This window comes from Micromonospora sp. NPDC023956, from assembly GCF_040639195.1.
Lineage (GTDB): Bacteria > Actinomycetota > Actinomycetes > Mycobacteriales > Micromonosporaceae > Micromonospora.
This window is the reverse complement of record NZ_JBEZZN010000003.1, coordinates 511,891-566,513: the sequence shown is the minus strand read 5'-3', so window position 1 is coordinate 566,513 and position 54,623 is coordinate 511,891. Positions and strand designations below refer to the sequence as shown.

At 71.7% G+C, this 54,623-nt stretch carries 64 protein-coding genes, 1 pseudogene and 1 riboswitch (2 of these 66 only partly in view); of the genes and pseudogenes, 12 read left to right on the top strand and 53 right to left on the bottom strand.

The genetic code is table 11. From position 1 onward, the window contains the following. The 4 genes from glmM to AB0F58_RS08875 all read right to left on the bottom strand — a co-directional run. Positions 1–446, bottom strand: the 5' portion of a protein-coding gene (gene glmM, locus AB0F58_RS08890; protein WP_357139989.1) for a phosphoglucosamine mutase. The gene continues 910 nt to the left of window position 1, outside the view; only the first 446 of its 1,356 coding nucleotides appear in the window; it begins with the start codon at positions 444–446; the stop codon falls past the left edge of the window. 130 nt (positions 447–576) lie between these two features. Beyond that, positions 577–1,041, bottom strand: coding sequence for a 30S ribosomal protein S9 (rpsI, locus tag AB0F58_RS08885; RefSeq protein ID WP_088982095.1), 465 nt, complete (start codon positions 1,039–1,041; stop codon positions 577–579). 20 nt (positions 1,042–1,061) lie between these two features. After that, positions 1,062–1,505, bottom strand: a complete 444-nt coding sequence (rplM, locus tag AB0F58_RS08880; protein ID WP_357139987.1) for a 50S ribosomal protein L13 — start codon at positions 1,503–1,505, stop codon at positions 1,062–1,064. Between the two features lie 208 nt (positions 1,506–1,713). Next, positions 1,714–3,093 (bottom strand): nitrate/nitrite transporter, encoded by a 1,380-nt coding sequence (locus tag AB0F58_RS08875; RefSeq protein ID WP_357139985.1) that lies wholly within the window; start codon positions 3,091–3,093, stop codon positions 1,714–1,716. 288 nt (positions 3,094–3,381) lie between these two features. Between AB0F58_RS08875 and AB0F58_RS08870 the strand changes: the two genes are divergently transcribed. From AB0F58_RS08870 to AB0F58_RS08850, 5 genes and pseudogenes are all read left to right on the top strand, one after another. Beyond that, the gene (locus AB0F58_RS08870) at positions 3,382–5,499 is read left to right on the top strand and encodes a molybdopterin oxidoreductase family protein (protein ID WP_357139983.1); all 2,118 of its coding nucleotides are present in this window, start codon (positions 3,382–3,384) and stop codon (positions 5,497–5,499) included. Then, positions 5,496–6,956 carry an FAD-dependent oxidoreductase gene (locus tag AB0F58_RS08865; protein WP_357139980.1) on the top strand — a complete coding sequence of 487 codons (1,461 nt, stop codon included), beginning with the start codon at positions 5,496–5,498 and terminating at the stop codon, positions 6,954–6,956. Before AB0F58_RS08870 ends, AB0F58_RS08865 begins: the two co-directional genes overlap by 4 nt. Then, a complete protein-coding gene (gene nirB / locus AB0F58_RS08860) occupies positions 6,953–9,511 on the top strand; it encodes a nitrite reductase large subunit NirB (RefSeq protein WP_357139977.1) in 2,559 nt (852 codons plus the stop codon). Before AB0F58_RS08865 ends, nirB begins: the two co-directional genes overlap by 4 nt. After that, positions 9,508–9,834, top strand: a pseudogene (gene nirD, locus AB0F58_RS08855) (nitrite reductase small subunit NirD); the annotation flags it as partial. The gene nirB and the pseudogene nirD, both read left to right, overlap by 4 nt. 85 nt (positions 9,835–9,919) lie before the next feature. Then, on the top strand, positions 9,920–11,008 hold the full coding sequence (locus AB0F58_RS08850; RefSeq protein WP_357139975.1) for a uroporphyrinogen-III synthase: 1,089 nt from the start codon (positions 9,920–9,922) through the stop codon (positions 11,006–11,008). 74 nt (positions 11,009–11,082) lie between these two features. Here the strand turns inward: AB0F58_RS08850 and AB0F58_RS08845 are convergent, their stop codons facing one another. The 4 genes from AB0F58_RS08845 to AB0F58_RS08830 form a co-directional block, all read right to left on the bottom strand. Then, on the bottom strand, positions 11,083–11,706 hold the full coding sequence (locus AB0F58_RS08845; RefSeq protein ID WP_357139972.1) for an ATP/GTP-binding protein: 624 nt from the start codon (positions 11,704–11,706) through the stop codon (positions 11,083–11,085). Further along, positions 11,687–12,052, bottom strand: a complete 366-nt coding sequence (locus AB0F58_RS08840) for a DUF742 domain-containing protein (RefSeq protein WP_145815484.1) — start codon at positions 12,050–12,052, stop codon at positions 11,687–11,689. The genes AB0F58_RS08845 and AB0F58_RS08840 overlap by 20 nt, the downstream gene beginning before the upstream one ends. 63 nt (positions 12,053–12,115) lie before the next feature. Next, positions 12,116–12,523 carry a roadblock/LC7 domain-containing protein gene (locus AB0F58_RS08835; protein ID WP_091650337.1) on the bottom strand — a complete coding sequence of 136 codons (408 nt, stop codon included), beginning with the start codon at positions 12,521–12,523 and terminating at the stop codon, positions 12,116–12,118. Further along, positions 12,520–15,678, bottom strand: a complete 3,159-nt coding sequence (locus AB0F58_RS08830; RefSeq protein ID WP_357139969.1) for a nitrate- and nitrite sensing domain-containing protein — start codon at positions 15,676–15,678, stop codon at positions 12,520–12,522. The genes AB0F58_RS08835 and AB0F58_RS08830 overlap by 4 nt, the downstream gene beginning before the upstream one ends. Positions 15,679–16,121: 443 nt before the next feature. Here AB0F58_RS08830 and AB0F58_RS08825 point away from each other — a divergent pair, with 443 nt between their 5' ends. Next, the gene (locus AB0F58_RS08825; RefSeq protein ID WP_357139966.1) at positions 16,122–17,306 is read left to right on the top strand and encodes an ABC transporter substrate-binding protein; all 1,185 of its coding nucleotides are present in this window, start codon (positions 16,122–16,124) and stop codon (positions 17,304–17,306) included. A gap of 157 nt (positions 17,307–17,463) precedes the next feature. Here AB0F58_RS08825 and AB0F58_RS08820 read toward each other — a convergent pair whose 3' ends face one another. Then, positions 17,464–18,309, bottom strand: coding sequence for an ABC transporter permease (locus AB0F58_RS08820; RefSeq protein ID WP_357139963.1), 846 nt, complete (start codon positions 18,307–18,309; stop codon positions 17,464–17,466). A gap of 116 nt (positions 18,310–18,425) precedes the next feature. Continuing rightward, the gene (locus AB0F58_RS08815) at positions 18,426–19,457 is read right to left on the bottom strand and encodes an ABC transporter substrate-binding protein (RefSeq protein ID WP_357139960.1); all 1,032 of its coding nucleotides are present in this window, start codon (positions 19,455–19,457) and stop codon (positions 18,426–18,428) included. Positions 19,458–19,729: 272 nt separating this feature from the next. Here AB0F58_RS08815 and AB0F58_RS08810 point away from each other — a divergent pair, with 272 nt between their 5' ends. The 4 genes from AB0F58_RS08810 (at position 19,730) to AB0F58_RS08795 (ending at position 23,685) form a co-directional block, all read left to right on the top strand. Then, a complete protein-coding gene (locus tag AB0F58_RS08810) occupies positions 19,730–20,512 on the top strand; it encodes an ABC transporter ATP-binding protein (RefSeq protein ID WP_357139957.1) in 783 nt (260 codons plus the stop codon). 3 nt (positions 20,513–20,515) lie between these two features. Then, positions 20,516–21,463, top strand: a complete 948-nt coding sequence (locus tag AB0F58_RS08805; protein ID WP_357139955.1) for an LLM class F420-dependent oxidoreductase — start codon at positions 20,516–20,518, stop codon at positions 21,461–21,463. Further along, the gene (locus AB0F58_RS08800) at positions 21,460–21,753 is read left to right on the top strand and encodes a cupin (protein ID WP_357139953.1); all 294 of its coding nucleotides are present in this window, start codon (positions 21,460–21,462) and stop codon (positions 21,751–21,753) included. Before AB0F58_RS08805 ends, AB0F58_RS08800 begins: the two co-directional genes overlap by 4 nt. Positions 21,754–21,912: 159 nt before the next feature. Beyond that, positions 21,913–23,685, top strand: coding sequence for a hypothetical protein (locus tag AB0F58_RS08795; protein WP_357139951.1), 1,773 nt, complete (start codon positions 21,913–21,915; stop codon positions 23,683–23,685). Positions 23,686–23,696: 11 nt separating this feature from the next. On the opposite strand, the gene thiD is transcribed toward AB0F58_RS08795, so the two are convergent. From thiD to AB0F58_RS08765, 6 genes are all read right to left on the bottom strand, one after another. Continuing rightward, positions 23,697–24,482: a bifunctional hydroxymethylpyrimidine kinase/phosphomethylpyrimidine kinase gene (thiD, locus tag AB0F58_RS08790; RefSeq protein WP_357139947.1), complete on the bottom strand. Its 786-nt coding sequence runs from the start codon at positions 24,480–24,482 to the stop codon at positions 23,697–23,699. Continuing rightward, on the bottom strand, positions 24,479–25,165 hold the full coding sequence (locus AB0F58_RS08785; protein WP_357139946.1) for a thiamine phosphate synthase: 687 nt from the start codon (positions 25,163–25,165) through the stop codon (positions 24,479–24,481). Before AB0F58_RS08785 ends, thiD begins: the two co-directional genes overlap by 4 nt. Further along, complete coding sequence (locus AB0F58_RS08780) at positions 25,162–25,938, bottom strand: thiazole synthase (RefSeq protein WP_357139943.1); 777 nt, start codon at positions 25,936–25,938, stop codon at positions 25,162–25,164. The genes AB0F58_RS08785 and AB0F58_RS08780 overlap by 4 nt, the downstream gene beginning before the upstream one ends. Beyond that, positions 25,935–26,135: a sulfur carrier protein ThiS gene (gene thiS / locus AB0F58_RS08775; protein ID WP_357139941.1), complete on the bottom strand. Its 201-nt coding sequence runs from the start codon at positions 26,133–26,135 to the stop codon at positions 25,935–25,937. Before thiS ends, AB0F58_RS08780 begins: the two co-directional genes overlap by 4 nt. Before the next feature lie 53 nt (positions 26,136–26,188). Continuing rightward, complete coding sequence (thiO, locus tag AB0F58_RS08770; protein WP_357139939.1) at positions 26,189–27,322, bottom strand: glycine oxidase ThiO; 1,134 nt, start codon at positions 27,320–27,322, stop codon at positions 26,189–26,191. Further along, complete coding sequence (locus tag AB0F58_RS08765) at positions 27,313–27,942, bottom strand: thiamine phosphate synthase (RefSeq protein WP_357139936.1); 630 nt, start codon at positions 27,940–27,942, stop codon at positions 27,313–27,315. Before AB0F58_RS08765 ends, thiO begins: the two co-directional genes overlap by 10 nt. Then, positions 27,937–28,046, bottom strand: a riboswitch (TPP riboswitch). Its footprint overlaps the gene before it by 6 nt. A gap of 158 nt (positions 28,047–28,204) precedes the next feature. Between AB0F58_RS08765 and AB0F58_RS08760 the strand changes: the two genes are divergently transcribed. Beyond that, the gene (locus AB0F58_RS08760; protein WP_357139933.1) at positions 28,205–29,125 is read left to right on the top strand and encodes a DUF559 domain-containing protein; all 921 of its coding nucleotides are present in this window, start codon (positions 28,205–28,207) and stop codon (positions 29,123–29,125) included. 142 nt (positions 29,126–29,267) lie between these two features. Here AB0F58_RS08760 and AB0F58_RS08755 read toward each other — a convergent pair whose 3' ends face one another. From AB0F58_RS08755 to AB0F58_RS08745, 3 genes are all read right to left on the bottom strand, one after another. Next, positions 29,268–30,212, bottom strand: coding sequence for an aldo/keto reductase (locus AB0F58_RS08755; protein ID WP_357140447.1), 945 nt, complete (start codon positions 30,210–30,212; stop codon positions 29,268–29,270). Positions 30,213–30,313: 101 nt separating this feature from the next. Then, positions 30,314–31,993 carry an ATP-binding cassette domain-containing protein gene (locus tag AB0F58_RS08750; RefSeq protein ID WP_357139931.1) on the bottom strand — a complete coding sequence of 560 codons (1,680 nt, stop codon included), beginning with the start codon at positions 31,991–31,993 and terminating at the stop codon, positions 30,314–30,316. Positions 31,994–32,034: 41 nt separating this feature from the next. After that, positions 32,035–32,640, bottom strand: coding sequence for a methyltransferase (locus tag AB0F58_RS08745; RefSeq protein ID WP_357139929.1), 606 nt, complete (start codon positions 32,638–32,640; stop codon positions 32,035–32,037). A 123-nt stretch (positions 32,641–32,763) separates the two neighbouring features. Here AB0F58_RS08745 and AB0F58_RS08740 point away from each other — a divergent pair, with 123 nt between their 5' ends. Further along, complete coding sequence (locus tag AB0F58_RS08740) at positions 32,764–33,903, top strand: hypothetical protein (RefSeq protein WP_357139927.1); 1,140 nt, start codon at positions 32,764–32,766, stop codon at positions 33,901–33,903. Between the two features lie 94 nt (positions 33,904–33,997). On the opposite strand, the gene truA is transcribed toward AB0F58_RS08740, so the two are convergent. The 34 genes from truA to fusA form a co-directional block, all read right to left on the bottom strand. Further along, positions 33,998–34,828: a tRNA pseudouridine(38-40) synthase TruA gene (gene truA, locus AB0F58_RS08735; RefSeq protein ID WP_357140444.1), complete on the bottom strand. Its 831-nt coding sequence runs from the start codon at positions 34,826–34,828 to the stop codon at positions 33,998–34,000. 68 nt (positions 34,829–34,896) lie between these two features. Then, positions 34,897–35,457, bottom strand: a complete 561-nt coding sequence (rplQ, locus tag AB0F58_RS08730; RefSeq protein ID WP_357139925.1) for a 50S ribosomal protein L17 — start codon at positions 35,455–35,457, stop codon at positions 34,897–34,899. 34 nt (positions 35,458–35,491) lie between these two features. Continuing rightward, the gene (locus AB0F58_RS08725) at positions 35,492–36,514 is read right to left on the bottom strand and encodes a DNA-directed RNA polymerase subunit alpha (protein ID WP_088982068.1); all 1,023 of its coding nucleotides are present in this window, start codon (positions 36,512–36,514) and stop codon (positions 35,492–35,494) included. Between the two features lie 101 nt (positions 36,515–36,615). Beyond that, positions 36,616–37,242, bottom strand: coding sequence for a 30S ribosomal protein S4 (rpsD, locus tag AB0F58_RS08720; protein ID WP_091451874.1), 627 nt, complete (start codon positions 37,240–37,242; stop codon positions 36,616–36,618). Positions 37,243–37,255: 13 nt separating this feature from the next. Further along, positions 37,256–37,663, bottom strand: a complete 408-nt coding sequence (rpsK, locus tag AB0F58_RS08715; protein ID WP_030329919.1) for a 30S ribosomal protein S11 — start codon at positions 37,661–37,663, stop codon at positions 37,256–37,258. An 18-nt stretch (positions 37,664–37,681) separates the two neighbouring features. Further along, on the bottom strand, positions 37,682–38,062 hold the full coding sequence (gene rpsM / locus AB0F58_RS08710; RefSeq protein WP_043965541.1) for a 30S ribosomal protein S13: 381 nt from the start codon (positions 38,060–38,062) through the stop codon (positions 37,682–37,684). Positions 38,063–38,326: 264 nt separating this feature from the next. Next, positions 38,327–38,440 (bottom strand): 50S ribosomal protein L36, encoded by a 114-nt coding sequence (rpmJ, locus tag AB0F58_RS08705; RefSeq protein WP_088982067.1) that lies wholly within the window; start codon positions 38,438–38,440, stop codon positions 38,327–38,329. Between the two features lie 97 nt (positions 38,441–38,537). Beyond that, positions 38,538–38,759, bottom strand: a complete 222-nt coding sequence (gene infA / locus AB0F58_RS08700) for a translation initiation factor IF-1 (RefSeq protein WP_007073013.1) — start codon at positions 38,757–38,759, stop codon at positions 38,538–38,540. A 702-nt stretch (positions 38,760–39,461) separates the two neighbouring features. Beyond that, positions 39,462–40,313: a type I methionyl aminopeptidase gene (gene map, locus AB0F58_RS08695; RefSeq protein WP_357139921.1), complete on the bottom strand. Its 852-nt coding sequence runs from the start codon at positions 40,311–40,313 to the stop codon at positions 39,462–39,464. A gap of 110 nt (positions 40,314–40,423) precedes the next feature. Then, complete coding sequence (locus AB0F58_RS08690; protein WP_357139919.1) at positions 40,424–41,077, bottom strand: adenylate kinase; 654 nt, start codon at positions 41,075–41,077, stop codon at positions 40,424–40,426. Next, complete coding sequence (gene secY / locus AB0F58_RS08685) at positions 41,078–42,406, bottom strand: preprotein translocase subunit SecY (protein ID WP_357139916.1); 1,329 nt, start codon at positions 42,404–42,406, stop codon at positions 41,078–41,080. It lies immediately after the preceding gene. 241 nt (positions 42,407–42,647) lie between these two features. Continuing rightward, a complete protein-coding gene (rplO, locus tag AB0F58_RS08680) occupies positions 42,648–43,091 on the bottom strand; it encodes a 50S ribosomal protein L15 (RefSeq protein WP_357139914.1) in 444 nt (147 codons plus the stop codon). Then, a complete protein-coding gene (rpmD, locus tag AB0F58_RS08675) occupies positions 43,091–43,273 on the bottom strand; it encodes a 50S ribosomal protein L30 (protein WP_088982062.1) in 183 nt (60 codons plus the stop codon). Before rpmD ends, rplO begins: the two co-directional genes overlap by 1 nt. Next, a complete protein-coding gene (gene rpsE, locus AB0F58_RS08670) occupies positions 43,273–43,887 on the bottom strand; it encodes a 30S ribosomal protein S5 (RefSeq protein ID WP_088982061.1) in 615 nt (204 codons plus the stop codon). Before rpsE ends, rpmD begins: the two co-directional genes overlap by 1 nt. 33 nt (positions 43,888–43,920) lie before the next feature. Next, positions 43,921–44,310 carry a 50S ribosomal protein L18 gene (gene rplR, locus AB0F58_RS08665; RefSeq protein WP_357139911.1) on the bottom strand — a complete coding sequence of 130 codons (390 nt, stop codon included), beginning with the start codon at positions 44,308–44,310 and terminating at the stop codon, positions 43,921–43,923. Beyond that, positions 44,307–44,849 carry a 50S ribosomal protein L6 gene (gene rplF / locus AB0F58_RS08660; RefSeq protein WP_357139908.1) on the bottom strand — a complete coding sequence of 181 codons (543 nt, stop codon included), beginning with the start codon at positions 44,847–44,849 and terminating at the stop codon, positions 44,307–44,309. The genes rplR and rplF overlap by 4 nt, the downstream gene beginning before the upstream one ends. 16 nt (positions 44,850–44,865) lie before the next feature. After that, a complete protein-coding gene (gene rpsH / locus AB0F58_RS08655) occupies positions 44,866–45,273 on the bottom strand; it encodes a 30S ribosomal protein S8 (RefSeq protein WP_357139905.1) in 408 nt (135 codons plus the stop codon). Positions 45,274–45,369: 96 nt separating this feature from the next. Then, entirely contained in the window at positions 45,370–45,555 is a 186-nt protein-coding gene (locus AB0F58_RS08650; protein WP_007465272.1) for a type Z 30S ribosomal protein S14, read from the bottom strand. A gap of 1 nt (position 45,556) precedes the next feature. Then, positions 45,557–46,126 carry a 50S ribosomal protein L5 gene (gene rplE / locus AB0F58_RS08645; protein WP_357139902.1) on the bottom strand — a complete coding sequence of 190 codons (570 nt, stop codon included), beginning with the start codon at positions 46,124–46,126 and terminating at the stop codon, positions 45,557–45,559. Next, on the bottom strand, positions 46,126–46,446 hold the full coding sequence (rplX, locus tag AB0F58_RS08640; RefSeq protein ID WP_176737754.1) for a 50S ribosomal protein L24: 321 nt from the start codon (positions 46,444–46,446) through the stop codon (positions 46,126–46,128). Before rplX ends, rplE begins: the two co-directional genes overlap by 1 nt. Further along, positions 46,443–46,811 carry a 50S ribosomal protein L14 gene (gene rplN, locus AB0F58_RS08635; protein WP_007465279.1) on the bottom strand — a complete coding sequence of 123 codons (369 nt, stop codon included), beginning with the start codon at positions 46,809–46,811 and terminating at the stop codon, positions 46,443–46,445. Before rplN ends, rplX begins: the two co-directional genes overlap by 4 nt. Before the next feature lie 97 nt (positions 46,812–46,908). Then, complete coding sequence (gene rpsQ, locus AB0F58_RS08630; protein WP_357139899.1) at positions 46,909–47,190, bottom strand: 30S ribosomal protein S17; 282 nt, start codon at positions 47,188–47,190, stop codon at positions 46,909–46,911. Next, a complete protein-coding gene (rpmC, locus tag AB0F58_RS08625; RefSeq protein WP_091451921.1) occupies positions 47,187–47,423 on the bottom strand; it encodes a 50S ribosomal protein L29 in 237 nt (78 codons plus the stop codon). The genes rpsQ and rpmC overlap by 4 nt, the downstream gene beginning before the upstream one ends. Continuing rightward, positions 47,423–47,848, bottom strand: coding sequence for a 50S ribosomal protein L16 (gene rplP / locus AB0F58_RS08620; protein ID WP_007465292.1), 426 nt, complete (start codon positions 47,846–47,848; stop codon positions 47,423–47,425). Before rplP ends, rpmC begins: the two co-directional genes overlap by 1 nt. Before the next feature lie 3 nt (positions 47,849–47,851). Continuing rightward, positions 47,852–48,709 (bottom strand): 30S ribosomal protein S3, encoded by an 858-nt coding sequence (gene rpsC, locus AB0F58_RS08615; RefSeq protein ID WP_285789273.1) that lies wholly within the window; start codon positions 48,707–48,709, stop codon positions 47,852–47,854. Continuing rightward, positions 48,709–49,176, bottom strand: a complete 468-nt coding sequence (rplV, locus tag AB0F58_RS08610; protein WP_357139895.1) for a 50S ribosomal protein L22 — start codon at positions 49,174–49,176, stop codon at positions 48,709–48,711. The genes rpsC and rplV overlap by 1 nt, the downstream gene beginning before the upstream one ends. A gap of 35 nt (positions 49,177–49,211) precedes the next feature. Beyond that, a complete protein-coding gene (gene rpsS / locus AB0F58_RS08605; protein WP_020520478.1) occupies positions 49,212–49,493 on the bottom strand; it encodes a 30S ribosomal protein S19 in 282 nt (93 codons plus the stop codon). A 12-nt stretch (positions 49,494–49,505) separates the two neighbouring features. Further along, on the bottom strand, positions 49,506–50,345 hold the full coding sequence (gene rplB, locus AB0F58_RS08600; protein ID WP_091451932.1) for a 50S ribosomal protein L2: 840 nt from the start codon (positions 50,343–50,345) through the stop codon (positions 49,506–49,508). A gap of 12 nt (positions 50,346–50,357) precedes the next feature. After that, complete coding sequence (gene rplW / locus AB0F58_RS08595) at positions 50,358–50,660, bottom strand: 50S ribosomal protein L23 (protein ID WP_357139890.1); 303 nt, start codon at positions 50,658–50,660, stop codon at positions 50,358–50,360. Further along, positions 50,657–51,322: a 50S ribosomal protein L4 gene (rplD, locus tag AB0F58_RS08590; RefSeq protein ID WP_357139887.1), complete on the bottom strand. Its 666-nt coding sequence runs from the start codon at positions 51,320–51,322 to the stop codon at positions 50,657–50,659. Before rplD ends, rplW begins: the two co-directional genes overlap by 4 nt. After that, entirely contained in the window at positions 51,319–51,984 is a 666-nt protein-coding gene (gene rplC, locus AB0F58_RS08585) for a 50S ribosomal protein L3 (RefSeq protein WP_357139885.1), read from the bottom strand. The genes rplD and rplC overlap by 4 nt, the downstream gene beginning before the upstream one ends. A gap of 11 nt (positions 51,985–51,995) precedes the next feature. Then, positions 51,996–52,304: a 30S ribosomal protein S10 gene (gene rpsJ, locus AB0F58_RS08580; protein WP_007073037.1), complete on the bottom strand. Its 309-nt coding sequence runs from the start codon at positions 52,302–52,304 to the stop codon at positions 51,996–51,998. Positions 52,305–52,655: 351 nt separating this feature from the next. Next, positions 52,656–53,849, bottom strand: a complete 1,194-nt coding sequence (tuf, locus tag AB0F58_RS08575) for an elongation factor Tu (RefSeq protein ID WP_285789278.1) — start codon at positions 53,847–53,849, stop codon at positions 52,656–52,658. Positions 53,850–54,019: 170 nt separating this feature from the next. Beyond that, on the bottom strand, positions 54,020–54,623 hold the 3' portion of the coding sequence (gene fusA / locus AB0F58_RS08570; RefSeq protein WP_357139881.1) for an elongation factor G. 1,493 nt of this gene lie beyond the right edge of the window; 604 of the gene's 2,097 nt are visible here — the last part of the coding sequence; its start codon lies beyond the right edge, outside the window; the stop codon is at positions 54,020–54,022.

The following is a 54,623-nucleotide window of genomic DNA, read 5'->3' as shown; positions in this document are numbered from 1 at the left end:
ATCCCGGCGCCGGTGGGCCGGTCCCAGGCGGTGGTGGCGTTCGCCTCGACCGCGCCCTCGATCTGGATCTCGATGTCGTCCGGCAGCTTGTGCCCGCCGGCCGCGAAGAGCTTGATGCCGTTGTCGGGCATCGGGTTGTGCGACGCGGAGAGCATCACACCCAGGTCCGCCTTGGCCTCGGCGGTCAGGTACGCCACCGCCGGGGTGGGCAGCACGCCGACCCGTACGACGTTGGCCCCGGCGCTGGTCAGCCCGGCCACCACCGCGGCCTCCAGCATCTCGCCGCTGGCCCGCGGGTCCCGCCCGACGACCGCCAGCGGCGGGTGGCTGCGGTCCGACTCGGCGAGGGTATGCGCGGCGGCCACCGCCACCCCCAGTGCCAGTTCGGGTGTGAGGTCGACGTTCGCCCGCCCGCGTACACCGTCCGTGCCGAACAACCGACCCATACCCGCAACCTCCAGAAACGGCCACTGCCTGAGAGAACTGGTGGAGAAAGCGGAACGGCCGGTCCACCTCCCCGGGAATCGAGGGGAGGCGGACCGGCCGTCCGTCAGACGTACAAGGTGAAGACGCTGATCAGCGCTTCGAGTACTGCGGCGCCTTGCGGGCCTTCTTGAGACCGTACTTCTTGCTCTCCTTGACCCGGGCGTCACGGGTGAGGAAGCCGGCCTTCTTCAGCGCCGGACGGTCGTCCGGCTCGCTGACGATCAGCGCTCGGGCGATGGCCAGCCGCAGCGCGCCGGCCTGGCCGGTGGTGCCGCCACCGCGCAGGTTGGCGATCACGTCGAAGGCCTCGGGCTTCTCGGCGGTGACCAGCGGGTCCTTGATGAGCTGCTGGTGCACCTTGCTCGGGAAGTAGGCCTCAAGGTCGCGACCGTTGCAGGTGATCTTGCCGCTGCCGGGGACGATGCGCACCCGGACGATGGCCTCCTTGCGACGGCCCACGGTCTGGATCGGGCGGTCACCACGGGGCGCGCGGGCGACGGGTGCCGGCGCCTCGGTGGCGTCGACGCCGACCTCGGTCTCGGTGATGTCGGTCATGCTGCTTCCTTCGCCCGCGCTCACTGCGCGATCTGCTTGATCTCGAACGGCACCGGCTGCTGCGCGGCGTGCGGGTGCTCGGCGCCGGCGTAGACCTTCAGCTTCTTGATCAGCTGACGGCCGAGCTTGTTGTGCGGCAGCATGCCCTTGACGGCCAGCTCGATGGCGCGCTCCGGACGCTTGGTCAGCAGCTCGTCGTAACCGACCTGCTTCAGACCACCGGGGTAGCCGGAGTGGCGGTAGGCGATCTTCTGCTGCCGCTTGTTGCCGGTCAACGCGACCTTGCCGGCGTTGACGACGACGACGAAGTCGCCCGTGTCGACGTGCGGCGCGAAAGTCGGCTTGTGCTTACCACGCAGCAACGTGGCGGCGTGGGTGGCCAGGCGGCCCAGCACGACATCAGAGGCGTCGATGACGTGCCACTGACGCTCGATCTCACCCGGCTTCGGGCTGTACGTACGCACAGGTCTACCTTGTCTCGTCGTCGGTCTGGGGTCGCGCGCCGAGGTGACCAGGGGTTCCGGGCCGGACCAGCGCGCACGAACGACCAAGCGTACCTGAAGCGGTACGCCGCTGAATGTCGTACAACAGCAGGCAACGATACCCGGCGGCCGACGCGCGGGTCAAAACGGGGTCGACGTCGCCCGCCGACCGGCCGCAATGTGGCATTGATCACACCCCGGCGAGCCGGCTCCCCGGCCGCAGGTAGAACAGCCAGGTCACCAGCAGGCACAACGCGTAGCAGCCGATGAACGCCAGGTACGCGGCGTCCGCGCTCTGCCAGGTCAGGAAGGACTGCCGGAAGGCGATGTTCACCAGCACCCCGCCGGAGGCCCCCACCGCCCCGGCGATGCCGATCAACGCCCCGGTGAGCCGCCGCGCCCGGCGCTCGGCCGCCACCGCGTCCAGCCGTCCCTCGGCCACCTCGGCGGCCGCCCGGGACCGGAAGATCGCCGGAATCATCTTGTACGTCGAGCCGTTGCCGATCCCGCTGGTCACGAAGAGGGCCAGGAAGCCGGTCAGGTAGAGCGGGAGCGACCGCTCGCGGGCGGCGTACAGCACCAGCGCCGCGCCGCCGGCCATCGCGGCGAAGTTCCAGAAGGTCACCCGGGCGCCGCCGTGCCGGTCGGCGAGCTGGCCACCGACCGGCCGGATCAGCGAGCCGACCAGCGGCCCGAGGAAGGTCAGCCAGGCCGCGTCGACCGGGGTGGCGAAGCGGTCGGCGAACTCGATCTGGAGCACCTGGCCGAAGGCGAAGCCGAACCCGATGAACGAGCCGAAGGTGCCGATGTAGAGCAGGGACATCACCCAGGTGTGCGGTTCGCGGGCGGCCTGGCGCAGCGCCCCCGGCTCGTTGCGCGCGGCGGGGACGTTGTCCAGCCAACGGGCCGCGGCCAGCGCTGCCAGCACGATCAGCGGCAGGTAGACCGCCGGCACCAGCCGGGGGTGCGCGGCCCCGGCGGTGGCCAGCACCGCCAGTCCGACCAGCTGCACCGCCGGTACCCCCAGGTTGCCACCCCCGGCGTTGAGGCCGAGCGCCTTACCCTTGAGCCGCTCCGGGAAGAAGAGATTGATGTTCGCCATCGAGGAGGCGAAGTTGCCGCCACCGACGCCGGTGAGGCAGGCCAGCACCATCAGGGTGGGGAACGACACGCCCGGTTCGAGCAGCACCGCCATCGGCACCGCCGGCACCAGCAGCAGCAGCGCGCTGACGATGGTCCAGTTCCGCCCACCGAACCGGGCCACCGCCAGGGTGTACGGCAGCCGCAGCACCGCCCCCAGCGCGGCCGGCACGGCGGTGAGCAGGAACTTGCCGGCGGGGTCGATGCCGTACTCGGGACCGAGGAAGAGCACGGTCACCGACCAGAGGCTCCACACCGAGAACCCCACGTGTTCGGCGAGGATCGACACCCACAGGTTGCGCCGGGCGATCCTCGCCCCGGTGGTGCGCCAGAACTCCGGATCCTCCGGACGCCAGTCGTCGAGCCGGTGCCGGCGGCCCGGCCTCGCGGGGGTGTCGGTGACCGGTGCGGTGGAGAAGAGGGCGCTCACGCCACGGCTCCTTCTCGTCTCGGGGCGGGACGCAGGAGACGCTAGCCGCCCGGCGTTACCCGCCGGTGCCCGTCGCGGGTCGTCGCGGATACCGGCGGCGCACCGACCGTGCGGACCTGCCGTGAGACCGGGAGGTTCCCGACGACGTCCCTGCTCGGCGCGGGGTGCGGTGGCCCCGGGCGTCGATCGGCGCCGATCCGCTGCCCCGGCCCGGTGTGAGCGGCTCTTGACAGGGCCGAAACAAACGGGACCCGGCACGGAAACCGCCCGCCGGCACGCTTTGCCGACATGACAGACGGTGCACGGGCCGCGACCCCACCGGGACACGCGTCCCGCGAGGCGGCCACGCACTGCCCGTACTGCGCTCTCCAGTGTGGAATGGTGCTGAGCGAACGGGACGGGCGGACCGAGGTGCTGCCCCGCGACTTCCCCACCAACCGTGGCGGCCTGTGCCAGAAGGGCTGGACCGCCGCCGAACTGCTCGACCACCCGGAGCGGCTGACCACCCCGCTGCTGCGCGGCCCGGACGGGCGACTGGCCCCGGCGACCTGGGCCGAGGCGTACGCCCGGATCCGCACCGGGGTCCGCGACATCCAGGCCGCGCACGGCCGGGACGCGGTCGCGGTCTTCGGTGGCGGCGGGCTGACCAACGAGAAGGCGTACGCGCTCGGGCGGTTCGCCCGGGTCGCGCTGCGCACCCGCATGATCGACTACAACGGACGCTTCTGCATGTCCTCGGCGGCGGCGGCCGGAATGCGCGCCTTCGGTATCGACCGGGGCCTGCCCTTCCCCCTGGCCGACCTGGGCCACGCCGACACCCTGCTGCTGGTCGGGGCGAACCCGGCCGAGACCATGCCCCCGCTCGCCCGGTACCTCACCGAGCAGCGTGAGCGCGGCGGACGGCTGATCGTCGTCGACCCCCGGGTCACCGCCACCGCCCGCCTGGCCGACCTGCACCTGCAACCGCTGCCCGGCACCGACCTGGCGGTGGCGAACGCGCTGCTGCACATCGCGCTGACCGAGGGCTGGGTGGACCGGGAGTACGTGGCCGCCCGCACCGAGGGCTTCGACGCGGTCCGCCGGATCGCGGCGGGCTGGTGGCCGGCGCGCGCCGAGCGGCTCTCCGGCGTACCCGTGGCCGACCTGGAGGCGGCGGCACGGGCGCTGGGCACCGCGCGGACCGCGATCATCCTCACCGCCCGGGGCGCGGAGCAGCACGCCAAGGGCGTCGACACGGTCACCGCCTTCGTCAACCTGGCGCTCGCCCTGGGCCTGCCCGGTCGCCCCGGCTCCGGGTACGGCTGCCTGACCGGGCAGGGCAACGGCCAGGGTGGACGCGAGCACGGACAGAAGGCCGACCAGCTGCCCGGATACCGGCGGATCGACGACCCCGCCGCGCGGGCGCACGTGGCCGCCGTCTGGGGGGTGGACCCCGACGAGCTGCCCGGTCCCGGGGTGTCCGCGTACGAACTGCTCGACTCCCTCGGCACCCCGACCGGCCCCCGGGCGCTGCTGGTCTTCGGCTCCAACCCGGTGGTCTCCGCGCCCCGGGCGGTCCGGATCGAGCGCCGGCTGCGCGATCTGGACCTGCTGGTGGTGGCCGACTTCCTGCTCTCGGAGACGGCCGCCATCGCCGACGTGGTGCTGCCCACCGCCCAGTGGGCCGAGGAGGACGGCACGATGACCAACCTGGAGGGTCGGGTGCTGCGCCGCCGGGCGCTCCGCGAGCCACCGCCGGGCGTCCGCACCGACCTGCGCATCCTCGCCGACCTCACCACCTCCCTCGCGCCCACCGCGCTTACCGCGCCCACCGCGGATCCCCGGGTGGTGTTCGCGGAGCTGCGACGGGCCTCGGCCGGCGGGACGGCCGACTACGCCGGAGTCACCTGGGAGCGGATCGACGCCACCGACGGGGTCTTCTGGCCCTGCCCGGACGAGGACGGGCCGGACACGCCGCGCCTGTTCGCCGACCGCTTCGCGACGCCCAACGGCCGGGCCCGGTTCCACCCGGTCGAGCACCGCCCGGCGGCCGAGGAGGTGTGCGCCGAGTACCCGCTCCACCTGACCACCGGGCGGGTACTGGCGCACTACCAGTCCGGCACCCAGACCCGGCGGGTCGGCGCGCTGCGGCGGACCGCCCCCGACCCCTTCGTCGAGCTACACCCCGACCTGGCCGCCCGGCTCGGGATCGGGGACGGGGAGGAGGTGCGGGTCAGCTCCCGCCGGGGCGAGTTCCGGGCGTCGGCGCGGATCACCGCGACGATCCGCCCGGACACCCTCTTCGCGCCGTTCCACTGGGGCGGGGCCGGCCGGGTCAACTCGGTGACCAACGACGCCCTCGACCCGGTCTCCCGGATGCCGGAGTTCAAGACCTGCGCGGTCCGGGTGGAGAAGGTGATGCCGTGACCAGCCGGGTCGTGATCGTCGGGTACGGCATGGCCGGTGCCCGCCTCGCCACCGAACTGCACGCCCGCCCCGGCGGGCGGACGGTCACCGTGTTCGGGGCGGAGCCGCACCGGGCGTACAACCGGATCATGCTCTCCACCCTGCTCGCCGGGAAGGTCGACGAGCCCGACGTGGAGCTGACCGACCTGGCCGGGCAGGCCGCGGAGGTCCGGACCGGCACGGCGGTCACCGCGATCGACCGGGCCACCCGTACGGTCCGGACCGACACCGGCGAGCAGATCGGGTACGACCACCTCGTCCTCGCCACCGGCAGCCGGGCCGTGGTGCCGCCGCTGGCCGGGCTGGACCCCGACCGGCTCCCGGACCGGGTGGTGCCGTTCCGCACCCTGGAGGACTGTCGGCGGATCCTGGCCGCCGCCCGGGACGCCCGGACCGTGCTGGTGCTCGGGGGCGGCCTGCTCGGGCTGGAGGCGGCCCGGGGGCTGGCCGCCCGGGGCCTCGACGTGCACGTGGTGCACCCGGTCGGCCACCTGATGGAACGCCAGCTCGACCCGGCCGCCGGGGCGGTGCTCGCCGACACCCTGGCCCGCCTCGGGGTGCGTACCCACCTGGGGGTGTCGGCGACGGGGGTGGCCGCCGGCCCCGGCCGGGTCCGTCTCGACCTGGCCGACGGTCGCACGCTCGACGGCGACCTGCTGGTCCTCGCCTGCGGGGTACGCCCGGACACCGCCCTCGCCTCGGCGGCCGGACTCACGGTGGAGCGGGGTGTCGTGGTCGACGACCGGCTGCGCACCGACGATCCGCACGTCTCCGCGATCGGCGACTGCGCCCAGCACGACGGCGTGGTCGGCGGTCTGGTCGCCCCGGCCTGGGCCCAGGCCCGGGTGGTGGCCCGACTGCTGACCGGCGAGGACACCCTCGACCGGTACCGGCCCCCGCCGGGGGTGACCCGGCTCAAGGCGGCCGGGATCGACCTGGCCGCGATGGGCGAACTGCCCTCGGGTTCCCCGGGGACTGCGGGGCGGTGCGAGGAGCTGACCTTCGCCGATCCGGCCCGGGGCACGTACGCCCGGTTGCGGATCGTCGACGACCGGCTGACCGGGGCGATCCTGCTCGGCGACAACCCGAGCGTCGGCACGGTGATCCAACTCTTCGACCGGGGCGGCCCGGTCCCCGCCGACCGGCGGGCACTGTTGCTCGGACGGACGGTCGACGGCCCGGCCGGCGGGGCGGAACCGGCGGTGACCCCGGCGCTGATGCCGGACGCCACGACGGTCTGCCGGTGCAACGCGGTGAGCAAGGCGGACCTGGTCGGCTGCTGGCGGGCCGGTGCGCGTTCGCTGGTCGGGGTGGTCACCGCCACCCGGGCCGGCACCGGCTGCGGGAGCTGCCGGGACGCGGTCGCCGGAGTCGTCGACTGGCTGGCCGGGGTGGACCCGGTGGAGGTGACGCGGTGAGAACTGACCTGACGGACACGGGGAACGGGACGGGCGACGACACGACGTCCGGAGGCCGGCTGGTGGTGGTCGGCAACGGGATGGTGGGTCAGCGTCTGGTGGAGGCGCTGCGGTCCCGGGACACCGCCGGACGCTGGCGGGTCACGGTGCTCGCCGAGGAGCACCGGCCGGCGTACGACCGGGTGCGGCTCTCGGCGTTCCTCGACGGCGTGGACGCCGACGAGTTGAGCCTGCACACCCCGGACGACGGGGTCGAGCTGCGGCTGGGCGAACCGGTCACGGCGGTCGACCGGGCCCGGCGGGTGGTGACCACGGTCGGGGGCGAGTACCCGTACGACGCGTTGGTGCTGGCCACCGGCTCGTACGCGTTCGTGCCGCCGGTGGACGGCACGGAGCTGCCCGGGGTCTTCGTCTACCGGACGCTGGACGACCTGGAGGCGATCCGGGAACACGCCCGGGGTCGACGGGTCGGCGCGGTGATCGGCGGCGGGCTGCTCGGTCTGGAGGCGGCGAACGCGCTGCGCCTGCTCGGGCTGGACACCCACGTGGTCGAGTTCGCGCCCCGGCTGATGCCCGTCCAGGTCGACGAGGCGGGTGGGGCGATGCTCCGACGCTACGTCGACGAGCTGGGGGTGCGTACCCATCTCGGGGTGGCCACCACCGCGCTGCGCCCCGGACCGGACGGCACCGTCGCCGGCCTCGTCCTCTCCGACGGCAGCGCGGTCGACGCGGAGCTGGTGGTGGTCGCCGCCGGCGTCCGCCCCCGCGACGAGCTGGCCCGCACGGCCGGGCTGCCGGTCGGGCCGCGCGGCGGCGTGCTGGTCGACGCCGCCTGCCGGAGCACCGGCGACGAACGGATCTGGGCGGTCGGCGAGTGCGCGGCGGTCGACGGGACCTGCTACGGCCTGGTCGCCCCCGGCTACGCGATGGCCGAGGTGGTGGCCGACCGGCTGCTCGGCGGGACGGCCCGTTTCCCCGGCGCGGACACCGCGACGAAGCTGAAGCTGCTCGGGGTCGACGTGGCGTCGTTCGGCGACGCGCACGGGGTCACCCCGGGCTGCCTGGACGTGACGGTCACCGACCCGGCCACCCGGGTCTACGCCAAGCTGGTCCTCTCCGACGACGCGACCACCCTGCTCGGTGGGGTGCTGGTCGGTGACGCGAGCGCGTACCCGACGCTGCGGGCGAGTGTCGGCGGCCCGCTGCCGGCTCCGCCGCTGACGCTGCTCGCGCCGGCCGGGGAGGGGGCGACCGGCGGGGTGGCCACGCTCCCCGCCGCCGCGCAGGTCTGCTCCTGCAACGCGGTGACGCGCGGGCAGGTGGACGCGGCGATCGCCGACGGCTGCGCGGACGTGCCCGCGCTGAAGTCGTGCACCCGGGCCGGCACCAGCTGCGGTTCCTGCGTGCCGCTGCTCAAGCAGTTGCTCGACGCGGCCGGGGTGGTCCAGTCGCGGGCGCTCTGCGAGCACTTCGACGTCAGCCGCCGGGAACTGTTCGAGATCGTCCGGGTCCGGGGCATCCGGACCTTCTCGCAGCTCGTCGCCGAGCACGGGCGCGGCCGGGGCTGCGACATCTGCAAGCCCGTGGTCGCCTCGATCCTCGCCTCGCTCGGCGGCGGGTACGTGCTCGACGGCGAGCAGGCGTCGTTGCAGGACACCAACGACCACGTCCTGGCGAACCTGCAACGGGACGGCAGCTACTCGGTGGTGCCCCGGATCCCGGGGGGCGAGATCACCCCGGAGAAGCTGATCGTGATCGGTGAGGTGGCCCGCGACTTCCACCTCTACACCAAGATCACGGGTGGGCAGCGGATCGACCTGTTCGGCGCCCGGGTGGACCAGTTGCCGGCGATCTGGCGGCGGCTCGTGGACGCCGGTTTCGAGTCCGGCCACGCGTACGGCAAGGCGCTGCGCACGGTGAAGTCCTGCGTCGGCGAGACCTGGTGCCGGTACGGGGTGCAGGACTCGGTCGGGCTCGCGATCGCGCTGGAGCTGCGCTACCGGGGCCTCCGGGCACCCCACAAGATCAAGTCGGCGGTCTCCGGGTGTGCCCGGGAGTGTGCCGAGGCCCGCAGCAAGGACTTCGGCGTCATCGCCACCGAGACCGGCTGGAACCTCTACGTCGGCGGCAACGGCGGATTCCGCCCCCGGCACGCCGACCTCTTCGCCACCGACCTGACCACCGCGGAGCTGGTCACCTACGTCGACCGGTTCCTGATGTTCTACGTCCGCACCGCCGACCGGCTGCAACGCACCGCCGCCTGGATCGAGGCGATGGACGGCGGGCTCGACCACCTCCGCGCGGTGATCGTCGAGGACTCGCTCGGGCTGGCCGCCGAACTCGACGCGGCGATGGCCCGGCACGTCGGGTCGTACTCGGACGAGTGGCGGGACACCCTCGCCGACCCGGACCGGCTGCGCCGCTTCACCTCCTTCGTCAACGCGCCGGACGTCCCCGACCCGTCCATCACCTTCACCGAGGAGCGGGGCCAGCCCGTGCCGGCGGTGGCCGGACGGCAGCCGGTCGTCCTGGGCCTGCCAGCGGTACGGCGATGAGCGGGGCGCACGGCTGGACCCCGGTCTGCGGATACGACCGGCTGGAGCCCGACCGGGGCGTGGCCGCCCTGGTCGACGGGGTGCAGGTCGCCCTCTTCCGGACCGTCGACGGACTGTTCGCCCTGGACAACCGCGACCCGGTCTCCGGCGCGTACGTGCTCTCCCGGGGCCTGGTGGGCAGCCGCGACGGGATGCCCACCCTCGCCTCCCCACTGCACCGGCAGGTGTACGACCTGCGTACCGGCGACTGCCTCGACCGCCCCGGGGCAGCCGTGACCCGGCACGACGTGCGCTGCCGCGACGGTGTCGTCGAGGTACGGCTGACCGTCGCGGCCGGCGGCGTCCCCGCGCGGGCCGGGGCGGACCCGGAGGCCGGGGTCCGGGCCGAGGAGGAACGCGGGACTCTCGATGGCTGACGAGCTGGCCGGCTTCACCGTCGGCGTGACCGCCGACCGGCGGCGCGACGAACTCGCGGCGATGCTGGAACGGCGCGGCGCGCGGGTGGTGCTCGCCCCGGCGCTGCGGATCGTGCCGCTCGCCGACGACAGCGACCTGCGCGAGGCCACCCGCGCCTGCCTGCACCGGCCACCGGACATCCTGATGGCCAACACCGGCATCGGCATGCGCGGCTGGCTGGAGGCGGCCGAGGGGTGGGGCCTGGCCGAGTCGCTGCGCTCCGTGCTCGCCGACACGTACGTGGTGACCCGGGGCCCGAAGGCGCGGGGCGCGATCCGGGCCGCCGGTCTGCACGACCAGTGGTCGCCGGATTCGGAGAGCTGCGAGGAGGTGGTCGAGCACCTGTGTCGGCGCGGGGTCGCGGGTCAGGTGATCGCGATGCAGCTGCACGGCGACCGCCAGCCGGAGTGCACCATGGCGCTGGAGGCGGCCGGGGCGACGGTGATCGAGGTGCCGGTCTACCGGTGGGCCCCGCCCACCGACTCCGCTCCCCTGCACCGTCTGATCGACCTGGTCGCGTCCCGGCTGGTCGACGCGGTCACCTTCACCTCGGCACCGGCGGCCGAGGCGCTGCTGCGGGCCGCCGGGGACCGGGCCGAGGCGGTGCTCGGGGCGTTCCGCAGCGACGTGCTGGCCGGTTGCGTGGGGGCGGTCACCGCCGAGCCGTTCCAGCGTCGGGGGGTGTCGGTGAGCGTCCCCGCCCGGGCCCGGCTCGGCGCGCTGGTGCGGCACCTCGTCGACGAGTTGCCCCGCCGTACGGTGACCCTGCGGGCCGCCGGCCACCAGCTCACCCTGCGCGGCCACGCAGCCGTGATCGACGGGGAGCTGCGACCGCTGGCCCCCGCGCCGATGGCGGTGCTCCGGGCGCTGGCCCGCTCCCCCGGCCGGGTGTTCTCCCGTACCGCCCTGCTGCGCACCCTGCCGCGCGGCGCGGACGAACACGCGGTGGAGATGGCGGTGGCCCGGATCCGGGCCGGCCTGGACGCCCCCCGGGTGGTGCAGACCGTGGTCAAGCGCGGCTACCGGCTGCGCGTCGACTGACCTCTGCCTCGGGACGCGCAGGGGTCCCCGGCTACCGGGAGGCGGTAGCCGGGGACCCCGCGGTCATCCGACGGTCAGCCCACCGGGGTGGGGAAGCCGCGACCGTGCTCGGCCTGGAGGCGGAGCATGGCGTGCTCGACCACGGTCACCAGCACCTGCTTGACGGCCTCGCGGTGCCGGGCGTCGGTCAGGATCAGCGGCACGTGCGGCGAGATCGCCAGCGCCTCCCGGACCTCCTCCAGGTCGTAGCGGGGCGCGCCGTCGAAGTGGTTGAGCGCCACCACGTACGGCAGCTTGCGGTTCTCGAAGTAGTCCAACGGTGCGAACGCGTCGGTGATCCGACGGGTGTCCACCAGCACGGCGGCACCCACCGCGCCCTTGATGATCTCGTCCCACATGAACCAGAACCGGGTCTGGCCGGGGGTGCCGAAGAGATAGAGGATCAGGTCCTCGGCCATGGTGATCCGGCCGAAGTCCATGGCCACCGTGGTGGTCTGCTTCCCCGGCACCTTGGACGGGTCGTCGATGCCGACACCCGCCGCCGTCATCACCGCCTCGGTGGTCAGCGGGGTGATCTCCGAGACCGCGCCGACCAGGGTTGTCTTGCCCACGCCGAACCCGCCCGCGACCACGATCTTCGCGGAGGTGATACCCCGGTTACGGCGTGCCCCGGCGGGGTCATAGCCTGCGAAGTCCACTTAGCACCCTCTCAAGCAGTTCCATCCGCTCCTCGTACGCCTCGGCGGGAGCGGCAGTGTGTAGCGTCAGCAGACCCTCGGCCACCATGTCGGCGACCAGTACCCGGGCCACGCCCAGCGGCATTCGGGTGTATGCGGCGATCTCCGCCAGGGACTGCGGACGTCCCTCGCAGATCGTGGCGATGCGATGCTTGTCGTGGCCGGCGAATCGGGACTCCGCGACGGCGGTCGGACTTGCCGTCATCACCGCCTCCAGGGCGATGTCCTGGCGCGGCTCGGTGCGTCCCCGGGTGACCGCGTACGGACGCACCAACGCGCCGCGCGGGTCCTCTCGCCTCCGGTCCATTCGCGATCACCTCCTTCCGCCGGCGCCGCCTGTCGGCACCGGGTGACGGTTTCTGCTCGGCTACTACCGGACCACGGCCTCTCGGGGCAGCGGCACCAGCGCCGCTCCGACCCGTTCCACCAGTAGCGCCATCTCGTAGCCGACCTGGCCCACGTCACAGCTGCGGGCGGCGAGCACCGCCATCGACGACCCGTCGCTGATGGACATCAGGAACAGGTACCCGCTGTCCATCTCGATGACGGTCTGGAGCACACCCCCGGCGCTGAACATCCGGGCCGCGCCCTCGGTCAGGCTGACCACGCCGGAGGTGATCGCGGCGAGCTGGTCGGCGCGGTCCCCCGGCAGGTCGCGCGACGAGGCGAGCAGCAGCCCGTCCGCGGACACCGCGACGACGTGCGCGATACCCGCCACGCTGTCGGCGAAGTTGGTGAGCAGCCAACCCATGTCCTGCATAGCCGCTGGCCTGTTCATCGGCTCGTCTCCTTGGTCGAATCGCTGTTCAGGTCGGCACCGGCCGTCCGACCGCGTTGCACACCGCGGTGGTAGGCCGACAGCAGACCGCGTACTTCGTCAGGGGTGCGCCGGGTGCTGGCCCGGGTGCCCTTGGGCTCCACTCCACCGGGCACGAGCTGCGCCTGCGGCACCCGCTTGGGCAGTCCGGAGCGGGTGGTGCCCGCAGCGGTCGGTTCGGCGGCCTTGACCGCCCGGGACCAGCCGTCGTCCGCCGCCGTACGCCAGCTGTCCGTGCCGGTCGGCGCCGGCGTCGGTGCCGGCTCGGCCTGGGCCACCGGAGCCGGGATCGGCGTCGGGTCGGCCACCGGGACCGGGACCGGCGGGAGGGCGGCCGGCGGCTCGGGGGCCGGCGGCGGTGCCGACGGCATGGCCGGCGGCGCGTACGACGGCGGCGGCGGCTGCGTCACCGGCGGCGTCGCGGCCGGGACGACCGTGGCACCCGGCGTACGTCCGGGCAGCTTCGGCAGCTGCGGCGCCTCGGTGGTCGGGGCGCTGGCCGCCACCGGCGCGGCCGGCGGCTGGTCGAACTGCGGGCGGGCGAAGATGGCCGTCGCGTCGTTTCCGTGGGTACGGAACCAGGCGGTCTCCATCTCCCGGAAGATCGGTACCTCGGCCGGCTCGGCCGGCCGGGGAGCCGGCAGGGCGGGCGGGGCGAGCGGGGCGAGCGGGGCGACCGACGGCGACGGGGTGGCCACCGGACCGGCCACCGGACCGGCGGGCAGCGGGGGCGCCGACGGTTGCGACCGGTCGTTCCCCGGGCTCCGCTGCGGCAGCGGGTTCAGGGTGGGGAACGCGGTGGTCGGCGTGCCCGCCAGCCCGTTCCCGGCGACCGGGGTGGCCGGGGTGAAGGCCGAGGTGGTCGGGGTGAACGCCGAGGTGGCCAGGGTCGGCGACGCCGTGGTCGGGCCGCCCGCGTTGACCGTCGGCCCGGTGTCGCGGACCTCGTTCGGGGCCGGCCACGGCGTCGGCGACTGGTTGGTGCGCCACTGGTCGCTGGTGAGGGTGGCCGCCGAGGCGCGCCCGGCGCCGGCCAGCGGCTCGCCGAACGGGGCCGACGAGCCGGCGGCCGGGGCCTGCTCGACGGCGAGCGGCTGACGCGGCCGGGGCAGCGGGTCCCGGACAGCACTGCCGCGACCCTGCGGCAGCACCACGGTCGAGTTCGGCAGGGTGACCTGGGCGACGGTGCCGCCCTCCACGTTGCGCCGCAGTTCGACCCGGATGCCGTAGCGAGACGCCAACCGGCTGACCACGGCGAGACCCATCAGCCGGAACGCGGCCACGTCCACGGTCGACGGGGCGGCCAGTCGCCGGTTGAGCGAGTCGAGCTGCTCGTCGGTGAGCCCGAGGCCACGGTCCTCGACCTGGATCAGCACGTAGTCACGGATCCGCCGGCCGTCGGCGACCACGGTGGTCGTCGGCGGGGAGAACCGGGTGGCGTTGTCGAGCAGCTCGGCGACGAGCCGGACCACGTCGTTGACGGCGTGCGCGGCGACCGAGATGTCGGTGTCGACGGTGCCGAACTCGATCCGGTTGTAGAGCTCCACCTCGGACTGCGCGGCGCGCAGCACGTCGACCAGGAGCGCGTCGTCGCGACGCGGTACGGCCGAGTCGGCGCCGGCGAGCACCAGCAGGTTCTCGTCGTTGCGGCGCATCCGGGTGGCCAGGTGGTCCAGCTCGAAGAGCTGGGCGAGCCGCTTCGGGTCCTCCTCGCCACGTTCGATGGCGTCCAGCTCGCCGATCATCCGGTCGACCAGGGTCTGACTACGGCGGGCCAGGTTGAGGAACATCGCCGAGACGCTGGCCCGCAGGGCGGCCTGCTCGGCCGCGATCCGGACCGCCTCCCGGTGGACGACGTTGAAGGCGAGCGCGACCTGGCCGACCTCGTCCTTGTTGGTCAGCTTGATCGGGTCGCGGACCTCGTTGACGATCTCCTCCACACCGCCGTCACCGGCGTTGCCCATGCTCTGGAGCCGCTTGACCGCGTCCGGCAGGTCGTGGTTCGCCACCGAGAGCGCACCCTCCCGCAGCCGGCGCAGCGAGTCGTTGAGCGACCGGGCCAGCACGATGGCGAGGGTGACGGCGACGATGAGGGTGAGCAGCACCAGCAGCGCCTCGACCACGGCCTGCCGGATGACCGCCGTACGGGCGTCGTCGGTCTGGCTGAGCAGCCGGTCCTGGAGCTGCACCTCGGTCCAGCGCATCAGGTCGTGGACCGCGCCGATGGCGAAGGTCGCGTCCTCGGCCCGGACCAGGGCCGGCGTCTGCCCGACGGAACGGGTGATGTCGGCGGCGACCCGGTCGGCGAGGACCACCGCGTCACCGGTGACCGTGCTGTCCACCAGGGCCTGCTGGGTCGGGTCCGCGGCGAGCGAGAACGTGAGCAGGGCTTCCTGCTGGCTGGTGAGCGTGGCGACGAAGGAGGAGAACTGCTCCTCGTCGATCCGGTTGGCCGCGAGCGCGGCGAAGGCGACCGCCTCCTCCTCGGCCACGGCCGACTTGGCGCGGCTGAACGCGGCGACCGCCCGCCGGCTGTCGGCGAGCGCGCCGTCACCGGGGAGCTGGGCCAGCGCGTCGCCGTAGCCGACCAGGTCGGCCAGGACCACGCCGTACCGCAGCACGGCCGCGGAGACCGGCATCTGGCGGCGGTCCACCACCTCCTGCCGGGTCGCGTTGAGGGTGGCCAGGTGGTCGTCGATGATGCGGAGCCGGTCACGGACTGCCGACGGCACCTCGCCCAGCTCACGCCGCTGGGCGTTGTACTGGGAGACCCGCTGTTCGCTGCGGCGTACGTGGAGGTTGAACGAGTCCGGCTTGGCGGTGGGCGAGGCGAGGTAGGTGGCCGCCGCCATCCGCTCGCGGTGCAGGTCCTGGGTGAGCGCCGAGATGTCGACCGAGAGCGCGGTCAACGAGCGGGCCTGGTTGGCCTCGTAGGCGCCCTCACCGACCGAGATGAGACGTACGGTGGCCAGCGCGACGACCGCGGCGACCGGTACGACGAGGATCAGCGCCAGTTTGGACCGGATCCGCGCGTCGCGCAGCCGGGGTAGCCGGCGCCGTCGCTTCTCCTGGGTGGGCTGACCGCTCTCGGGCAGGGTCGTAGGTGCGGTGCTCACGACATCGCCTCCGTCGTTTCTTCCACGTATGACCCGCCGACCCGCGCCTGGTGCAGCGGACAGCGCCACGCGCGGCACGGCCGCGATTTCATCAGAGAAGATTGGATTTGGGAAGCCGCAGTGAGACAGGAAACGTTAGGAGAGCACCAAACCGCTGAAGTGGTCAACTATTACCTTCATTTCCACGAGGCCCTGATCAGGGCAGATGATCCACAGTATTCGTCCGCTTCTGCTAAGTGAGCATTTGCAAACCTTCGGGGCCACCACCATGTGGGACGGCCATCCCGAAACGCCCCGGGCACCCGCGCTTGACCACGGGGCCTCGGCATTGGCAAGGTTTTGCAGGCTTCGCGCACACCGTACGGCAGACCCAACCCGTCTCTCCACCGAGGACGGATATAGCGGGGATCGGGCACCGCCCACCCGCCTTCTGGAGGACCAAGTTGAGCCCCTTCCGCTCCGTGACCACCGCGGCGCTCGCATCGGCTGTCCTGGCCATCACGCTCACCGGCTGCCAGTTCGGCGAGGAACCCCAGGACACCAGCCCCATCGTCATCGGCGCCGACCTCGAACTCTCCGGCCCGCAGGCGGCCACCGGCAAGGCGTACCAGCGCGCCCTGGAACTCAAGCGCGACCAGTTGAACGCCTCCGGCGCCCTGGGCGGACGCCGGATCGAACTCAAGGTCAGGGACAACCGCTCCGACGCCGCCGAGTCGCAGCGCAACATCGGCGACTTCGGCAACGACGCCTCGGTCACCGCAGTGATCATGGGCGGTTGCAACGAGTGTGCGGTCAACGCGGTCCGCACCATCAACGACAAGCGCGTGCCGACGATCGCGCTGGCCGCGTCGGGGGCGATCACGTCCTCGTCCGGCCAGCAGGGCTCGTACGTGTTCAAGCTGGCACCGAACGCCAAGGACAGCGCCGACGCCCTCACCGCCGAGCTGACCCGGCGCGGGGTCAAGGAGGCGGCGCTGCTGCACAGCGACGACGACTACGGACGCGAGGGACTCGCCGCCCTCCAGGACGAGTTCGCCAAGGCGAAGATCAAGCTGGCGGCCGTCCGGCCGGTCAAGAGCACCGACACCGACGTCACCGGACCGGTCGAGACGCTGACCGAGGAGAAGCCCGACGCCCTGGTGCTCTGGACGCCGTCCGAGCAGGCGATGCTGGCCACGACCGCGGCGCAGAAGGCGAAGTTCAAGGGCGCGGTCTTCCTGGACGCGGCAGCCGCCGGCGAGCTCTTCCTCGGTTCGTCGGCCCGCTCGGCCGAACAGGCCACCCTGGTCTTCACCCAGACCATGGTGATCGACGACGTCATCGCCACCACCCCGGCCAAGGCCGCCCGCCGGCAGTGGTTCCGGGACTACACCGCCCGCTTCGGCGGGTACAACGGCTTCTCCTCGTTCGCCGCGGACGCCGTGCAGCTGATCGCGGACGCCGAGCTGCGCGCCGGCGGCGAGCAGGGCCGGGTCGACCGGGACGGCCTGCGCGACGTGCTCGAGACCTCCCAGATGGACGGCCTCTCCGGACCGATCCGGATGACCCCCGACAACCACTCCGGGCTGATGCCCCAGGCCCTGACCACCCTGGTCGCCCAGGGCGGCCGGTGGCGGCTCGCCGGGTGATCGGGGGGTTGTGGCCCTGCCCCCGCCCGGCTCCGGGCGGTCAGGCTTGATCCCTGCGCCGGGCGGGGGCAGGGCCACACCTTTGGTGAGTTGAGCGGTTCCCGGTCGACGTAAGGTTGCCGGTCGACGTGGTTCCCGGTTGGGCACCGGGTGGGGTTCAGCGGCTGGACGTGGTGGCGCGGACCCACGGCAGGGCCAGCCGTTCCAGCACCACCAGCGCGAAGTAGAGCAGGATGCTCATCGCGGCGATCAGGACGATCGCCGCCCACGAGGTGGAGTACGCCCCCACCCCGTTGAACTGGAGGATCTGGTAGCCCAGGCCGGCCTCGCCGGCCTGGAACTCCCCGATCACCGCGCCGATCGCGGCCAGCGGCATGGCCACCTTGAGCCCGACGAAGATCTGCGGCAGCGCCGCCGGGAAGCGCACCTTGCGGAACGCCTGCCACCAGGAGGCGTTCAGGGATCGGGCCAGTTCGGCGAACTCGGCGGGCGTGGTGGTCAACCCGGTCGCGGTGGAGAGCACGATCGGGAAGAAGCAGAGCAGGAACACCATGGTGAGGATCGGCTTCTGCCCCCAGCCGAGGGAGACCACCAGCAGCGGCCCGAGCGCGATCTTCGGGACCGCGTTGATCGCCACCAGCAGCGGTGAGAACATCCGCTCCACCCGCCGGGAGGCGGCCAGCGCCAGGCCGATCAGGACACCGGCCACCGTCGACAGCAGGAAGCCGACGACCGTGGACAGGGTGGTCGCCCCGGCCGCCTCCAGCAGCACCGCCCGGCTCTCGACCAGGGCCCGGAAGACGTCCTCCGGCGGGGGTAGCGAGGCCGGGTGGATGAGGTGGAACACCGAGGTGACCAGCCACCACACGGCCAGCGCGACGAGCACGCCGAGCAACGGCAGACCGATGGCCGCCGACCCGGGTCCGAGGTGGCGGGACGCCGACCGGGTCGGGGCCGGCTTCCTTGTCGCGGGCTCGGCGGCCCGCTCCTGCAACTCCGTCATGTCTTCTTCCTTCTCCTCGGCCGTCGGGCGGAGGTCTCCCGGGCCGTCCCGGCGGCCGGAGCACGAGCGGGGGTGCGCTCCGCCGGTCACGGCGGAACACACCCCCGGGTGTTCGGTCAGGCCTTCGGCGCGAGGTTGAAGTCGACGACCTGCTCCGGGGTGATGTTCTGCTTGAGCGCCCCGGCGCCCTGGAGGATCGCGATGCTCTTGGCGACCCGGCCGCTGTCCAGCGCGCCGATGGCGGTACCCGAGTTGCTGGACCGGACGTAGCCGGCCATCAGCTCCAGCTCCGCGGCGGCGGACACCGGGTTGGCATCGGAAACGTTCTTCTTCAGGATCTCGCCGGCCTCCTTCGGGTTGGCCAGGCTGTACTCCAGGCCCTTGAGCAGCGCGCCGGTGAAGCGCTTCACCATCTCCGGCTCCTCCTTGGCGAGCTTCTTGGAGGTGATCAGCGCGTTGCCGTAGAGGTCGGTCATCACGTTGCTGTACGGGAGCATGACCGGCTCCTTCTTGGCCACCGCCCGAACCGTGGGCGCACCCACGACGAACTGGCCGATACCGTCGACCCGACCGGAGGCGAGCGTCGCCATCAGGGTCTGCGCCTCGCCGTTGACCCACCTCACCTTGCTGTTGTCGATGCCGGCGAGCTTGGCGTAGGTCGGGAAGAGGTTGCGGACCACGGAGACCGGGGTGTCGGCGAGGGTCTTGCCCTCCAGGTCCTTCGGGGAGGCGATGCCCTTGTCCGCCGTGGTGACGATGGCGGCCATGGTGCGCTGCTGGATGGCGGCGACGGCGACGAAGTCCTTGGGCCGGTCGTCCCCGCCGCCGAGCTGGAGGATGCCGCCGGTCAGGTCGATCGGACCGAAGTCCGCCTTCCCACCGACGATCGTCTGGATCACGCCACCGGTGCCCTGGCCCGGCTTGATGTCGACGTCGAAGCCGGCCTCCTTGAAGAAGCCCTTCTCCTTCGCCACCCACGCGTAGGAATCCCGGCCGAAGTTACCGAATGAGGTGAGATACGTCACCTTACGCATTGAAGCGCCGTCGCCACTGCCGGAGCCGGAGTCGGAGTCACTACTGCAAGCGGAGACCAGAGCCAGAGCCGCGGCCAACGCGGCTGCGGCGACAGTGCGGGTCAACCTTCTCATTGTTGAGCACCATGTCCTTTCCAGACCGGCAGCGGTGCCACCGGAGGAGTTGTCGAACCCGATGACGCCGTGGTGAGGGGGGGTGGGGACCGGCGTCACCGTCGCGGGGGGACTCTTCGCCGGCACAGCGTACGAGAGAGTCACCGCGGCGACACTAGGTGGATCCGGTTACGGAACGACAACAGATTGTTGTCCACCCTGGACGGTGTCAACCCGACGTAATGCCGTTAACCTTGCGTCGCTCGCGAACACCGTGGATGGGAGAACGCCGGATGATACGACTGTCGGGGGTGTCGCGCACCTTCACCGGTCGCTCCGGAGAGGTCGAGGCCCTGCGCGGCATCGACCTGAACGTTGCCGAGGGCGAGTTCGTCGCCGTGCTCGGGCGGTCCGGCTGCGGCAAGTCCACTCTGCTCCGACTGATCGCCGGGCTGCTCCCGGTCACCGCCGGGCAGGTCGAGGTGGGCGGCACGCCGATCACCCGGCCCCGGCAGGACATCGCGATGCTGTTCCAACGCCCGGCGCTGCTGCCCTGGCGCAACGTGCTGGACAACGTCCTGCTCCCGGTGGAGGTCTTCGGCTGGCGCCGGTCCAAGCACCGGCAACGGGCGCGTGACCTGCTGGAGGTCGCCGGCCTGGCCGGCTTCGAGAAGCGGTTGCCGCACGAACTCTCCGGCGGTATGCAGCAGCGGGTCTCGCTCTGCCGCTCGCTGATCGCCGAGCCGCGGGTGCTGCTGATGGACGAGCCGTTCTCCGCGCTCGACGCGCTCACCCGCGAGGAACTCTCGGTCGAGTTGCAGCGGGTGCACATGCAGAACCAGGCCACCATCGTCTTCGTCACCCACTCCATCGACGAGGCGGTGCTCCTCGCCGACCGGGTGGTCGTGCTCAGTCCCCGGCCCGGCCGGATCCGCAAGGTGGTCGACGTCGACATCCCCCGGCCGCGCAGCCTGGGCCGCAACGCGCACCTGGCCGACGTGGCCCGGGTCAGCGCCGACCTGCACGAACTGTTGATGGAACGGGAACCGGCCCCGGCCGGGACCAGGGGGCGATGACCGGTGCGGGTGTGTGTCTTCGTCGAACCGCACCGGGGTGCCACCTACGACGACCAGCTCCGGTTCGCCCGCCGGGTGGAGGAGGCCGGCTTCGAGGGGTTCTTCCGGGCCGACCACTACCAGTCGATGGGGGCCGAGTCCGGCCTGCCCGGCCCGACCGACGCCTGGCTGACGCTGGCCGCGCTGTCCCGGGAGACCTCCCGGATCCGGCTGGGCACGCTGGTCAGTTCGGCCACGTTCCGGCTGCCTGGGCCGCTGGCCGTGATGGTCGCGCAGGTCGACCAGATGAGCGGCGGCCGGGTCGAGCTGGGCATCGGCGCCGGCTGGTACGAACGCGAGCACGCCTCGTACGGCATCCCCTTCCCGCCGGTGGTGGAGCGCTTCGACCGGCTCGCCGAGCAACTGGAGGTGATCACCGGTCTCTGGCGTACCCCGGCCGGTGAGACGTACCACCACGACGGCGTGCACTACCGGCTGGTGGACGCCCCGGCCCTGCCCAAGCCGACGCAGGTGCCCGGCCCACCGGTCATCGTCGGTGGCAAGGGGCCGAAGCGCACGCCCGAACTGGCCGCCCGGTACGCCGACGAGTTCAACATGCCGTTCAAGAGCGTGGCGGAGACCGCGACGGCGTACGAACGGGTGCGCGAGGCGTGCGACCGGCACGGCCGGGACGCCTCGGGACGCGCCCCGCTGGTGTTCTCCGCCGGGATCGTGGTGGCGATCGGGCGCACCGACGCCGAGGTCCGACGCCGGGCGACGCCGCTGCACGTCAAGAGCGCGCTGCCGCCGGAGGACCCGGTGATCGGTTCGCCCGCCCAGCTCGTCGACCGGCTCGGCGAGTTCGCCGCGGTCGGCACCACCCGCGTCCACCTGCGCCTGACCGAACTCGACGACCTGGACCACCTCGAACTGATCGCCGCCGAGGTGCTACCCCAACTGGAGAACAGATGAGCACGGAACTCGCCCCCGTGGGCCAGGAGATCGTCCTGGAGAACGACAAGGTCCGGGTCTGGCACATCCGCCTCGAACCGGGCGAGCAGCAGCCGCTGCACCGGCACGACCACCCGTACCTGGTCATCGCGGTGCAGGGGGCGAAGAACGTCATCCAGACCGTCGACGGGACGCGGATCGACGCGGACGAGCCGACCGGCGGCGTGGTCTACCGGGACCCGGGTGCCGTCCACATGCTCACCAACGTCGGCGACACCACGTACCTCGCGCGGCTGGTCGAACTGAAGTAACCACCGCCGGGGGTTTGAGTAACCGCCTCCGGCATACGGAGGTAGTTCTCGGGGGACTACCCGAGTACCCGCTCCCGGCCATGCGTCCCGGACGGCTCGCCTGCCGCGTCATGTCCGGTTTTGGTGGCGAGCGGGGTCCACGGGCCGTACCGTGCGCACATGGCCATACGGACCTGGGGCAGAGCTCTGCTGGTGGCGCTCGGGGTGAGCGCGCTGGCCGGGGCAGGCCAGCTCGGCATCGCGTACGGTCTCGGCATCCTCCGGTTCAACCGGTCCTTCACCGACGTCTCCGGGCACTGGCCCGCGCAGCTCGTCTGGGTGGCCTGGTTCGCGGTCGGCGCCACCGTGACCGGTGCGGTGCTCGCCGAGCGGTACGCCCGCCGGGACGACCGCCCGGTCACCGCCGTCGTACGGGTCACCCTCGCCGTGGCCGCCACGCTCGGCGCGACGGTCGTCGCGCCACTGTGCATGCTGCCGGCCCGCAACGCGCAGGTGGCCTCGGTGGACCCGGTGCTGGCCGTCGCGGTCAGCGCCCTCTTCGGCGCACTGGCCGGAACGGTCGCCGCGGTCGCCGTGCTCCACTACGCCCCGGTGGCCTGGAACGTCGCCGCGTCCACCGCCGCGATCTGGCTCCTCGCGCTGCTGTCGGTCGTCCCGTCGCTCGGGGCGGCCGATCCGCTGCCGACCGTACGCCTCGGCGCGCTGGACCCGGCCTGGCTCGCGCCGGATTCGGCCGAACGCCTGGCCATGCTGCTCCTGCCCGGACTGGCCCTGCTGGTCGGGGCGGCGGTGGCCGGGGTGGCCCGCCGGCACGGCCAGCCTCCGCTGCCCGGTGGGGCCAGCGGGGTGGCGGCCCCGCTGCTGGTCGCGGTCGCCTACCTGCTCGCCGGGTCGGGGCGCGGCGACGACGGCTACCAGTCCACGCCCTACGTCGCCGCCCTGCTCGCGGTGCTGACCGGAGCGCTCGGCGCGACCGCGGCCACCATGCTGCGGTATCCACCGCTGGACGTCGCCGGCCTGCTGCCCCGGCTGTCGCGGGACGGGCACGGCCTGCTGCCCCGGCTGTCCCGGACCCGGAGCCGGAGCGGCGTCATCACGCCGACCGAGATCCTGCGTCCCCTACCGCCCGGCACCGGACTGCCACCCGTGCCGTCACCCGCCCCACCGTCCGACGACCCGGTCCCCGCCCCGAACGACGTCCCGGCCGCCGACCCGACCGGCGACGGTTCCGGTGCGCCGGGACACCCGACCTCCGGGACGGCCGGGGACGACACCGCCCGGGAGTCCTTCGGCACCGGTCCCCAGCCGATCGGGCGGCTGCCGTGGCACGTGCCCCGGGCCGCCGGTGCCGACACGAGCCGGTCCGGCACGGGCGACTGGCCGGTTCTGCCCGGCACGGCGGAGACGGTGTCCACCGGGAGCCTGGACTGGTCCCGCCCCGCCCCGGCCCGGCCGGTCGACGCCGCGATGCGGGAACGGGCCCCCGCCGACGGTACCGGTCCGGAACCGGTACCCACCGGCCGTGAGCTGCCGGGACGCTGGCAGCGCGGTTCGACGAGCCACGACGACGCACCGGCCGCCACCGGCGGGACGACCGCCACGTCGCCCCACCCGGGACCGGCGGCGGACGGCGACGCGACGGCCGACGTGACCGGACCGCCGGCCGGTGCGCAGGACGACGTCCGGACCGCCGGGGGGCTCCGTAGGTTGCGGGGCCTGCTCCGGCGCGAGCGGTCCCGGGCCGACGCGGTCGACGGTGACCGGACGAAGGGCGCCGGCGGCCGGGCACGGGAGGAGGCGCTGCTCCCGCACGACGAGGAGTACGTCGACTGGGTCGCCCAACTGGGCCAGCCGATGCCGGACACCACCAACGCCTCGGACCCGGACGAGCGGCGCACCCTCCGCTCCACCGGACGGCACCAGCGCGACTGACCGGTCGGTCGTCAGGACCAGCCGAAGTGGTCCAACGGGCCACGACCCGCGCCCAGTTCCCAGCCCCGCGCGCCGATCAGCCCACGGGTGACGTACTCCTTCGCGGTCGCCACCGCCGTCGGCACCGGGTCGCCCGCCGCCAGCCGCACGGCGATCGCCGCCGAGAACGAACAGCCGGTGCCGTGGTTGTGCCGGGTGTCCACCCGGGGTGCGCGCAGCACGGTGGTCGTGCCGGCGCCGACCAGCACGTCGACCGCCTCGCCGTCGGCGTCCACGTCGCCGCCGGTGACCACCACGTACGCCGGGCCGCCGGCCGCGAGCGCCCCGGCGGCGGTGACCATCTCCCCGACCGTGGTCACCGGGGCTCCGGTGAGGGCCTCGGCCTCCGCGCGGTTCGGCGTCACCACCAGCGCGTACGGCAGCAGCCGCTCGACCGCCCCGATCACACCGAGCCGGTGTCCGCTGGTGGCGACGAGCACCGGGTCGACGACCAGGTTGGGCAGTCGTCCCGCTCGGGCGGCCACGGCCACCGCGTCGGCGACCGCCGGGGTGCCGAGCATGCCGGTCTTGACCGCCCGGACCCGGAAGTCGCCGAGCACACTGTCGAGCTGGTCGGTGACCGTGGCCGGGGGCAGCGGCAGGACCGCGTCCACGCCCCGGGTGTTCTGGGCGGTCACGGCGGTGACCACGCTGGTGCCGTACGCGCCGAGGGCGGCGAAGACCTTCAGGTCGGCCTGGATGCCCGCGCCGCCACCGGAGTCGGAGCCGGCGACGGTGAGCACGGTCGTCGGCGTCACCGCTCGCCTCCGGCCGGGGTGACCGCCTGCTGTTCGGCTGACGCCGGTCGGGCCGCCCGGTGACCGACCGGGCCAGCAGCCCGGTGGGCCGCCGTGAGCGTCGCCGCGACCGTTTCGGGGTCGGCGGCCCGCATGAGGGCACCGAGCACCGCCACGCCGACGGCTCCCGCCGCGACACAGGCGCGCACCTGGTCGGGAGTCTCCACGCCGCCGAGGGCGAGGACCGGCACCGGGCTGGCCCGGATCAGGTCGACCAGCCCGTCCGGGTACAGGGGTGGACCGTGGCCGGGTTTGGTCCGGGTCGGGTAGACGGGCGAGCAGGTGACGTAGTCCTCGGTGGTGATCCGACCCAGCTCGGTCACGTCGTGACAGGACCGGCCGACGAGCGGCAGCACCGGCGGCGGGTACGGGCCGACGGCGGGCAGGTGGACGGCGTCCCCGTCCAGCGGATCGGGGCCGGCGACGACCAGGGTGCCGGCCACCCCGGCCAGGATCGCCCGCAACTCGGCGGCGAGGGCGACCCGTTCGGCGCGGGGCAGGTCCCTCTCCCGCAGCACCACCCAGCGCACTCCCCCGGCCACCGCCGCCGCCACGACCTCCGGCAGTGGCCGCCGGGCCGTCCGCCGATCGGTCAACGCGACGATGCCGGCGGGGAGGTCGGCCCGGAGCGTCCGCGCCGTCACAGCTCCGGCCGTCCTTCGTCGGGGGTGGAGGCCAGGGCGTGAAACCGGCGCGGGATCCGGCCGGCCCGGTACGCGAGCCGCCCGGCCTCGACGGCGTGCCGCATCGCGGTGGCCATCGCCGCCGGGTCCGCGGCCCGGGTGACCGCGCTGGCCAGCAGCACCGCGTCACAGCCGAGTTCCATGGCCAGCGCCGCGTCACTGGCGGTGCCGATGCCGGCGTCCAGGATCACCGGCACGTCCACCTCCTGCCGGATCAGCCGGATGTGGTGCTGGTTCGTGACGCCCAGGCCGGAGCCGATCGGCGCGCCGGCCGGCATCACCGCCGCGCAGCCCACGTCGACCAGCCGTCGGGCCAGTACCGGGTCGTCCGAGGTGTACGGCAGGACGACGAACCCGTCGTCGACGAGTTCTTCGGCGGCGCGCAGCAGCTCCACCCCGTCGGGCAGGAGGGTCCGCTCGTCGCCGACCACCTCCAGCTTGACCCAGTCGGTGTCGAACGCGTCCCGGGCCAGGTGGGCGACCTTCACCGCCTCCCGGGCGGTGTAGCAGCCGGCGGTGTTGGGCAGCAGCCGCACCCCGCACCGGTCGAGCAGCTCCAGCAGTCCGCCGTGCCCGCCGGTCGGGTCGACCCGGCGCAGCGCCAGGGTGACCAGCTCGGTGCCGGAGGCGCGGACCGCCCGTTCCAGCACGTGCAGGTTGGCCGCACCGCCGGTGCCGAGGATCAGCCGGGAGGTGAACGTCGTACCGCCGAGGGCGAAGGTCACCGTGCTCACCCGCCCTGCGCCGCGCCGAGCACCTCGACCCGGTCGCCGTCACGCAGCGTCGCGGCCGGCCAGCCGCTCCTCGGCACCACCTCGCCGTTCACCGCGACCGCCACCCCGCGCCGGTCGGCGGTGACCGCGCCGACCAGATCCGCCACCGTCGCCGTGTCGGGCAGGCTCCGCCCGACACCGTTGACCGTCAGTTCCACCTGTCGTCCTTCCGTCGGGGAGCACGGGCCCGTGCGGGACATCCGTTCGGGGGTCATGGGCCGGTCACCGACCCGACGGGCGGGTCGAACCGGTCCGGGGCGAAGGGGGCGAGCAGCGCGTCGGGGATGCCGGTGACGAGCAGGTCGGCGACCAGGTCGGCGGTGACCGGGGCGAGCACGATGCCGTGCCGGTGGTGGCCCGCCGCGACGAGCACCCCGGGCCGGCCGGGGAGCACCCCGATGACCGGGGCGTTGTCCGGAGTGCCGGGGCGGAACCCGGCGGTCGTCTCGACCAGGTCGTACTCGGCCAGCTCCGGAAGGAGGCCGACGGCGGCACGGAGCAGTCGCAGTACCGCCCCTGCGGTCACCGTCGGGTCCGCCCGCTCCTCGACGGTCGCCCCGACCACCACCTCCCCGTCGGACCGGGGCACGACGTAGACCGGTTCGCCGTCGGCGTACCCCCGGACGACGTGCCGGAAGCCCGGCGGGCCGCCCCCGGGCGCGCGCAGCCGGAGGATCTGCCCCTTCACCGGCCGGACCGGCAGGCCGGTGAGCGCGGCGGTGCCGCAGCCGGCGGCGACCACGACGGCCGGCGCGGTCAGGTCGCCCAGCCGGCCGACCGGCTCGGTGACCAACGCGGCGCCGGCCCGCTCGGCGGCGGTACGCAGGGCCGGCAGCAGGCGGCGCGGGTCGACCTGGTGGTCACCGGCGGCGAACGCACCGCCGCGCACCCGGGGGGCGAGCGCCGGCTCGCGGTCCCGCAGCCCGCTCGGGCGCAACAGCGTGACCGGCAGGCCCAACCCCTGCTGGTACGCCCCGAGCCGGCGCACCTCGGTCAGGTCGTCGCCGGTGAGCCCGACGATCAGGGTGCCCTCGGTGCGGTACCCGAGGTCGGTGCCGCTGGCAGCCGTCAGCTCGGCGGCGAACGCCGGCCAGCGGGCGGCGGACGCGACCAGCAGCCCGGTCAGCGCGGTCTCCCCGAAGGACGCCTCGGCGACCGGAGCGAGCATCCCGGCGGCCACCGTGGACGCCCCCGACCCGGGTGCCGGGTCGTGCACGGTCACCGACAGTCCCCGGACGGCACAGCGCCAGGCGATCGCCCACCCCACCACCCCGCCACCCACCACCGCCACCTGCGGTCCCCGGTCACCGCTTCTCGAGGCGGAGGAAACCCCTGCTACCCGCACCGCAGGGCTCCGAGCAGGTCGGCGGTCGCGCGGGCCGGGTCGGCGGCGGCGGAGAGCGCCCCGACCACCGCCACTCCGTACGCGCCGGCGGCCCGCAGCACCGGCACCGCCGCCGCGGTCACCCCACCGATGGCGATCACCGGCACCGGCACCGCCCCGGCCACCGCGCGTACCCCGTCCGGGCCGATCGGTGCCGGCAGGCCCTTCTTCGTGGTGGTCGCGTGGCAGGGGCCGACGCCGAGGTAGCCGGCCCCGGCGGCGACCGCCCGCGCGGCGGCGACCGGGTCCCGGGCGGTCGCACCGAGCACCGCGTCCGGGCCGAGCACCCGGCGGGCCGCGTCGACCGGCAGATCGTCCGCGCCGACGTGTCCGCCCGCCGCGCCGGCCGCGAGCGCCACGTGCAACCGGTCGTTGACCAGGCACGTCGCGCCGACCGGCGCGCACAGGTCGAGGATCCGGCAGGTCAGGTCGTACGCCTCGCGGTCGGTGGCGGAGTCCTCGACCCGGACCTGCACCACGAGGTCGGGACCGGCGACGCCGAGCGCGGCCCGGACCACGGTGAGCGGGTCACGCCCCGGGCGGGTGTCGGTGACAAGATGCAGTCGTCCCAGGGACGGCACGGCAGTTCTCCTCCCTGCGCCGGCATTACCCGGATCAGGTTCGACGGTCGGGGGCTTCCAGCCCCCCTCTCAGCCCGGTCCACCGGGCTCCCGTGGGTTGTTTGCGTGCCACACGGTACGACGAATCGCGAAATCCGCCAAGGCCGCCGCGTCGTTTTTCCGCAGGTCGAGGCGGTTTCCCTGCCACGACAACAGTGGAGAGAATCTCACAATCGCCGTTTGGGGGCAGCGCGTGACCGTCCGGTCACGGCATGCTGTCCTGATGCCGCGCCTCCCCCAGGTTCCGCCCGGTCTCGAATCCCGGCCGTTCCGCGGCAGCACTGCCGTGGCCGACGGCCTTCTCACCTGGACGATGTTGCGCGGGCGCGCCTGGCAACGGCTGCTGCCCGACGTCTACGTACACCGGGCGGCCCACCGCCCCGACGACCATCGCATCTGGTGTCAGGCCGTGGCGCTGGTGCTCCCGGCCGGCGCCGCGATCGCCGGGCTGAGCGCGGCGTACCTGTGGGGCGCCGGGCTGCTGCCGCCGGACGCGCCGGTCACCGTCGTGCTGCCCCGCTCGGCCCGGATGCGTCCACACGCCCGGGTGTCCGTCACCCGCTCGGTCCTCGCCGAGGCCGACCTGACCGTCCACACCGGCCTGCCGGTCACCACCGCCCTCCGGACGGCCTTCGACCTCGGTCGCCGGCCGCCCCGCACGGAGGCGGTGGTCGCCGTCGACGCGCTGCTGCATCACCGGGTGGTGGACCTGCCCGCCCTGCGGGGGTTCGCGGCCCGTCGCGCCGGCTGGCCCGGCCTGCCGCTGCTGCGCGAGGTGCTCTCCCTGGCCGACCCGCTCGCCGGTTCCCCGATGGAGACCCGGCTGCGCCTGCTCCTGATCGACGCCGGACTGCCCGCCCCGGCCGTCCGGCACGACGTGCGTGACACGGTGGGCCAGTTCGTCGGCCGGGTGGACCTCGCCTACCCCACCCGCCGGGTCGCGCTGGAGTACGAACCCGGCCCGCCCCGTGACCCGGCGCTGCTCCGTCGGGAGGCGAACCGGTTCCACGCGCTGCGCGCGGCGGGCTGGCGGGTGCTCCGCTTCACCTCCGACGACGTGCTCCGCCACCCCAACCGGACGGTCCGGATGGTGACGGCCGCACTGCGGGGGCGACCCGCGCACCGGGTCAACGGTCTGGTCTGAACCGACCACCGTGGCCCGCCGGGCGTGAGGAGACTCCCGGGCAGGCCGTTACCGGCGGACGGCTGCCGGCGCAGCGGTCACCCGTGCACCGGGCGCCGCACCGCCCGGTCAGGGTCCGGGCGGTGCGGCGGGTGCCCAGTGGTCAGAGCAGCGCGCGCAGGGCGGCCAGGTCGTCGTCGTCCGGGTGCCAGGCGCCGGCTACGGCGTTGGCCCGTACCTGTTCCGGCGTGGTGGCCCCGGCGATCACCGAGGTGACCGCCGGCTGGGCGGCCAGCCCTCCGATGGCCACCTGGAGCATGGTGAGTCCCCGCTGGTCGGCGTACGCCCCGATGGCCTCGATGGTGTCCCAGTCGGCGGTGGCGAACCGCTGGGCGTACCGGCCGCCCCCGGAGAGCCGGCTGCCCTGCGGAGGCTGCTCCCCGCGCCGGTACTTGCCGGTGAGCAGGCCGTCGGCGAGCGGGAAGAACGGCAGCAGTCCGAGCCCGAACCGCTCGCACGCCGGCACCACCTCGGTCTCCACCGAGCGTTCCAGCAGGCTGTAGTGGTTCTGGGCGCTGACGAACCGGGTCGTGCCGGCGGTCCGGGCGGTCCAGTCGGCGTCGGCGATCTGCCAGCCGGCGAAGTTGGAGTTGCCCAGGTAGCGGACCTTGCCGGCGCGGACCAGGTCGTCCAGGGCGGCGAGGGTCTCCTCGACGGGCGTGCCCGGGTCGGGCTCGTGCATCTGGTAGAGGTCGATGTGGTCGGTACCGAGCCGGCGCAGTGACGCCTCGACCGCCCGGACGACGTACCGGCGGGCGCCCCGCGCACCGTGGTCCGGACCGTTCATGCCGTGCATGTCCATGCCGAACTTGGTGGCCAGCACCACGTCGTCGCGCCGTCCGCGCAGGGCCGCGCCGAGCAGTTCCTCCGAGCCGCCCTGCGGCTGCCCGTAGATGTCGGCCGTGTCGAAGAAGTTGATACCGGCGTCGAGGGCGGCGTCCACCACCGCGCGGGTCCCGGCCAGGTCGAGCTTGCGGCCGAAGTTGTTGCAGCCGACACCGACGACGGACACCACGAGCCCCGAGTCGCCCAGCCGGCGGAAGGTCATCTCAGTCACGAGATCAACTCTATGCCGCGATGTGGCCGGGGTCCCCTGCTACGCGAAAGCGGTGACAGGGCTCCCCCGCTACCACCCCGGCGGCCCGGGACTCAGCCGACGTCCCAGACCGGTTCGGGGGTCTCGCGGACCTCGCCGTCACCGGCGAAGAGGACGAAGCGGTCGAAGGAGCGGGTGAACCAGCGGTCGTGGGTGACCGCGACCACCGTGCCGGAGAACGCCTTCAGCCCCTCTTCGAGGGCCTCGGCGCTGGCCAGGTCGAGGTTGTCGGTGGGCTCGTCGAGCAGCAGCAGGGTCGCCCCGGAGAGTTCCAGCAGCAGCACCAGGAACCGGGCCTGCTGTCCGCCGGAGAGGGTGCCGAACCGCTGGTCACCCTGACCGGCCAACTCGTACCGGCCGAGGGCGGCCATCGCGGTGTGCCGGTCCATGCCGGCCCGGTGCTCGTCACCCCGCCAGAGGATCTCCACGAGGGTCTTCGCCATCAACTCGGGGCGGTCGTGAGTCTGCGAGAAGTGTCCCGGCCGGACCCGCGCGCCGAGCCGGACCAGCCCGCCGTGGCTCACCGGGGCGAGCGCGGCGGCCCCGTCGACCGGGCCGTTCGCCGGGTCCGGGTCGGTACCACCCCGGGCCAGCAGCCGCAAGAAGTGCGACTTGCCGGTGCCGTTCGCGCCGAGCACCGCCACCCGGTCGCCGTACCAGATCTCCAGGTCGAAGGGGTAGGTCAGGCCGTCCAGCTCCACCTGCTCGCAGATGACCGCCCGCTTGCCGGTCCGTCCGCCGGTCAGGCGCATCCGGATGTCCTGGTCCTTCGGGGGTACGGGCGGCGGCCCGGCCTCCTCGAACTTGCGCAACCGGGTCTGCGCGGCCTGGTAGCGGGATGCCAGCCCGTCGTTGTACGCGGCCTTCTGCTTGTACATCAGCATCAGCTCGCGCAGCTTCTGGTGTTCCTCGTCCCAGCGGCGGCGCAGCTCGTCGAGGCGGGCGTGCCGAGCCACCCGGGCGTCGTACCAGGTCGCGAAGCTGCCCGGGTGCACCCAGGCGCTACCGCCCTCCACCGCGACCACCCGGTCGGCGGTCTGGGCCAGCAGCTCCCGGTCGTGCGAGACGTAGAGCACGGACTTGGTGGACTCGCGCAGCCGCGCCTCCAGCCACCGCTTGCCGGGCACGTCGAGGAAGTTGTCCGGCTCGTCGAGCAGGAGCACCTCGTCCGGGCCGCGCAGCAGCAGTTCCAGGGCGAAGCGCTTCTGCTGGCCGCCGGAGAGCGTCCGCACCGGACGGTCCCGCGCGGTGTCCCAGGGCAGGTCGAGCACGATGGTGGCGACGGTGTCGAAGAGCACCTCGGCGTCGTAGCCGCCGGCCTCGCCCCAGGTGGCCAGCGCGTCCGCGTAGGCGAGCTGGGCCTTGCCGGCGGCGGTGCTGTACTTGCCGCGCACCTCGGCGGTCCGCATCGCCGCCTCGGTCTCGACCAGCCGGCGCCCGGCGACGCGCAGCGCGGGTGGGGCCAGGCCGAGGGCCAGGTCGGCGAGGGTGGAGTCGTCACCGATCATGCCGATGAACTGGCGCATCACGCCGAGCCCACCGGAACGGGCAACGCCACCGACGGCGACCGGCAGGTCCCCGGCGACCATCCGCAGCAGGGTCGTCTTGCCCGCACCGTTCGGTCCGACCAGGGCGACCTTGGCCCCCTCGCCGACCCGGAACGACACGTCGGCGAAGAGTTCCCGACCGTCCGGCAGGGTGTGCGCCACCCCGGCCACGTCCACGTATCCCACCCGGGCATCCTGCCCGAGCGGCACCGGCCGGGGACATCCAATTACCGGGTGACGCGGAGCACCCGGTAGCCCTTCTGGCTGGCGTGCCGAACGACCTGCCAACCCTGTTCGGTGAGCCAGCCGTGCAGCGAGTCGCCGCCGAGGTGCCGGGCGACCACGAGCCAGGCGACCCCGTCCGGGGCGAGCCGGGGCAGCCAGCGTCGCAGCAGGGTGTGCAGTTCCTCCTTGCCGACCCGGATCGGCGGGTTGGACCAGAGCTGGGTGAAGGCGACCCCGTCGGGTACGTCGTCCGGCGCGGCCACCCGCACCCGGCCGGCGGCGCCGACCCGGGCGGCGTTGCCGGTGGTGAGGTCCCGGGCGCGCTCGTTGACGTCGACCGCCCAGACCGTCGCCGCCGGGGCGTGGGTGGCGAGGACGCAGGCGATCGGGCCGAACCCGCAGCCGAGGTCGAGCAGCGCCCCGGCGGTCTCCGGCGCGGGCAGTTCCGCCTTGCGCAGCAGGACGGCGGTGCCCGGGTCGAGGCGGGCGGCGGAAAAGACGCCGCCGGCGGATTCCAGGTGGTAGTCGCGCCCGGCGACGGAGAACTCGACCTGCCGGGGCGGGGACGGACTCGCGGGGCGGGAACTGAAGTAGTGGTCGCCGGTCACGTCGGCATTCTCGCCTACGCCGCCGGGGTGCCGGCACCGACGGGTCGGATGTCGGGAGCGAGGGACAGAGGGCTAATTTCCCGTTTTACTCCACTAAAGGAGTAATGCCCCTACCCTATGGCCATGGTGTACCGGTACGAGTCCGATGAGGACGCATTGCAGCGGCTTCCGCACTCCGGAGCTGAACCGTCGGCGACCGGCGTACGACGCGCCTCCGCCGGCCCCTCACCCTCCCGCTTCCCGACGCCGGACCTGCCCCCGCCCCCTCGGGCGGCTGCCGAGCCGGTCCAGGCCGTCGTTCCGGTGCTGCCACGGGGCACGCCGGTGCCCGAGGAGACCGCCCCGACCAGCCCGCAACCCATCGGCCCGGAGGCGGACGCACCGTACGCCGCCGGGCCCGAGTCACCCGCCCCGCCGCTGGCAGTCCCCCAGGCGGTCCCGGCGTCCGCCGTGGTGCACCCGACCGTGACCGTCAACCGGATGGGTGGCCGGCTCTGGCAGGCGGTGGTGGGCGGCGCGGCGGTCCTCGTCCTGCTGGCCATCTGTGGCCTCGGCACCGCCGCCGTGCTGCTCGAACGGGAATCCACGCCGGTCCCGCAGAGTCCGCCGACCGCCCAGCCCGGCGCGGCGCGCACCGAGGACCCGGTCCGGACCGACCTGGACTCGCGCGACACCGACCCGCTGCCGCTGACCGCGAAGGAGGTCTTCCCGCGTCAGCGGCTGGTCGTCGGCGACAGCCGGTCGCCGTACGAGGTCCTCAAGACCCAGTCCAGCGCGAGCTGTGCGGTGGCGGCCAGCGAGGATCTCGGCGACCTGCTGGTCCAGCTCGGCTGCAGCCAGGTCGTCCGGGGCACCGTCCGGTCACCGGACGGCGCCTACCTGGCCACCGCCGGGCTGTTCAACCTCCCCGACCGGGCCACCGCCGAGCGGGTCCGGGAACGGGTCCGGGAGATCCTCCAGCAGCGCCGGGGCCGCTTCCTGGCCCTGGAGGCCGACAGCCGGACCGAGGTGCTGGCGACCGCCGCGGCCCGGGTCGCCTGGCAGGTGCGCGGCCACTACGTCACCTACAGCCTGGTGGTCCGGGCGGACGGTCAGCCGGTCGAGGCGAGCGACCCGAAGGCCAAGCAGGTGCTCCACGACATGACCCAGCTCCACCTGGACAAGGGGGTGCTGGAACGCCGGGCCGACGGCGACCTGCTCCAGCCCGACCCACGGTCGACCGACAACGACCGAACGAACTCGTCCGGCTCCGACGACGACTGAGCCGCCCGACCGACCACGGCGGGGCCGGGCGGACGGGCCCCACGGTGAGCGCCGGGCGGACCTGCCCCGACCCCACCGGTGCCCGGCGGCGGCGTCAGGACGTGCTCGGTACCCGCAGGCGACGGGTGAGGTCGGCCCGGCGGGCGTACTCCACCGGATCCTCGGGGTAGCCGACCGCGACCAGGGTCAGCCCGTGCGCCGGAGCCACGGTCACCTCGCTCGACCGTTCCCGCCGGGTGAGCAGGCTCGCGGGCCAGCCGGTCGGCCGTCGGCCGTCTCCGGCGACCAGCATCGCCCCGACCAGGCTGCGCACCATCGCCTGGCAGAACGCGTCCGCCTGCACGGTGGCGACCAGCAGGCCGTCCGGATCCCGCCGCCAGTCCAGCCGGGTCACCTCGCGCAGCGTGGTGGCGTTCTCCTTGCGCCGGCAGTACGCGGCGAAGTCGTGCTCCCCCACCAGCCCGGCCGCGGCGGCGTTCAACGCGGCCGGGTCCAGCGGACGGGGCCAGGCCAGCACCTCGTGCCGACGCAGCGGCTCCGCACCCCACGGCGCGTCGGTCACCCGGTACTCGTAGCGCCGGAAGGTGGCCGAGAAGCGGGCGTCGAAGTCGGCCGGCACCTCGGTCAGCGCCCGGACCCGCACGTCCGGCGGGAGCAGCCGGGCCAGGCGGCGCAGCAGCGCGCCCTCGTGGGCCCGCCACACCTCGGCGGGCAGGTCGAGGTGGCACACCTGCCCGGAGGCGTGCACCCCGGCGTCGGTGCGGCCGGCCACCGTCAGCCCGGTCGCGGTGCCCGCGCCGAGGACCAGGTCCAGGGTCGCGGTGAGCACCCCGGCCACCGTCCGCCGCTCCGGTTGCGCGGCCCACCCGGAGAAACCGGTGCCGTCGTACGCGACGTCCAGCCGAAGCCGGATCCGCTCCTCCACTCGTACCTCCGCGTCATGCATCGGGCCCGGCACCCCGAAGGGTGCCGGGCCCGATGGTGGCCTCATGCTCAGGCCTTGTCGTTCTCGCCGGCCTCGTCGCTGTCCTCGCGGGCGGCGGCGGTGTCGCCGGACGCCGACACCGGCGCCTCGGCGTCCTGGTCGTCGCTCTTGGACTGCGGAGCCTCGTCGGCCGGGGCGAGCGCCTCGACCTTGTCCTGCTGCGCGGCCTTGCGGGCGGCGGTCTTCCGGTTCGCCTTGGACTCGGCGACCTGGAGCGCCTCGACCAGCTCGATGATCGCCATCGGCGCGGCGTCACCCTTACGCGGACCGGTCTTCACGATCCGGGTGTAGCCACCGTTGCGGTTGGCGTACCGGGGCGCGATCTGGTCGAACAGGGCGTAGACCACGTCCTTGTCCTTGACGACACCCAGCACCCGCCGCCGCGAGGCCAGGTCACCGCGCTTGGCCTTGGTGATGAGCTGCTCGGCCAACGGACGCAGCCGCCGGGCCTTCGTCTCGGTGGTCTGGATCTTGCCGTGCTGGAACAGCGCGGTGGCCAGGTTGGCCAGCATCAGCCGCTCGTGCGCGGGGCTGCCGCCGAGGCGGGGGCCCTTGGTGGGCGTGGGCATGGTTGGTGCTCCTCGTTTAGATGCTCAGCCGCGGTTACAGCTGCTCGGTCTCGCGGTAGTCGTCGGTGTCGTAGTCAGCCTCGCCGAAGGTGTCCACGACGTGTGCCGGGTCGAAGTTGGGCGCCGAGTCCTTCAGGCCCAGCCCCATCCCGGCGAGCTTCATCTTGACCTCGTCGATCGACTTCTGACCGAAATTGCGGATGTCGAGGAGGTCGGCCTCGGTGCGCCCGATCAGCTCACCAACGGTGTTGATGCCCTCGCGCTTCAGGCAGTTGTAGGAGCGGACGGTGAGGTCCAGCTCCTCGATCGGCAGGGCCAGGTCCGCCGCGAGCTGGGCGTCCTGCGGGGACGGCCCGATGTCGATGCCCTCGGCGGTCTCGTCCAGCTCCCGGGCCAGCCCGAAGAGTTCCACCAGCGTCGAACCGGCGGAGGCCAGCGCGGTACGCGGGCCCATCGACGGCTTGGTCTCGACGTCGATGATCAGCCGGTCGAAGTCGGTCCGCTGCTCGACCCGGGTCGCCTCGACGCGGTAGGTGACCTTGAGGACCGGCGAGTAGATCGAGTCGACCGGGATCCGGCCGATCTCCGCGCCGGCCTGCTTGTTCTGCGCCGCCGTGACGTAGCCGCGACCCCGCTCGACGGTCAGCTCCATGTCGAGCCGGCCCTTGCCGTTGAGGGTGGCGAGCTTCAGCTCCGGGTTGTGCACCGAGACGCCGGCCGGGGGCTGGATGTCGCCCGCGGTCACGTCGCCCGGACCCTGCTTGCGCAGGTACATGCTGACCGGCTCGTCGTGCTCGGAGCTGACGCAGAGCTCCTTGATGTTCATGACGAGCTCGACCACGTCCTCCTTGACACCGGGGATCGTGGTGAACTCGTGCAGCACGCCGTCGATCTTGATCGAGGTCACCGCCGCACCCGGGATGGACGACAGCAGCGTACGCCGCAGCGAGTTGCCCAGGGTGTAGCCGAAGCCCGGCTCCAGCGGCTCGATGGTGAACCGGGACCGGGTCTCGTTGATCGACTCTTCGGAGAGGGTCGGTCGCTGGCTGATGAGCATGTCTTCTCTTCTCTTCCGGGGCGCCCGCCATATGACGCCCACGACAAACTGTTCCGGTGGTCCGTCCCCCGGAGGGGACGGACCACCGCAACGAACTCCGACTACTTCGAGTAGAGCTCGACGATCAGCTGCTCCTGGACCTGCGTGTCGATGACCTGCCGGGCCGGGAGCGAGTGCACCAGGATCTTCATCTGGCTGGGGATGGCCTCGAGCCAGGCCGGCACCGTCTTCGAGCCGGCCTCGGCCTGCGCCACGATGAACGGGGTGAGCTCCTTGCTCTTGCCCCGGACCTCGATGATGTCGTGCTCCTTCACGCGGAACGACGGGATGTCGACCTTCTTGCCGTTCACCGTGAAGTGGCCGTGCTTGACCAGCTGCCGGGCCATGTCCCGGGACTTGGCGTAGCCGGCCCGGTAGACCACGTTGTCCAGCCGCGACTCGAGGATCTGCAGGAGGACCTCACCGGTCTTCGCCTGCTTGGCCACGGCCTCCTCGTAGTACCCGCGGAACTGCTTCTCCAGCACGCCGTACACGCGGCGGGCCTTCTGCTTCTCGCGGAGCTGGAGCAGGTACTCGGTCTCCTTGGTGCGACCCCGACCGTGCTGTCCGGGCGGGAACGGCCGCGACTCGAACGGGCACTTCGGGCCATCGCACTTGCTGCCCTTGAGGAACAGCTTCATCTTCTCCCGCCGGCAACGGCGGCAGTCAGCACCGGTGTAACGAGCCATCTCTCTCTACCTCTCAGACCCGGCGACGCTTCGGCGGACGGCATCCGTTGTGCGGCTGCGGGGTGACGTCGGCGATCTGGCCGACCTCCAGCCCGACGGCCTGCAGCGAACGGATGGCGGTCTCCCGGCCGGAGCCGGGACCCTTCACGAAGACGTCGACCTTGCGCATGCCGTGCTCCATCGCCCGGCGCGCGGCGGCCTCGGCGGCCAGCTGCGCGGCGAACGGGGTCGACTTGCGCGAGCCCTTGAAGCCGACCTGACCGGCGGAGGCCCAGGAGATGACCGCACCGGTCGGGTCCGTGATGGACACGATCGTGTTGTTGAAGGTGCTCTTGATGTGCGCCTGCCCGTGGGCGACGTTCTTGCGTTCCTTGCGCCGGACCTTCTTGACGGCGGCTCCGGCACGAGCCTTCGGTGGCATAAGTCTGTGCGCTCCTAGTTACTTCTTGCCGGGCTTCTTCTTGCCGGCGACGGTCCGCTTCGGGCCCTTCCGGGTCCGCGCGTTGGTCCTGGTCCGCTGCCCGCGCACGGGCAGGCCCCGGCGGTGCCGGATGCCGGCGTAGCAGCCGATCTCGACCTTGCGGCGGATGTCAGCGGCGACCTCGCGGCGCAGGTCGCCTTCTACCTTGTAGTTCCCCTCGATGTGGTCGCGGAGCTGGACCAGCTCCTCGTCCGTGAGGTCCCGAGCGCGCTTGTCCGGCGAGATGCCGGTGGCGGCGAGCGTCTCCAGGGCGCGGGTGCGGCCCACGCCGAAGATGTAGGTGAGCGCGATCTCCATCCGCTTCTCGCGGGGGAGGTCGACGCCGACTAGACGTGCCATGTGCGGGCGTACTCCCTTGTGGTGTTCTGGCGGAGGTCTGTGCCCGCCCCACCCCGTTCCGACCGCTTCTTCCGGCCGGACACGTCGTGACGCGTCGCCACCGGGCGGTCGTTGCCCGAACGGGCCCCGGCCTCCGACCGGGGGTCAGCCACGGGTGAGTACGCGATGCGTACCGCTCGCGGCTGGGACGAGCTGGTGCTGTGGTGTCAGGATCCGCGGCCCGAACCGGTTCGACCGACCGTCGGACGGTCGGTCAGCCCTGGTTCAGCCCTGGCGCTGCTTGTGGCGCGGGTCGGAGCAGATGATCATGACCCGGCCGTGCCGACGGATGACCCGGCACTTGTTGCAGATCCTCTTGACGCTCGGCTTGACCTTCACGGTTGCCTTACTTCCCATCTGGCCCGGGGACGCGACGGAGCGCGACGCCGGACGTCGAAGACGGACACGGGGACTACCCGGCCGCCGTCAGGCGTGGTTACTTGTAGCGGTAGACGATGCGCCCGCGGGTCAGATCGTACGGCGAGAGTTCGACGACGACCCGGTCCTCCGGCAGGATGCGGATGTAGTGCTGCCGCATCTTGCCGCTGATGTGAGCCAGCACCTTGTGACCGTTCGCGAGCTCCACCCGGAACATGGCGTTCGGCAGGGGCTCGATGACTCGACCCTCGATCTCGATGGCTCCGTCTTTTTTCGGCATGTCCTCCGCTGTCCTGACGTCGGTTACTCCGGACGGCCCACAACGTCTTACACGAACTCCCGATGGTCATCGGACGGTTCGAGCCAGCCGCGGCTCCGACTCCCACCGAAGCGCAGGATGGGCATGCCGGAGTGGACGCTGTGCGCCGATCTGAAAGTGTACGCTCGCTGACCTGCACACGCCAAACCGGCCACCCCGGTCACTCGAAATCAGGACAAGCGGGTACTGATCAGGCCTCGTCGCCGCCGCCGTCCGGGCGTCTCCGGGCCGCACGCTCCGGGCGACGCTGCTCCTGTTTCGCCGCCCCGCGTGCCGGCTCCCCGTGGGCCGGGCCGCTGATCGTCCGGACCAGGTGCACCGCGCCCCACGGGCCGTGGCCACCCAGCCGGGCCAGAAGGAGGACGTCTCCCCGGTCAGGAGCGCGGTGGTTCCCCAGACCGCCGTCACCAGGGCGACGACCGTCAGCCACGGCTCCCACGTCGCGAGCAGCCAGCGCCGGGTCGGCCCCGGACGGCACGGCCGGAACCGCCGACAGGGCCACCGCCGGTACGGCCGGCCCGCTGACCGGCAGGTCCGCCACCAGGACGTCCGACGGCCCGGCAGGGCCTCCTGGTGTTCGGGGCCGGCAGGGGCGCATCGGGGGCGACGCCGGCAGCCGGCACGAGACGGCCCTGACCGGTGCGACCCGCCGGGGCGGGCCGGTCAGACCGTGGGCGAGCCGGCGGGCTGGCGGGAGGTCACCAGGTCGCCCAGGCGGGCCCGGCCGCCGTCCGGGGCGGTGAGCACCCAGACACCGTCCTCCAGCAGCGCCATGGAGTGCTCGACGTGCGCGGCGAACGAGCCGTCCCGGGTCACCACCGTCCAGCCGTCGGCGAGTTCGGCGGTACGGGGCGAGCCCATCGTGATCATGGGTTCGATGGCGAGCGCGATCCCCGGGACCAGACGCGGGCCACGCCCCGGACGGCCGTGGTTGAGCACGTGCGGATCCTGGTGCATCTCGGTGCCGATGCCGTGCCCGCCGTACCCGTCGACGATGCCGTACCGGCCGCCCCGGCGGACCGCCTTCTCCACCGCGTGGGAGATGTCGGTCAGCCGACCCCGGCCGTTCGCCGCGCCCCGGGCAGCGGCGGCGATCCCCGCCCACATCGCGTCCTCGGCGACCTCGGCCATCCGCAGCAGTGCGGGATCGACCGCACCGACGCCGACGGTGATCGCCGCGTCGCCGTGCCAGCCGTCCAGGACCGCCCCGCAGTCGATCGAGATCAGGTCGCCCTCCCGGAGGACCTGCCCTGGCGAGGGGATGCCGTGCACGATCTGCTCGTTGACCGAGGCGCAGATCGAGGCGGGGAAGCCGTGGTAGCCCTTGAACGACGGGACCCCGCCGGCGCCCCGGATCACCGACTCGGCGATCGCGTCGAGGTCGGCGGTGCTGACCCCGGGTGCCACCGCCTCGCGCATCTGGTGCAGGGCGGCGGCGACCACCAGACCGGCGGCGCGCATCTTGTCGATCTGCTCGGGGGTCTTCAGCTGGATGTCCAGCTGGGGACGGCGCATGGCGCGGTTACCTTTCGTCAACGGGAGGCGGGGCACGACGGACGCGCTCGTACTCCTCGCACTCTATCCGCCGCGAAACGCAGGGCCCCGGCCGTCGCGGGAGCGCGGCGTCAGCCGCCGTAGGAACGCAGGGCGTCGATCGCCCGGACGGTGACGTCCTCGACCGGTCCGGTCGCGTCGATCCCGACCAGCTTGCCCTGGGCACCGTAGTAGTCGACCAGTGGAGCGGTCTTCTCGGCGTACTCCCGCAGTCGGGCCGCGATCGTCTCGGGCCGGTCGTCGTCGCGCTGGAACAGCTCCGCGCCGCAGCGGTCGCAGATGCCCTCCCGGGTGGTCGCGTCGAACTCGACGTGCCAGATCTTGCCGCAGCCCCGGCAGGTCCGGCGGCCGGAGAGCCGCCGGATCACCTCGTCGTCGTCCACGACCAGCTCCAGCACCAGTTCGAGCGCGGTGCCGAGGTCGGCGAGGAGCTTGTCCAGGGCAGCGGCCTGCGGCGTCGTCCGCGGGAAGCCGTCGAGCAGGAAGCCCTCGGCGGCGTCCGGCTCGGCGAGCCGGCCCCGGACCATGTTGATGGTCACTTCGTCCGGGACCAGCTTGCCGGCGTCCATGTAGCGCTTGGCCTCGACCCCGAGCGGGGTGCCCTGCGAGACGTTCGCCCGGAAGATGTCTCCGGTCGAGATCTTCGGAACCGACAGGTGCGCGGCGATGAACTCCGCCTGTGTGCCCTTACCCGCGCCCGGCGGGCCAACCAGAACGAGTCGCATCTACCGCAGGAACCCTTCGTAGTTCCGCTGCATGAGTTGGCTCTCGATCTGCTTCACGGTCTCCAGGCCCACACCGACCATGATCAGCACCGCGGTACCGCCGAACGGGAAGTTCACGTAGGCCTGGCTGTCCAGCCAGATGAAGAAGAAGTTCGGCAGGACCGAGATGGCCGCGAGGTAGAGCGCGCCCGGCAGGGTGATCCGGCTGAGGATGAAGTCGAGGTACTCGGCGGTCGGCTTGCCGGGGCGGATGCCCGGCACGAAGCCGCCGTACTTCTTCATGTTGTCTGCGACCTCGGTCGGGTTGAACGTGATCGAGACGTAGAAGTAGGTGAAGAAGATGATCAGCAGGAAGTACACCGTGATGTAGATCGGGCTGGTCGGGTCGGCCAGGTTGTTCTGGATCCACACCTGGGTCTTGCCCGGGTCGTTCTGGTCGAAGAACTGGAGCGCCAGCTGCGGCAGGTAGAGCAGCGACGAACCGAAGATGACCGGGATGACACCCGCCTGGTTGACCTTCAGCGGGATGTAGGTCGAGGTGCCGCCGTACATCCGCCGGCCGATCATGCGCTTGGCGTACTGCACCGGGATCCGGCGCTGAGCCTGCTCGATGAAGACGACCGCGGTGATGACCAGCAGGACCAGCACGATGACGAGGGCGAACCAGTCCCAGCCCTTGCTGATCTTGATCTGCCAGCCCTCGCTGGGGAGCCGGGCGGCGATCGAGGTGAAGATCAGGACGGACATGCCGTTGCCGACGCCCCGGTCGGTGATCAGCTCACCGAGCCACATCACCATGCCGGTACCGGCGGTCATGGTCATGACCAGGATGGTCAGGGTCAGCCAGTCCGGGATGCCAGTGCCCTGGGGGATGATCGGGAACTGGTCGCACTGGTTGTTGAAGAGCTGGCCGGAGCGGGCCAGGGCGACGAAGGCCGACGCCTGCAGGACACCCAGACCGAGGGTCAGGTACCGGGTGTACTGGGTGATCTTCGCCTGGCCGGACTGCCCCTCCTTGCGGAGCTGCTCCAGCCGGGGGATCACCACCGTCAGCAGCTGCAGGATGATCGACGCGGTGATGTAGGGCATGATGCCCAGCGCGAAGACCGAGAGCGACAGCAGCGCACCACCGGAGAAGAGGTTGAGCAGGTTGAAGACCCCGTTCGACCCCCCCTCCATGCTGTCGATGCACTTCTGCACGTTCGCGTACGAGACGCCCGGGCTGGGCAGTGTCGCGCCGAGCCGGTAGACCGCGATGATGCCGACTGTGAACAGCAGCTTCTTGCGCAGGTCAGGCGTACGGAACGCACTGAGAAAGGCGGACAGCAACTTCTTCCTCCTGCGCGAGGCGGGCCGCCGGTGGAACCCTGGCGGGGACGGGGCGGGATGGCGGTCGGGCGAGCGCCCGATATCCATAGCTGGGAACGGACTCTAACAGTCCGACCGCTGTCCGGGCAGGCTTGCCCGGAAACATAAACCGGTAACGATGTGATTCGGAACACTGACGCGCAGTAGACCGTGGCGCCCGCCAGTTGTTGACAACTGAGCGGGCGCCACGGTCCTGGGTGCCCTACAGCTCGGTGGCGGAACCACCGGCGGCAGCGATCTTCTCCTTGGCCGACGCGCTGAACGCGTGCGCCGACACCTGGAGCGCCACCCCACCGAGGTCCCCGCTGCCGAGAACCTTCACCGGATGGCCCTTACGGACCGCCCCGGCCTCGACAAGCTCGTCGGGACCGATCTGACCCCCGTTGGGGAAGAGTTCGGCGAGGCGGTCCAGGTTGACCACCTGGAAGACCACCTTGAACTTGTTCTTGAAGCCCTTCATCTTCGGCAGGCGCATGTGGATGGGCATCTGCCCACCCTCGAACGCCGGCGAGATGTTCTTACGGGCCTTCGAGCCCTTCGTACCGCGACCGGCGGTCTTGCCCTTGGAGCCCTCACCACGACCCACCCGGGTCTTGGCGGTCTTGGCACCGGGCGCCGGGCGCAGGTGGTGGACCTTGATCGTCATTACTCGACCTCCTCGACCTTCACGAGGTGGTTGACCGCGAAGATCATGCCCCGAATCTCGGGGCGGTCCTCCTTGACCACCACGTCGTTGATCCGCTTGAGACCGAGCGAACGCAGCGACTCACGCTGGTTGTGCTTGGTCCCGATCCCGGACCGGACCTGGGTGACCTTCAGACGTGCCATCAGGACGCCACCCCCGCCCGCGCGGCCAGCATGGCGGCCGGCGCGACATCCTCCACCGGCAGGCCACGACGGGCAGCGACCTGCTCCGGGGACTCCAGCCCCTTCAGAGCCGCCACCGTGGCGTGCACGATGTTGATCGGGTTCGACGAGCCGAGGCTCTTGGAGAGCACGTCGTGGATACCCGCGCACTCCAGCACGGCACGCACCGGGCCACCGGCGATGACACCCGTACCGGCGGACGCCGGCTTGAGCAGCACCACACCGGCCGCGTCCTCGCCCTGCACCGGGTGCGGGATCGAGGCGCCGATCCGCGGCACCTTGAAGAAGTGCTTCTTGGCCTCCTCGACGCCCTTGGCGATCGCCGCGGGCACCTCCTTGGCCTTTCCGTAGCCCACGCCGACGGTGCCGTCGCCGTCGCCCACGATCACCAGGGCGGTGAAGCTGAAGCGACGACCACCCTTCACGACCTTGGCGACGCGGTTGATCGCGACGACCCGCTCGAGGTGCGGGGTCTTCTCGACGGGCGCGTTTCCGCGGCCGCCCTCACGGCGGTTGTCGCGGCGACCACCCTCGTTGCCACCGGACCCGCCGCCACGGCGCTGTTGACCTGGCATCAGCAGCCTTCCTTCTCTCTCGTGACGGGGTTGTTAGAACTCGAGTCCGGCTTCGCGAGCGGCATCGGCCAGGGCGGCGACGCGCCCCGCGTACCGGTTGCCACCACGGTCGAAGACGACCTTCGAGACGCCGGCGGCCTTGGCCCGCTCGGCGAGCAGGCTGCCGACCTTGCCGGCCAGGGCGCTCTTGTCGCCCTCGGTGCCGCGCAGCGAGGCGTCCAGGGTCGAGGCCGACGCCAGGGTGTGACCCTTGGTGTCGTCGACGATCTGGGCCACGATGTGACGCAGCGACCGGGTGACGACCAGGCGGGGACGCTCGGCGGTGCCGTTGACGTTCTTGCGCACCCGGAAGTGCCGACGCGCACGCCCGACGGCACGCTTGGCGGCGACGCCGCGGCGGCGCTTGAGCAGCGTGGCGCTCACTTCTTACCTGCCTTTCCAGCCTTACGGCGGATGACCTCGCCCTGGTACTTCACACCCTTGCCCTTGTACGGCTCCGGCGGGCGGATCTTCCGGATGTTGGCGGCTACCTCACCGACGAGCTGCTTGTCGATGCCGGCCACGTGGAACACGGTCGGCTTCTCGACGGTGAAGGTGATGCCGTCCGGAGCGGGGACCAGGACCGGGTGCGAGAACCCGAGCGCGAACTCGAGGTCATTGCCCTTGGCGGTCACCCGGTAACCGGTGCCGGCGATCTCCAGGCTCTTGCGGTAGCCCTCGGTGACCCCGACGATCATGTTCGCCACCAGGGTCCGGCTCAGGCCGTGCAGCTCCTTGGCCTTCCGCTCATCGTTCGGGCGGTTGACCTGCAGCTCGCCGTTCTCCGCCTTCTCCACCGTGATCGGCTCGGAGACGGTGTGCGACAGCTCGCCCTTGGGGCCCTTGACCTTGACGGTCTGGCCGTCGATCGTGACATCGACGCCGGCTGGCACCGGGATCGACTTACGTCCAATACGCGACATTTCTACCTGTCTCCCGTTACCAGACGAAGGCGAGGACTTCCCCGCCAACGCTCCGCTTGCGGGCCTGCCGGTCAGTGAGCAGCCCCTGGGACGTCGAAATGATCGCCACGCCGAGGCCGCCGAGCACCCGCGGGAGCCCTTCCGACTTGGCGTACACCCGGAGACCAGGCTTGGACACGCGCTTGATGCCGGCCAGGCTCCGCTCCCGGTTCTGGCCGTACTTCAGCTCGACGACCAGTCGCTTGCCGACGGCGCCCTCCTCGGGCTCCTCGACCGACCAGGTGGCGATGTAACCCTCGGCCTTCAAGACCTCGGCGATGTTCGCCTTGATCTTGGAGTAGGGCATCGTCACCCGGTCGTGGTACGCCTGGTTGGCGTTCCGCAGACGCGTGAGCATGTCTGCGATCGGGTCGGTCATCGTCATGGATTTCGTCTACCTTTCTCGCCGGGGTTCCCACGGGTACGCCCAGGGCCTACGGCGAAGAGACAGTGCAGCTGACGCGCGGAGCGCGCCGGGCTATTACCAGGAAGCCTTGGACACGCCGGGCAGCTCACCGCGGTGGGCCATCTCCCGGATGCACACCCGGCAGAGACCGAACTTGCGGTAGACCGCCTTCGGACGCCCGCACCGCTGGCAGCGGGTGTACGCGCGAACCGAGAACTTCGGCTTCGCGGCCGCCTTGATGATCAGCGCCTTCTTGGCCATCTCAGTTCTCCTTGAACGGGAAGCCCAGGAACTTGAGCAGCGCCCGGCCCTCGTCGTCGGTCGTGGCGGTCGTGACCACCGTGATGTCCATGCCCCGCTGGCGATCGATCCTGTCCTGGTCGATCTCGTGGAACACCGACTGCTCGGTCAGACCGAACGTGTAGTTGCCGTGCCCGTCGAGCTTGCGCCCGTCCAGACCGCGGAAGTCCCGGATACGCGGCAGCGCGATGGAGAGCAGCCGGTCCAGGAACTCCCACATCCGGTCGCCGCGCAGGGTGACCTTCGCGCCGATCGGCATGCCCTCGCGGAGCTTGAACTGCGCGATGGACTTGGTGGCCCGCCGCACCTGCGGCTTCTGGCCGGTGATCGTCGCGAGGTCGCGGACCGCGCCGTCGATCAACTTGGCGTCGCGGGCGGCCTCGCCCACACCCATGTTGACGACGATCTTGACCAGCCGCGGAACCTGCATGGGGTTCGCGTAGCTGTGCTGCTCCTGCAGCTTGGCCACGATCTCGTTGCGGTACCGCTCCTTGAGGCGCGGCAGGGTCTTGGTTTCGGTAGCCGTGGTCATCACAGGTCCTTACCGGTGCTACGCGCGATGCGGACCTTCTGGCCGTTGTCGTCGAACCGGTACCCGATGCGGGTCGGCTTGCCCTCGGAGTCCAGGACCTGCACGTTCGAGACGTGGATCGGGGCCTCCTGGGTGACGATGCCACCGGTCTTGGCGCCACGCTGGGTGGTGCGGATGCGGGTGTGCTTCTTGACGCGGTTCACGCCCTCGACCAGGACCTTGTCCTGCCGCGGGTAGGCCGCGATGACCTTGCCCTTGGCGCCCTTGTCCTTGCCGGCGATGACGACGACCGTGTCGCCCTTCTTGACCTTCACGGTCACAACACCTCCGGCGCGAGAGAGATGATCTTCATGAACCGCTTGTCCCGCAGCTCCCGACCGACCGGGCCGAAGATACGGGTACCGCGCGGGTCCCCACCGTCCTTGATGATGACGGCGGCGTTCTCGTCGAAGCGGATGTACGAGCCGTCCGGCCGCCGCCTTTCCTTGGCGGTGCGGACGACGACGGCCTTGACGACGTCGCCCTTCTTCACACCGGCACCCGGGATCGCGTCCTTGACGGTGGCCACGATGACGTCGCCGATACTCGCGTAGCGCCGACCGGAGCCACCGAGAACCCGGATGCACAGGATCTCCCTGGCACCCGTGTTGTCGGCGACGCGCAGTCGCGACTCCTGCTGAATCACGTCTATCTCCTATGTCTGCCGGTTCTCCGGCCGCTGCACGCGGCCGGAGCCTGGCGGAACCTGCGCCCGACTGACGCCGGGCGAGCTCGAGCCTTCGCTACTTGGCCTTTTCCTGGATCTCCACGAGCCGCCACCGCTTGGTGGCCGAGAGCGGCCGGGTCTCCATGATCAGGACCCGGTCGCCGATGCCGGCGGCGTTCTGCTCGTCGTGCACCTTCAGCTTGCGGGTCCGGCGCATGATCTTGCCGTACAACGCGTGCTTGACCCGGTCCTCGACCTCGACAACGACGGTCTTGTCCATCTTGTCGCTGACCACGAGGCCCTCCCGGACCTTGCGGCGAGCCCGCACGGTGGCGGTGGTGTTCTCGGTCTCGCTCATGATGCAGTCACCTCAGTCGGCGCGACCGAGAGCCCCAGCTCGCGCTCACGCATGATCGTGTAGATCCGGGCGATCTCCCGACGGATGACCTGGAGCCGCCGGTTGTTGTCAAGCTGACCGGTGGCGGCCTGAACGCGGAGGTTGAACAGCTCCGCCTTGGCCTCCCGCAGCTTCGTGACCAGCTCCTCGTCGGAGAGCTCACGCAGCTCGGCGGCCTTAACGCCCGCTGCCATCAGGATTCACCCACTTCGCGCGTCACAATGCGGCACTTCATCGGGAGCTTGTGGATCGCGCGACGCATCGCCTCTCGCGCGATCTGCTCGTTGGGGAAGGACATCTCGAAGAGAACCCGCCCCGGCTTCACGTTGGCCACCCACCACTCGGGCGATCCCTTACCGGAACCCATCCGGGTTTCCGCCGGCTTCTTGGTCAGCGCCTGGTCCGGGAAGATCGTGATCCAGACCTTGCCGCCACGCTTGATGTGACGGGTCATCGCGATACGAGCCGACTCGATCTGCCGGTTCGTGACGTACGCCGGCTCGAGAGCCTGGATCCCGAACTCGCCGAACACCACCCGGTTACCACCCTTGGACGCGCCACTGCGGTCCGGGTGGTGCGGCTTGCGGAAGCCCTTCGGGGGCTTGCGCGGCATCAGCATCTGTCAGCCCTCCTGCTGCGTTTCTGCCGCGGCGGCGACGGCGGAAGCGTCCACCGGCTCGCCACTCGGCGTCTCGGCCTGCTGCGCGACGGTGGTCGCTGCGGCGCGGCCGGCCTCGGTGCCACCGGAGGTCGTACCGGCGGAACCGGAGCGACCACGGCGCGGACGGTCGGGACGGTCGCCACGCTCACGGCGCGGGCGGGACGGGGCGGTCTCGGCCGGGGCCTCCCGGCCCGGGACCGCGTCGCCCTTGTAGATCCAGACCTTCACGCCGATCCGGCCGAAGGTGGTACGGGCCTCGAAGAAGCCGTACTCGATGTTGGCCCGCAGCGTGTGCAGCGGAACCCGACCCTCACGGTAGAACTCGGTCCGGCTCATCTCGGCGCCGCCGAGCCGGCCCGAGACCTGGACCCGGATGCCCTTGCAGACCGGGTTCTTCATCGCGGACTGCATGGCCTTACGCATCGCCCGACGGAAGCTGACCCGGCTGGAGAGCTGCTCGGCCACGCCCTGCGCGACGAGCTGAGCGTCCGACTCGGGGCTCTTCACCTCGATGATGTTCAGCTGCACCTGCTTACCGGTGAGCTTCTCCAGCTCGCCACGGATCCGGTCCGCCTCGGCGCCCTTACGGCCGATGACGATGCCCGGACGGGCGGTGTGGATGTCGACCCGGACCCGGTCCCGGGTCCGCTCGATGTCGACCTTGGAGATGCCGGCCCGCTCCAGCCCCTTGGACATCATGCGGCGGATCTTGACGTCCTCGCCGATGTAGTCCTTGTAGAGCTTGTCCGCGAACCAGCGGGACTTCCAGTCGGTCGAGATGCCGAGCCGGAACCCGTGCGGGTGAACCTTCTGACCCATTACTCGGCGCCCTCCGTCTTGCTCTGCGTCTCGGCCGTCTCAGCCGGCTCGGCCTGCTTCGCCGGAGCCGCCTTCTTCGCCGAAGACTTCTTCGGCGCGGCCGGCGCGACCGCCTCGACCGCCACGGTGATGTGGCACGTGCGCTTGCGGATCCGGTACGCCCGGCCCTGCGCCCGCGGCCGGAACCGCTTCATGGTCGGGCCCTCGTCGACGAACGCCTCGCTGACGAGCAGCGCGTCGGGGTCCAGCCGCTCGTTGTTCTCCGCGTTGGCGATCGCGCTAGCGAGCACCTTGTACACCTGCTCGCTCGCGGCCTGCGGCGCGAACTGCAGCACCGTGAGCGCCTCCTTCGCGGGCAGGCCGCGGACGAGGTTGACCACCCGGCGCGCCTTCATCGGCGAGATGCGCACGTGCCGCGCAATCGCCCGCGCGCCCGGAAGCACCGGAGCGTCGCCCTTTCCTGGCATCGCTGTAACCCCTTGTTCCTCTATCCGTGGCTCGCCTAGCGGCGGCGGCTCTTGCGGTCGTCCTTCTCGTGACCCTTGAACGTGCGGGTCAGCGCGAACTCGCCGAGCTTGTGCCCGACCATCGCCTCGGTGACGAACACCGGGACGTGCTTGCGTCCGTCGTGCACGGCGATCGTGTGTCCCAGCATCTCCGGGATGATCGTCGAGCGCCGCGACCAGGTCTTGATGACGTTCTTCGAGCCCTTCTCGTTCTGCACTTCCACCTTCTTGAGCAGGTGGTCGTCGATGAACGGGCCCTTCTTCAGGCTGCGAGGCATCTTCTATCTCCCTCAGCCGCGCTTACGCGTGGCGTAGCGGCGGCGGACGATCAGCCGGTCGCTCGGCTGGCCCTTACGGCGGGTACGGCCCTCGGGCTTACCCTTCGGGTTGACCGGGTGGCGACCACCGGAGGTCTTACCCTCACCACCACCGTGCGGGTGGTCCACCGGGTTCATCGCCACACCACGGACGGTCGGGCGCTTGCCCTTCCACCGCATCCGGCCGGCCTTGCCCCAGTTGATGTTCGACTGGTCGGCGTTGCCGATCTCGCCGACGCTCGCGCGGCAGCGGACGTCGACCCGCCGGATCTCACCGGAGGGCATCCGGAGGGTGGCGTACGCGCCCTCCCGGCCGAGCAGCTGGATGCCGACGCCGGCCGAGCGGGCCAGCTTGGCACCGCCACCCGGACGCAGCTCCACGCTGTGGATGGTGGTACCGACCGGGATGTTCCGCAGCGGCAGGTTGTTGCCCGGCTTGATGTCCGCGCCGGGGCCCGACTCGACGGCGTCGCCCTGCTTCAGGTCCTTCGGCGCGAGGATGTAGCGCTTCTCGCCGTCGGCGTAGTGCAGCAGCGCGATGCGCGCGGTGCGGTTCGGGTCGTACTCGATGTGGGCGACCTTCGCCGGCACGCCGTCCTTGTCGACCCGCTTGAAGTCGATCAGACGGTACTGACGCTTGTGGCCACCACCCTGGTGCCGGGCGGTGATCCGGCCGTGGGCGTTCCGACCGCCCTTCTTCGGCAGCGGAGCCAGCAGCGACTTCTCCGGCGTCGACCGGGTGATCTCGGCGAAGTCGGCGACACTGGAGCCACGCCGGCCCGGCGTCGTCGGCTTGTACTTACGGATAGCCATTGTCTACACCCCTCAGCTGACCGGGCCGCCGAAGGCCTCGATACGGTCACCGTCAGCCAGCTTCACCATCGCGCGCTTGGTGGCCTTGCGCTGGCCGAACCCAGTCTTGGTCCGCTTGCGCTTGCCCTCGCGGTTGAGCGTGTTGACCGTCAGGACGCGGACGTTGAAGATCTGCTGGATAGCGATCTTGATCGCGGTCTTGTTGGCGTCCGGGTGCACCAGGAAGGTGTACCAGTTGCGGTTCAGCTCGCTGTAGCTCTTCTCCGAGACGACCGGCGCCACGATGATGTCGCGCGGGTCGGCGATCGTGCTCACTTGCCACCCTCCTCGGTGGTCTCGGCGGGAACGCCGAGGAACTCGTCCAGGGCGTCCTTGGTGAAGACCACGTCGTCGGCCACCAGCACGTCGTACGTGTTGAGCTGGCCGGCCTCGATCAGGTGCACCCGGCTGTCCCGCGTGTTGCGCAGGTTGCGCAGCGACACCCAGTTCAGCTCGTCGGTGCTGCTCAGCACGACCAGGACCCGGCGAGCGTCGGACAGCTTCGTCAGCGTGGCCAGAGCCGCCTTGGTGGACGGCTTCTCGCCGGTGACGAACGCCTCGACGACGTGTACCTGGCCGGCGCGGGCCCGGTCGGAGAGGGCACCGCGCAGCGCGGCGGCCTTCATCTTCTTGGGGGTCCGCTGGCTGTAGTCGCGCGGCACCGGGCCGTGCACCACTCCACCACCGGCGAACTGCGGCGCCCGGGTCGAACCCTGGCGGGCGCGGCCGGTGCCCTTCTGCTTGTACGGCTTCTTGCCGCCGCCGGAGACCTCGCCGCGGGTCTTCACCTTGTGCGTGCCCTGGCGGGCGGCCGCGAGCTGGGCCACCACCACCTGGTGCATCAGCGCGACGTTGGCCTGCACGTCGAAGACGTCTGCCGGGAGCTCGACGGAGCCCTTCTTGGTGCCGTCGACGGTGAGCACGTCAACCGTGGTCACTTCGCCGCACCGCCCTTCTTCGCCTTGGTCTTGGCCGCGGTACGGACCAGGACCAGCGCGCCCTTCGGGCCGGGGATGGCGCCGCGGACGAGCAGGAGGTTGTTCTCGGTGTCGACCGCCTGGACGGTCAGGTTCTGGACGGTGTAGCGCACGCCACCCATCCGGCCGGCCATCCGGGTGCCCTTGAAGACGCGACCCGGGGTGGCGCAGGCGCCGATCGAGCCGGGCGAGCGGTGCTTGCGCTCGACACCGTGGCTGGCCCGCAGGCCGTGGAAGCCGTGCCGCTTCATCGGGCCGGCGTAACCCTTGCCCTTCGTCTTGCCGGTCACGTCGATCGAGACGCCGGGGGCGAACTCGGAGACGGTGACCTCTTGGCCGAGCGAGTACTCGGCGGCGTCGACGGTGCGCAGCTCGACGATGTGCCGGCGCGGCGCCACATCGGCCTTCGCGTAGTGCCCGCTGATCGGCTTCTTGACCTTGCGCGGGTCGATCGCGCCGTAGGCCAGCTGGATGGCGGGGTAACCGTCCTTCTCGGCGCTACGAACCTGGCTGACGACGCACGGGCCGGCCTGAACCACGGTCACCGGCACAACCTTGTTGTTGTCCCAGACCTGGGTCATGCCGAGCTTGGCGCCCAGGATCCCCTTTACTTGCCTGTCCATTTGTCCGGTCCCTACAGCTTGATCTCGATGTCGACGCCAGCCGGCAGGTCGAGGCGCATGAGCGAGTCGACCGTCTTGGGGGTCGGGTCGATGATGTCGATCAGCCGCTTGTGCGTGCGCATCTCGAAGTGCTCGCGCGAGTCCTTGTACTTGTGCGGCGAGCGGATAACGCAGAAACGGTTGATCTCCGTGGGCAGCGGCACCGGGCCCGCGACCTGCGCCCCGGTGCGCGTCACCGTCTCGACGATCTTCCGAGCCGAGGAGTCGACGACCTCGTGGTCATAGGCCTTGAGCCGGATGCGGATCTTCTGTCCCGCCATGGTGGCTTCTGTTCCTTCTCTCGATGCCGCTGTGTTGCGGGCGCCTGCACCGGCTGGCACAGGCCCACTTCCGCCGACCCCCGCGGTCGGGCGTGTCGCGCCCTCGGGCCAGGCTCCGCCCCGGGATGCCGGAGCGACACTGACCGCACGGTGGGTCAAGGCGCCGATCGCACTACCGCGACCTGAACGCCGTGCGAGGGTGGTTGGCAGCAGGCCGCCAACCACCCTACGCCCGACTGTTCTCTCACCCGGAGGTTCGGCGGAAATCCGAACGCAGGCGACGAACTGTCGTTACGCAACCTGACTAGTATGCCGCACGACCGGCGGCGGGCCTAATCGGGGTTACCCAGCTCACTTGATGATCTTGGTGACGCGACCAGCGCCGACCGTACGGCCACCCTCCCGGATCGCGAACTTGAGGTTGTCCTCCATCGCGATGGGCTGGATCAGCTTCACGGTCATCGTGGTGTTGTCACCCGGCATGACCATCTCGGTGCCCTCGGGCAGCGTGACGACGCCGGTGACGTCCGTGGTCCGGAAGTAGAACTGCGGACGGTAGTTCTGGAAGAACGGGGTGTGCCGGCCGCCCTCCTCCTTGGAGAGGATGTAGACGGTCGCCTCGAACTCCGTGTGGGGGGTCGAGGTGCCCGGCTTGACGACCACCATGCCGCGCTCGACGTCCTCGCGCTTGATACCCCGCAGCAGCAGACCGACGTTCTCGCCCGCGCGGGCCTCGTCGAGCAGCTTGCGGAACATCTCGATACCGGTGCAGACCGTCTTCATCGACTTCTCCTTGATGCCGACGATCTCCACCTCCTCGTTCGGCTTGAGGATGCCGCGCTCGGCGCGACCGGTGACGACGGTGCCACGACCGGTGATCGTGAAGACGTCCTCGATCGGCATCAGGAACGGCTTCTCGGTCTCGCGCTCCGGCTGCGGGATCGCGGTGTCGACCGCGTTCATCAGCTCCAGGAGCTTCTCGGTCCACACGGGGTCACCCTCGAGGGCCTTCAGCGCCGAGACCTGGACGACCGGCAGGTCGTCGCCCGGGTACTCCTGGTTCGAGAGCAGCTCACGAACCTCGAGCTCGACGAGCTCCAGGAGCTCCTCGTCGTCGACCATGTCGCTCTTGTTGAGCGCCACGACGATGTACGGCACGCCGACCTGGCGGGCCAGCAGCACGTGCTCGCGGGTCTGCGGCATCGGACCGTCGGTCGCCGCCACCACCAGGATCGCGCCGTCCATCTGCGCGGCACCGGTGATCATGTTCTTGATGTAGTCGGCGTGCCCGGGGCAGTCGACGTGCGCGTAGTGCCGGTTCTCGGTCTGGTACTCGACGTGCGCGATCGAGATCGTGATGCCGCGGGCCTTCTCCTCCGGCGCCTTGTCGATCTCGTCGAACGGCGTGTACGGGTTGAGGTCCGGGTACTGGTCGTGCAGGACCTTGGTGATGGCCGCCGTCAGCGTCGTCTTACCGTGGTCGATGTGACCAATGGTGCCGATGTTGACGTGCGGCTTAGTCCGCTCGAACTTAGCCTTCGCCACTGGTGTCCTCCTGTGGACTTCTTGGTTCGTACGCCCCGGCGCGCCGTTCGGCGCTTAGGACTCTGTCGACAGCCTTTCCGACCGTACGGTCGGAGAGCTTGTGGGACTTGCGGCGGTGAAGCCTACAGGCCCGGTCTCACACAGCCCCGCGGAGGCCGTGGGCGAGAGGATTACTCGCCCGTGGCCTTCGCGATGATCTCCTTCGCCACGCTGGCCGGAACCTCGGCGTAGGAGTCGAACTGCATGCTGTAGCTAGCCCGGCCCTGGGTCTTCGACCGCAGGTCGCCGACGTAGCCGAACATCTCCGACAACGGCACCAGAGCCCGGACGACGCGGGCGCCGCTGCGCTCCTCCATCGCCTGGATGATGCCGCGGCGGGAGTTGAGGTCGCCGATGACGTCACCCATGTTCTCCTCCGGAGTGGTGACCTCAACGGCCATCATCGGCTCGAGGAGAGCGGGGTCGGCCTTGCGGGCCGCCTCCTTCATCGCCATCGAGCCGGCGATCTTGAATGCCATTTCCGACGAGTCGACCTCGTGGTACTGGCCGTCCACCAGGGTGAGCTTGACGCCCACCACGGGGAAGCCGGCGAGGATGCCGTACTGCATGGCGTCCTGGGCGCCCGCGTCCACCGAGGGGATGAACTCCCGGGGGATACGGCCACCGGTCACGGCGTTGGCGAACTCGTAGGTCGGGGCGTCGTTCCCCAGCGGCAGCGGCTCCAGGCTGATGATCACCCGGGCGTACTGGCCGGAACCACCGGTCTGCTTCTTG

Coding starts and splice junctions, on each gene's coding strand:
- rpsC (WP_285789273.1), bottom strand. CDS start 48,709: ATGGGTCAGAAGGTTCACCCGCACGGGTTCCGGCTCGGCATCTCGACC.
- rplQ (WP_357139925.1), bottom strand. CDS start 35,457: ATGCCCACGCCCACCAAGGGCCCCCGCCTCGGCGGCAGCCCCGCGCAC.
- map (WP_357139921.1), bottom strand. CDS start 40,313: ATGCGCCGTCCCCAGCTGGACATCCAGCTGAAGACCCCCGAGCAGATC.
- rpsM (WP_043965541.1), bottom strand. CDS start 38,062: ATGGCACGTCTAGTCGGCGTCGACCTCCCCCGCGAGAAGCGGATGGAG.
- rplV (WP_357139895.1), bottom strand. CDS start 49,176: ATGCCAGGAAAGGGCGACGCTCCGGTGCTTCCGGGCGCGCGGGCGATT.
- rpmD (WP_088982062.1), bottom strand. CDS start 43,273: ATGGCACGTCTGAAGGTCACCCAGGTCCGGTCCGGGATCGGGACCAAG.
- rpsK (WP_030329919.1), bottom strand. CDS start 37,663: ATGCCACCGAAGGCTCGTGCCGGAGCCGCCGTCAAGAAGGTCCGGCGC.
- AB0F58_RS08820 (WP_357139963.1), bottom strand. CDS start 18,309: ATGACGGAGTTGCAGGAGCGGGCCGCCGAGCCCGCGACAAGGAAGCCG.
- AB0F58_RS08690 (WP_357139919.1), bottom strand. CDS start 41,077: ATGCGACTCGTTCTGGTTGGCCCGCCGGGCGCGGGTAAGGGCACACAG.
- rpsE (WP_088982061.1), bottom strand. CDS start 43,887: ATGCCAGGTCAACAGCGCCGTGGCGGCGGGTCCGGTGGCAACGAGGGT.
- rplP (WP_007465292.1), bottom strand. CDS start 47,848: ATGCTGATGCCGCGCAAGCCCCCGAAGGGCTTCCGCAAGCCGCACCAC.
- rpsQ (WP_357139899.1), bottom strand. CDS start 47,190: ATGAGCGAGACCGAGAACACCACCGCCACCGTGCGGGCTCGCCGCAAG.
- rpsD (WP_091451874.1), bottom strand. CDS start 37,242: ATGGCTCGTTACACCGGTGCTGACTGCCGCCGTTGCCGGCGGGAGAAG.
- infA (WP_007073013.1), bottom strand. CDS start 38,759: ATGCCGAAAAAAGACGGAGCCATCGAGATCGAGGGTCGAGTCATCGAG.
- AB0F58_RS08815 (WP_357139960.1), bottom strand. CDS start 19,457: ATGAGAAGGTTGACCCGCACTGTCGCCGCAGCCGCGTTGGCCGCGGCT.
- rplO (WP_357139914.1), bottom strand. CDS start 43,091: ATGACGATCAAGGTCCACCACCTGCGCCCGGCGCCCGGTGCCAAGACC.
- AB0F58_RS08840 (WP_145815484.1), bottom strand. CDS start 12,052: ATGGACCGGAGGCGAGAGGACCCGCGCGGCGCGTTGGTGCGTCCGTAC.
- rpsH (WP_357139905.1), bottom strand. CDS start 45,273: ATGACGATGACCGACCCGATCGCAGACATGCTCACGCGTCTGCGGAAC.
- AB0F58_RS08725 (WP_088982068.1), bottom strand. CDS start 36,514: ATGCTCATCAGCCAGCGACCGACCCTCTCCGAAGAGTCGATCAACGAG.
- AB0F58_RS08650 (WP_007465272.1), bottom strand. CDS start 45,555: ATGGCCAAGAAGGCGCTGATCATCAAGGCGGCCGCGAAGCCGAAGTTC.
- rplB (WP_091451932.1), bottom strand. CDS start 50,345: ATGGCTATCCGTAAGTACAAGCCGACGACGCCGGGCCGGCGTGGCTCC.
- AB0F58_RS08760 (WP_357139933.1), top strand. CDS start 28,205: ATGCCGCGCCTCCCCCAGGTTCCGCCCGGTCTCGAATCCCGGCCGTTC.
- rplF (WP_357139908.1), bottom strand. CDS start 44,849: ATGTCGCGTATTGGACGTAAGTCGATCCCGGTGCCAGCCGGCGTCGAT.
- AB0F58_RS08755 (WP_357140447.1), bottom strand. CDS start 30,212: ATGACCTTCCGCCGGCTGGGCGACTCGGGGCTCGTGGTGTCCGTCGTC.
- AB0F58_RS08795 (WP_357139951.1), top strand. CDS start 21,913: ATGGCCATACGGACCTGGGGCAGAGCTCTGCTGGTGGCGCTCGGGGTG.
- AB0F58_RS08870 (WP_357139983.1), top strand. CDS start 3,382: ATGACAGACGGTGCACGGGCCGCGACCCCACCGGGACACGCGTCCCGC.
- rplC (WP_357139885.1), bottom strand. CDS start 51,984: ATGGACAGGCAAGTAAAGGGGATCCTGGGCGCCAAGCTCGGCATGACC.
- rplE (WP_357139902.1), bottom strand. CDS start 46,126: ATGACCACGGCTACCGAAACCAAGACCCTGCCGCGCCTCAAGGAGCGG.
- rpsS (WP_020520478.1), bottom strand. CDS start 49,493: ATGCCTCGCAGCCTGAAGAAGGGCCCGTTCATCGACGACCACCTGCTC.
- rpmC (WP_091451921.1), bottom strand. CDS start 47,423: ATGGCAGCGGGCGTTAAGGCCGCCGAGCTGCGTGAGCTCTCCGACGAG.
- AB0F58_RS08810 (WP_357139957.1), top strand. CDS start 19,730: ATGATACGACTGTCGGGGGTGTCGCGCACCTTCACCGGTCGCTCCGGA.
- rpsJ (WP_007073037.1), bottom strand. CDS start 52,304: ATGGCGGGACAGAAGATCCGCATCCGGCTCAAGGCCTATGACCACGAG.
- AB0F58_RS08850 (WP_357139975.1), top strand. CDS start 9,920: ATGGCTGACGAGCTGGCCGGCTTCACCGTCGGCGTGACCGCCGACCGG.
- AB0F58_RS08740 (WP_357139927.1), top strand. CDS start 32,764: ATGGTGTACCGGTACGAGTCCGATGAGGACGCATTGCAGCGGCTTCCG.
- rpsI (WP_088982095.1), bottom strand. CDS start 1,041: ATGACCGACATCACCGAGACCGAGGTCGGCGTCGACGCCACCGAGGCG.
- AB0F58_RS08835 (WP_091650337.1), bottom strand. CDS start 12,523: ATGAACAGGCCAGCGGCTATGCAGGACATGGGTTGGCTGCTCACCAAC.
- AB0F58_RS08800 (WP_357139953.1), top strand. CDS start 21,460: ATGAGCACGGAACTCGCCCCCGTGGGCCAGGAGATCGTCCTGGAGAAC.